The organism is Streptomyces sp. A0592, from assembly GCF_004795115.1.
In the GTDB taxonomy this organism is placed as follows: domain Bacteria; phylum Actinomycetota; class Actinomycetes; order Streptomycetales; family Streptomycetaceae; genus Streptomyces; species Streptomyces erythrochromogenes.
The window spans coordinates 111,973-169,643 of sequence record NZ_SSBM01000016.1 but is presented as its reverse complement, the minus strand read 5'-3'; the positions used below and the strand labels follow the sequence as shown (position 1 = coordinate 169,643).

Annotated in this window: 47 protein-coding genes and 1 other RNA gene (2 of these 48 only partly in view); 31 read left to right on the top strand and 17 right to left on the bottom strand. The window is 72.4% G+C overall.

What is annotated here, in order from left to right:
* The 4 genes from E6U81_RS23125 to E6U81_RS23110 all read left to right on the top strand — a co-directional run.
* On the top strand, positions 1-1,527 hold the 3' portion of the coding sequence (locus E6U81_RS23125; protein ID WP_240803961.1) for an LpqB family beta-propeller domain-containing protein. Its footprint begins 354 nt before the window's first position; only the last 1,527 of its 1,881 coding nucleotides appear in the window; its start codon lies off the left edge, out of view; its stop codon occupies positions 1,525-1,527.
* A gap of 110 nt (positions 1,528-1,637) precedes the next feature.
* Complete coding sequence (locus E6U81_RS23120; RefSeq protein WP_136231983.1) at positions 1,638-2,378, top strand: ComF family protein; 741 nt, start codon at positions 1,638-1,640, stop codon at positions 2,376-2,378.
* Between the two features lie 213 nt (positions 2,379-2,591).
* Positions 2,592-3,404 (top strand): ribosome-associated translation inhibitor RaiA, encoded by an 813-nt coding sequence (gene raiA, locus E6U81_RS23115; protein WP_136231982.1) that lies wholly within the window; start codon positions 2,592-2,594, stop codon positions 3,402-3,404.
* A gap of 191 nt (positions 3,405-3,595) precedes the next feature.
* Entirely contained in the window at positions 3,596-4,348 is a 753-nt protein-coding gene (locus E6U81_RS23110; protein ID WP_136231981.1) for a response regulator transcription factor, read from the top strand.
* Positions 4,349-4,366: 18 nt separating this feature from the next.
* Here the strand turns inward: E6U81_RS23110 and E6U81_RS23105 are convergent, their stop codons facing one another.
* A complete protein-coding gene (locus E6U81_RS23105) occupies positions 4,367-5,602 on the bottom strand; it encodes a crosslink repair DNA glycosylase YcaQ family protein (RefSeq protein WP_136231980.1) in 1,236 nt (411 codons plus the stop codon).
* Positions 5,603-5,661: 59 nt separating this feature from the next.
* Positions 5,662-6,237, bottom strand: coding sequence for a GNAT family N-acetyltransferase (locus E6U81_RS23100; protein WP_136231979.1), 576 nt, complete (start codon positions 6,235-6,237; stop codon positions 5,662-5,664).
* A gap of 239 nt (positions 6,238-6,476) precedes the next feature.
* Between E6U81_RS23100 and secA the strand changes: the two genes are divergently transcribed.
* A complete protein-coding gene (gene secA / locus E6U81_RS23095; RefSeq protein WP_136231978.1) occupies positions 6,477-9,269 on the top strand; it encodes a preprotein translocase subunit SecA in 2,793 nt (930 codons plus the stop codon).
* Positions 9,270-9,542: 273 nt separating this feature from the next.
* Here the strand turns inward: secA and E6U81_RS23090 are convergent, their stop codons facing one another.
* Positions 9,543-9,992, bottom strand: coding sequence for an Rv3235 family protein (locus tag E6U81_RS23090; RefSeq protein ID WP_240803960.1), 450 nt, complete (start codon positions 9,990-9,992; stop codon positions 9,543-9,545).
* 313 nt (positions 9,993-10,305) lie between these two features.
* Here E6U81_RS23090 and E6U81_RS23085 point away from each other — a divergent pair, with 313 nt between their 5' ends.
* From E6U81_RS23085 to E6U81_RS23075, 3 genes are all read left to right on the top strand, one after another.
* The gene (locus E6U81_RS23085) at positions 10,306-10,806 is read left to right on the top strand and encodes a hypothetical protein (RefSeq protein WP_136231977.1); all 501 of its coding nucleotides are present in this window, start codon (positions 10,306-10,308) and stop codon (positions 10,804-10,806) included.
* Positions 10,803-11,468 carry an HAD family hydrolase gene (locus tag E6U81_RS23080; protein WP_136231976.1) on the top strand — a complete coding sequence of 222 codons (666 nt, stop codon included), beginning with the start codon at positions 10,803-10,805 and terminating at the stop codon, positions 11,466-11,468. The genes E6U81_RS23085 and E6U81_RS23080 overlap by 4 nt, the downstream gene beginning before the upstream one ends.
* Before the next feature lie 367 nt (positions 11,469-11,835).
* Positions 11,836-16,785, top strand: coding sequence for an NAD-glutamate dehydrogenase (locus tag E6U81_RS23075; protein ID WP_136231975.1), 4,950 nt, complete (start codon positions 11,836-11,838; stop codon positions 16,783-16,785).
* A 148-nt stretch (positions 16,786-16,933) separates the two neighbouring features.
* Here the strand turns inward: E6U81_RS23075 and E6U81_RS23070 are convergent, their stop codons facing one another.
* Together E6U81_RS23070 and E6U81_RS23065 are read right to left on the bottom strand one after the other, a co-directional pair.
* A complete protein-coding gene (locus tag E6U81_RS23070; protein ID WP_136231974.1) occupies positions 16,934-17,746 on the bottom strand; it encodes an ABC transporter ATP-binding protein in 813 nt (270 codons plus the stop codon).
* Positions 17,739-18,647, bottom strand: coding sequence for an ABC transporter permease (locus E6U81_RS23065; protein WP_136231973.1), 909 nt, complete (start codon positions 18,645-18,647; stop codon positions 17,739-17,741). Before E6U81_RS23065 ends, E6U81_RS23070 begins: the two co-directional genes overlap by 8 nt.
* 116 nt (positions 18,648-18,763) lie before the next feature.
* On the opposite strand from E6U81_RS23065, the gene E6U81_RS23060 reads away from it, so the two are divergent.
* Positions 18,764-19,405 (top strand): TetR/AcrR family transcriptional regulator, encoded by a 642-nt coding sequence (locus E6U81_RS23060; protein ID WP_136231972.1) that lies wholly within the window; start codon positions 18,764-18,766, stop codon positions 19,403-19,405.
* Between the two features lie 60 nt (positions 19,406-19,465).
* Positions 19,466-20,386 (top strand): hypothetical protein, encoded by a 921-nt coding sequence (locus E6U81_RS23055; protein WP_136231971.1) that lies wholly within the window; start codon positions 19,466-19,468, stop codon positions 20,384-20,386.
* A gap of 9 nt (positions 20,387-20,395) precedes the next feature.
* On the opposite strand, the gene E6U81_RS23050 is transcribed toward E6U81_RS23055, so the two are convergent.
* The 5 genes from E6U81_RS23050 to E6U81_RS23030 all read right to left on the bottom strand — a co-directional run bounded on the left by E6U81_RS23050 (position 20,396) and on the right by E6U81_RS23030 (position 29,548).
* Positions 20,396-22,657: a bifunctional glycosyltransferase family 2 protein/CDP-glycerol:glycerophosphate glycerophosphotransferase gene (locus E6U81_RS23050; protein WP_136231970.1), complete on the bottom strand. Its 2,262-nt coding sequence runs from the start codon at positions 22,655-22,657 to the stop codon at positions 20,396-20,398.
* Positions 22,658-22,773: 116 nt separating this feature from the next.
* The gene (locus tag E6U81_RS23045) at positions 22,774-23,682 is read right to left on the bottom strand and encodes a carbohydrate ABC transporter permease (RefSeq protein WP_136231969.1); all 909 of its coding nucleotides are present in this window, start codon (positions 23,680-23,682) and stop codon (positions 22,774-22,776) included.
* The gene (locus E6U81_RS23040; RefSeq protein ID WP_168714709.1) at positions 23,679-24,995 is read right to left on the bottom strand and encodes a sugar ABC transporter permease; all 1,317 of its coding nucleotides are present in this window, start codon (positions 24,993-24,995) and stop codon (positions 23,679-23,681) included. Before E6U81_RS23040 ends, E6U81_RS23045 begins: the two co-directional genes overlap by 4 nt.
* Positions 24,996-24,999: 4 nt before the next feature.
* Complete coding sequence (locus E6U81_RS23035) at positions 25,000-26,358, bottom strand: ABC transporter substrate-binding protein (RefSeq protein ID WP_136231968.1); 1,359 nt, start codon at positions 26,356-26,358, stop codon at positions 25,000-25,002.
* A 109-nt stretch (positions 26,359-26,467) separates the two neighbouring features.
* The gene (locus E6U81_RS23030; RefSeq protein WP_136232003.1) at positions 26,468-29,548 is read right to left on the bottom strand and encodes an FHA domain-containing protein; all 3,081 of its coding nucleotides are present in this window, start codon (positions 29,546-29,548) and stop codon (positions 26,468-26,470) included.
* Positions 29,549-29,985: 437 nt separating this feature from the next.
* Between E6U81_RS23030 and E6U81_RS23025 the strand changes: the two genes are divergently transcribed.
* Positions 29,986-31,779, top strand: a complete 1,794-nt coding sequence (locus E6U81_RS23025) for a serine/threonine-protein kinase (RefSeq protein WP_136231967.1) — start codon at positions 29,986-29,988, stop codon at positions 31,777-31,779.
* Positions 31,780-31,938: 159 nt separating this feature from the next.
* Positions 31,939-33,189: a serine/threonine-protein kinase gene (locus E6U81_RS23020; RefSeq protein WP_136231966.1), complete on the top strand. Its 1,251-nt coding sequence runs from the start codon at positions 31,939-31,941 to the stop codon at positions 33,187-33,189.
* A 184-nt stretch (positions 33,190-33,373) separates the two neighbouring features.
* On the opposite strand, the gene E6U81_RS23015 is transcribed toward E6U81_RS23020, so the two are convergent.
* Positions 33,374-34,375, bottom strand: coding sequence for a 2-oxoglutarate and iron-dependent oxygenase domain-containing protein (locus E6U81_RS23015; RefSeq protein ID WP_136231965.1), 1,002 nt, complete (start codon positions 34,373-34,375; stop codon positions 33,374-33,376).
* A gap of 315 nt (positions 34,376-34,690) precedes the next feature.
* Between E6U81_RS23015 and prfB the strand changes: the two genes are divergently transcribed.
* Positions 34,691-35,800, top strand: a complete 1,110-nt coding sequence (gene prfB, locus E6U81_RS23010; RefSeq protein ID WP_136231964.1) for a peptide chain release factor 2 — start codon at positions 34,691-34,693, stop codon at positions 35,798-35,800.
* Between the two features lie 176 nt (positions 35,801-35,976).
* Here the strand turns inward: prfB and E6U81_RS23005 are convergent, their stop codons facing one another.
* The gene (locus E6U81_RS23005) at positions 35,977-36,168 is read right to left on the bottom strand and encodes a hypothetical protein (RefSeq protein WP_030662818.1); all 192 of its coding nucleotides are present in this window, start codon (positions 36,166-36,168) and stop codon (positions 35,977-35,979) included.
* Positions 36,169-36,404: 236 nt separating this feature from the next.
* On the opposite strand from E6U81_RS23005, the gene ftsE reads away from it, so the two are divergent.
* From ftsE to ssrA, 5 genes are all read left to right on the top strand, one after another.
* Positions 36,405-37,094 (top strand): cell division ATP-binding protein FtsE, encoded by a 690-nt coding sequence (gene ftsE / locus E6U81_RS23000; RefSeq protein WP_030011324.1) that lies wholly within the window; start codon positions 36,405-36,407, stop codon positions 37,092-37,094.
* Positions 37,095-37,110: 16 nt separating this feature from the next.
* Positions 37,111-38,073 carry a permease-like cell division protein FtsX gene (gene ftsX, locus E6U81_RS22995; RefSeq protein ID WP_136231963.1) on the top strand — a complete coding sequence of 321 codons (963 nt, stop codon included), beginning with the start codon at positions 37,111-37,113 and terminating at the stop codon, positions 38,071-38,073.
* A gap of 67 nt (positions 38,074-38,140) precedes the next feature.
* Entirely contained in the window at positions 38,141-39,328 is a 1,188-nt protein-coding gene (locus tag E6U81_RS22990; RefSeq protein ID WP_136231962.1) for a S41 family peptidase, read from the top strand.
* Positions 39,329-39,346: 18 nt separating this feature from the next.
* Positions 39,347-39,832 (top strand): SsrA-binding protein SmpB, encoded by a 486-nt coding sequence (gene smpB, locus E6U81_RS22985; RefSeq protein WP_053631578.1) that lies wholly within the window; start codon positions 39,347-39,349, stop codon positions 39,830-39,832.
* 84 nt (positions 39,833-39,916) lie between these two features.
* Positions 39,917-40,305: a transfer-messenger RNA gene (gene ssrA / locus E6U81_RS22980) on the top strand.
* Between the two features lie 121 nt (positions 40,306-40,426).
* Here ssrA and E6U81_RS22975 read toward each other — a convergent pair.
* Both E6U81_RS22975 and E6U81_RS22970 read right to left on the bottom strand, forming a co-directional pair.
* Positions 40,427-40,822, bottom strand: coding sequence for a type II toxin-antitoxin system VapC family toxin (locus E6U81_RS22975; protein WP_240803968.1), 396 nt, complete (start codon positions 40,820-40,822; stop codon positions 40,427-40,429).
* Positions 40,823-40,827: 5 nt separating this feature from the next.
* The gene (locus E6U81_RS22970; RefSeq protein ID WP_136231960.1) at positions 40,828-41,058 is read right to left on the bottom strand and encodes an antitoxin; all 231 of its coding nucleotides are present in this window, start codon (positions 41,056-41,058) and stop codon (positions 40,828-40,830) included.
* A 199-nt stretch (positions 41,059-41,257) separates the two neighbouring features.
* Here E6U81_RS22970 and E6U81_RS22965 point away from each other — a divergent pair, with 199 nt between their 5' ends.
* Positions 41,258-41,563, top strand: a complete 306-nt coding sequence (locus E6U81_RS22965; RefSeq protein ID WP_136232002.1) for a DUF6247 family protein — start codon at positions 41,258-41,260, stop codon at positions 41,561-41,563.
* Positions 41,560-41,823, top strand: a complete 264-nt coding sequence (locus E6U81_RS22960) for a hypothetical protein (RefSeq protein ID WP_136231959.1) — start codon at positions 41,560-41,562, stop codon at positions 41,821-41,823. Before E6U81_RS22965 ends, E6U81_RS22960 begins: the two co-directional genes overlap by 4 nt.
* A 111-nt stretch (positions 41,824-41,934) precedes the next feature.
* Here the strand turns inward: E6U81_RS22960 and E6U81_RS41760 are convergent, their stop codons facing one another.
* Positions 41,935-43,137, bottom strand: a complete 1,203-nt coding sequence (locus E6U81_RS41760; protein WP_136231958.1) for an SH3 domain-containing protein — start codon at positions 43,135-43,137, stop codon at positions 41,935-41,937.
* 48 nt (positions 43,138-43,185) lie between these two features.
* Positions 43,186-44,490: an MFS transporter gene (locus tag E6U81_RS22950; protein ID WP_240803966.1), complete on the bottom strand. Its 1,305-nt coding sequence runs from the start codon at positions 44,488-44,490 to the stop codon at positions 43,186-43,188.
* A 93-nt stretch (positions 44,491-44,583) separates the two neighbouring features.
* Here E6U81_RS22950 and E6U81_RS22945 point away from each other — a divergent pair, with 93 nt between their 5' ends.
* The 8 genes from E6U81_RS22945 to E6U81_RS22910 all read left to right on the top strand — a co-directional run bounded on the left by E6U81_RS22945 (position 44,584) and on the right by E6U81_RS22910 (position 54,615).
* On the top strand, positions 44,584-45,576 hold the full coding sequence (locus E6U81_RS22945; protein WP_136231957.1) for a LysR family transcriptional regulator: 993 nt from the start codon (positions 44,584-44,586) through the stop codon (positions 45,574-45,576).
* 97 nt (positions 45,577-45,673) lie between these two features.
* Positions 45,674-47,041, top strand: a complete 1,368-nt coding sequence (locus E6U81_RS22940) for a nitrate/nitrite transporter (protein WP_136231956.1) — start codon at positions 45,674-45,676, stop codon at positions 47,039-47,041.
* A 95-nt stretch (positions 47,042-47,136) separates the two neighbouring features.
* Positions 47,137-48,315: a uroporphyrinogen-III synthase gene (locus E6U81_RS22935; RefSeq protein WP_136231955.1), complete on the top strand. Its 1,179-nt coding sequence runs from the start codon at positions 47,137-47,139 to the stop codon at positions 48,313-48,315.
* 9 nt (positions 48,316-48,324) lie between these two features.
* Positions 48,325-48,873 (top strand): GNAT family protein, encoded by a 549-nt coding sequence (locus E6U81_RS22930; RefSeq protein ID WP_136231954.1) that lies wholly within the window; start codon positions 48,325-48,327, stop codon positions 48,871-48,873.
* A gap of 246 nt (positions 48,874-49,119) precedes the next feature.
* A complete protein-coding gene (locus E6U81_RS22925) occupies positions 49,120-49,680 on the top strand; it encodes a CGNR zinc finger domain-containing protein (RefSeq protein WP_136231953.1) in 561 nt (186 codons plus the stop codon).
* Positions 49,681-49,783: 103 nt separating this feature from the next.
* Positions 49,784-52,102 (top strand): UvrD-helicase domain-containing protein, encoded by a 2,319-nt coding sequence (locus E6U81_RS22920; protein WP_136231952.1) that lies wholly within the window; start codon positions 49,784-49,786, stop codon positions 52,100-52,102.
* A 493-nt stretch (positions 52,103-52,595) separates the two neighbouring features.
* Complete coding sequence (locus E6U81_RS22915) at positions 52,596-54,032, top strand: NAD-dependent malic enzyme (protein WP_136231951.1); 1,437 nt, start codon at positions 52,596-52,598, stop codon at positions 54,030-54,032.
* 301 nt (positions 54,033-54,333) lie between these two features.
* Entirely contained in the window at positions 54,334-54,615 is a 282-nt protein-coding gene (locus E6U81_RS22910; RefSeq protein ID WP_007264399.1) for an HU family DNA-binding protein, read from the top strand.
* Positions 54,616-54,908: 293 nt separating this feature from the next.
* Here the strand turns inward: E6U81_RS22910 and murA are convergent, their stop codons facing one another.
* Entirely contained in the window at positions 54,909-56,252 is a 1,344-nt protein-coding gene (gene murA / locus E6U81_RS22905; RefSeq protein WP_031152415.1) for a UDP-N-acetylglucosamine 1-carboxyvinyltransferase, read from the bottom strand.
* Between the two features lie 262 nt (positions 56,253-56,514).
* On the opposite strand from murA, the gene E6U81_RS22900 reads away from it, so the two are divergent.
* The 3 genes from E6U81_RS22900 to E6U81_RS22890 form a co-directional block, all read left to right on the top strand.
* Positions 56,515-57,075 (top strand): YqgE/AlgH family protein, encoded by a 561-nt coding sequence (locus E6U81_RS22900; RefSeq protein WP_031152413.1) that lies wholly within the window; start codon positions 56,515-56,517, stop codon positions 57,073-57,075.
* Between the two features lie 29 nt (positions 57,076-57,104).
* Positions 57,105-57,389 (top strand): DUF3039 domain-containing protein, encoded by a 285-nt coding sequence (locus tag E6U81_RS22895; RefSeq protein ID WP_030010729.1) that lies wholly within the window; start codon positions 57,105-57,107, stop codon positions 57,387-57,389.
* A 165-nt stretch (positions 57,390-57,554) separates the two neighbouring features.
* Positions 57,555-57,671, top strand: partial view of a beta-N-acetylhexosaminidase gene (locus E6U81_RS22890; protein WP_136231950.1) — the 5' portion only. Its footprint extends 1,566 nt past the window's final position; the window shows 117 of its 1,683 coding nt (coding positions 1-117); its start codon is at positions 57,555-57,557; the stop codon falls past the right edge of the window.

Here is a 57,671-nt window from a genome sequence, read left to right as displayed (position 1 = left end):
CTCAACCGGGTCGCGGTCCGGGGCGAGAAGGACCCCGAGGGGCCCCGCTGGAAGGTGACCGGCAAGAAGCTCGCGACCGTCGACGAGCACAGCGCGTACCAGCCGCAGACCGGGGCGAAGGAGTACGAGGAGCAGCTCCAGCTCGTCCAGGACGAGGACAAGCAGTGGCGCATCTCGACGCCGCCGAGCGGCCTCGTGCTCAGCGAGTCCGACTTCCAGCGCATCTACATGCCGGTGAACAAGTACTACTTCGCGGGCAACACGCTCGTCGCCGACCCGGTCTACGTGCGCCAGCGCACCGACCCCGATTCGCGGATGGACCCGACCACGCAGACGGTGCAGTCACTGCTCGCCGGGCCGTCCCGGTGGCTCGCGCCGGTCGTGGAGTCCAGCTTCCCCACCGGTACGGAACTGCGCACGGGCACCAAGTCCCTTTCGTACGACGGCCAGAACACGCTGCGCGTGCCGCTGAACGACAAGGTGGGCAACGTCGCGCAGCCGCAGTGCAAGAAGATGGCCACCCAACTCCTGTACACGGTCAAGGACCTGACGGGCTCTCGGCTCGACCAGGTCGAACTGCTGCGCTCCAGTGACGACAAGACGTCGTCGCTGTGTTCGGTGACCTCGGTGAGCGCGGACGCGATCGCCAACCGGCCCAAGATTCCCGAGTTCCAGTACTTCGTGGACAACGAGAAGCGGCTGGTCCGGATGAAGCTCGACGTGAGCAGCGAGGACCAGCAGACCCGTACCGAGCCGGTGCCGGGGCCGCTGGCGACCGTTCCGGTGTTCAAGGTCAGCTCGGCGGCGGTCTCGCACGACGAGCGGCGCGCGGCCGTGGTCTCGGAGGACGGGCACGGGCTGTACATCGTGTCGCTGGTCGGGGGCGGTCCGATGCCGGCGCAGGTGCCGATCGGCAGGGGCGGCAAGGCGGAGACGCTGACGGCGCCGAGCTGGGACGCCTCGGGCGACCTGTGGGTGGCCGACCGGGATCCGCAGCACCCGGGGCTGTGGCGGGTGCCGGGCGGGACCGGAACGCCCGAGAGGGTGCAGGTGGCGGGGCTGGACGGCCAGCGGATCGCCTCGCTGAAGGTGTCCGCCGACGGCGCGCGGATCGCGCTGCTGCTGGAGAAGGACGCCACCAGCAAGATCCTTTACATCGGGCGGATCGAGCGGCCCGACGCGAAGGGCGACGTCTCCGCGGTGTCGGTGCGCGAGCTGCGTCCCGCGGCGCCGCAGATGGAGAACGTGACGACGATGAGCTGGGCCCCGCGGGGCCGGCTGCTCGTGGTGGGCCGCGAGAAGGGCGGGGTGCAGCAGGCCCGCTACATGCTGGCGGACGGCTCGATGGTCGCGGCGAGCCTGCCGGGGGCCACGGGGCTGGCCGAGGTCGCGGTCGCGGCCGCGGAGGACGAGTCGAAGCCGAAGCCCGTGGTGGCGTTCTCGGAGGACGGGATCGTCTGGCTGCCGCCGGGGGCGCAGTGGCGCACGGTGGTCGAGGGCGGCCGCTCCCCGGTGTACCCGGGCTGAGGTACGGCAGCCCGCGGGTCCGCGCGGGCCGGGCCGGGCCGCGGCGGTCCGGGGCCGGGCGGTCGTCCACAGGGGTGGCGGCCCGGGGGCCGGGCCGCGAGGGTGGTGCCATGCGGGGGTGGTGGCAGGAGCTTGCCGGGCTGGTCCTGCCGGTGGACTGCGCCGGGTGCGGTGCCGTCCGCGTGCTGGTGTGCGCCGACTGCAGGGGCGCGCTCAGCGGGGCCGAGGCGGGGCTGGTGCGGCCGTCTCCGGCTCCCGAGGGGCTGCCGGTGGTACAGGCTGCCGCCGCCTACGAGGGAGCCGTACGCGCCGTTCTGCTGGCCCACAAGGAGCGCGGGGCGCTCCCGCTGGCCGGGGTGCTGGGCGCCGCGCTGGCGGCGGCCGTCCTGGCGGGCGGGACGGTGCCCGGGCCGGGCGAGGTGGCGCTGGTGCCGGTCCCGTCGGCGCGGCGGCAGGTGCGGGCGCGCGGGCACGATCCGGCGCGCAGGATCGCCCTGGCCGCGGCGGGGCGGCTGCGGCGGGCCGGGGTTCCCGCGCGCGTGGCGCCCGTACTCGGGCTGCGGCGGGCGGTGGCGGACCAGGCGGGCCTGCGGGCCCGGGAGCGCCGGGAGAACCTCGCCGGGGCGCTGGCGGTGCGCCGGGGCGGGGCCCGGCTGACGGGCGGCGCGCGGATCGTACTGGTGGACGACGTGGTCACCACCGGGGCGACGCTGGCCGAGGCGGCCCGGGCGGTGCGCGCGGCGGGTCTGGTGGAGGGACCGGCGGCGGGGCCGGGAGCCGCGCTGCGGGCAGCCGTGGTCGCCGCGCCGGCCGACTCCTTCGCGCGAGGTCCCCGGACTGCGGCGCGGTGACCTGCAACGTCTCGGGGAGGAAAATCCCGTGAATACATTTGGAACTGGAGGGGAAGGCCCATCGTTGCAGGTAGTACGAGGGAACGGCCACTGGACTGGAAGTACGTGCCAGTAGCGGGTGCCGACAACCGTCATACAGGGATATGTTCGGTTGTAAGGAACTCAGGAGGCTGTTCTCTCGACTCCGAAGTCGGTGGGGTGTAGATCTTGCCGATGGGGGAGGAGGAGGTGAAAGTCGCCAAGTCCGAGGCTCCGGCCTTCACCGGAGTCTGGTGCGAAAGGGAGACGCTTCGCCCCGTCGGGCGGAGCTATCCGGGAACGGAGTTCTGCGTGGACATCGTCGTCAAGGGCCGCAAGACCGAGGTGCCCGAGCGGTTCCGCAAGCACGTGGCCGAGAAGCTGAATCCGGAGCGGATCCAGAAGCTCGACGCCAAGGTGATCAGCTTGGACGTCGAGGTGTCCAAGGAGCACAACCCGCGTCAGGCCGACCGTTCCGACCGCGTGGAGATCACCCTGCGTTCGCGGGGCCCGGTGATCCGGGCCGAGGCCGCCGCGGCCGACGCGTACGCGGCGCTGGACCTCGCTCAGGACAAGCTGGAGGCCCGGCTGCGCAAGCAGCACGACAAGCGCTACACCCGCCGTGGCAACGGCCGGCTCTCGGCGGCAGAGGTCGCCGACGTCGTGCCGGGTGTCGCGTCGCTCAACGGCAGTGGCCAGGTGGTCACCGAGGAGAAGACGGACGGGGTTCCGATCACCCGGATCGGATCCATCGAAGTGCAGGGCGAAGGCCCGCTCATCGTCCGCGAGAAGACCCACTCCGCCGCGCCCATGTCGCTCGACCAGGCTCTGTACGAGATGGAGCTGGTCGGCCACGACTTCTATCTGTTCGTCGACTCCGAGACGAAGCTGCCCAGTGTCGTCTACCGGCGTCACGCCTATGACTACGGCGTCATCCACGTGAACCCCGACGGGGCCTCCAGCTCGGAGGAGCCGCCCGGCGGCGCGGGTGGCGCGCTCGGCGGCTGAGCAGACCGTTCGCTGCCCCCGCGGGACGCTCCGGCGCCTCCGCGGGGGCACCTGCATGGCGGGTATGCGCCAGGAGGTCCGCCGGCATCCCCCGCGCCGTGGTGCGGGCATGGAATCATGGCGGGCAGTCAACCGGCTGCGGAACGTGTCCGGTTGGCTCGGCAGCTCAGCACCATGCAGGGGGAGGGACGATGGCGGACAGCTTCGGTCCGGTACGCGCGGGCGACGGCGCGGCCTGCCGCGGGGCGGACCCGTCGGAGGAAACCGACGGTGCGTCGGCCGGGGAGCCCATCCGGGTCCTCGTGGTCGACGACCACGCGCTCTTCCGGCGGGGACTGGAGATCGTCCTCGCCCAGGAGGAGGACATCCAGGTCGTGGGCGAGGCCGGGGACGGCGCGGAGGCGGTCGACAAGGCGGCGGACCTGCTGCCGGACATCGTGCTGATGGACGTGCGGATGCCCCGGCGCGGCGGCATCGAGGCGTGTACCTCGATCAAGGAGGTGGCCCCCTCCGCGAAGATCATCATGCTGACGATCAGCGACGAGGAGGCGGACCTCTACGACGCGATCAAGGCGGGCGCGACCGGCTACCTCCTGAAGGAGATCTCCACGGACGAGGTGGCCACGGCGATCCGGGCGGTGGCCGACGGCCAGTCGCAGATCAGCCCTTCGATGGCGTCGAAGCTCCTCACCGAGTTCAAGTCGATGATCCAGCGGACCGACGAGCGGCGGCTGGTACCGGCGCCGCGGCTGACGGACCGGGAGCTGGAGGTCCTCAAGCTGGTGGCCACCGGCATGAACAACCGCGACATCGCGAAGGAGTTGTTCATCTCGGAGAACACCGTGAAGAACCACGTCCGCAACATCCTGGAGAAGCTCCAGCTGCACTCCAGGATGGAGGCCGTGGTCTACGCGATGCGGGAGAAGATCCTGGAGATCCGCTAGTGCTGTGACCGGAAGGGTTCACCTTCCGGTCACAGCACCAGCTCCTGCCGCCGGCCGGCAGCGGGCCGGCCAGGTGCCGCCCAGTGCCGCCAGTTCGGCCGTCACCGCGGCGGCCTCGGCGGCGTTCTGGGCGCGCTCGACGCGGACCGCGTCGCAGCCGACCCACTCCGCCGCCTCCCGCAGGGCCCGCGCCATCGGGGCGGCGGCCGCGGGAGAGGTCAGGGAGAGCTGACGGGCGACCAGCGTGCGGCCCTCGCGGGCCGGGTCGACGCGGCCCTGGAGCCGGCCGCCCGCCAGCAGCGGCATCGCGAAGTACCCGTGTATCCGCTTGGGCTTGGGGACGTACGCCTCCAGGCGGTGCGTGAAGCCGAAGATCCGCTCCGTCCGCGGACGGTCCCAGACCAGGGAGTCGAAGGGGGACAGCAGTGTCGTGCGGTGGCGGCCCCGCGGAGCCGTCGCGAGGGCCGACGGGTCCGCCCAGGCCGGCTTGGACCAGCCCTCCACCTCGACCGGGACCAGCCCGGAGTCCGCGACGACCGCGTCGAACTGCTCCCCCTTGAGCCGGTGGTAGTCCGCGATGTCGGCGCGGGTGCCGACGCCGAGGGACCGGCCGGCCAGGGCGACCAGGCGGCGCAGGCACTCCCGGTCGTCCAGGTCGTCGTGGAGCAGCGCGTCGGGCACGGCCCGCTCGGGCAGGTCGTAGACCCGCTTCCAGCCGCGGCGCTCGCTGCACACCACCTCGCCGGTGTCGAGCAGCCACTCCACCGCGATCTTGGTCTCGGACCACTCGAACCACTCGCCGCCGTTCTTGGCGCCGCCCAGCTCGGTGGAGGTCAGCGGGCCGTCCGCCTTCAGCCGGTCCAGGACCGCCCGCGTCGACTGCTGCTTGTCCTCCAGGATGTGCCAGCGGTGGCCGCGCGCCCGGTTGGCACGGCGGCGGAAGGCGAAATGCGGCCATTCCTCGATGGGCAGGATGCAGGCCGCGTGCGACCAGTACTCGAAGGCGTGCCCATCGCTCCAGTAGGCCTTCTCCACGGCGTCCCGGCCGACCGCGCCGAGCCGCGCGTACGGGATCAGCTCGTGCGAGCGGGCCAGCACCGAGATGGTGTCGAGCTGGACGGCGCCCAGGTGGCGCAGGACCCCGCGGACCCCGCCGCGCCGGTCGGGGGCTCCGAGGAAGCCCTGCGCGCGCAGGGCGATCCGGCGGGCCTCGTCGGCGGACAGGGACACGGTCGGCGGCGGCAGGCTGGTCATGCGCCGAAGCCTAGGGCGTGCCACTGACAGCAGGACGGGACAGGACGGGACGTGGGCGGTCAGGCCGTGGGCGAGGGCAGGTACGGCAGGCGCGAGGGCAGGTCCAGGTCGGAGGGGAGCAGGCCGCCGACGTGGCAGTCGCGCATGGTGCCGTGGTGGGAGATCCCGGCGCGCAGGATCCCCTCCAGCCGGAAGCCGGCCTTCTCGGCGACGGCCCGGGAGGCCGCGTTGCCGAGCTCCGCCCGCCACTCCAGGCGTCCGGCCCCGAGCTCGGCGAAGGCCCAGCGGGCGGCGGCGCCCACGGCCTCGGTGACGTAGCCCCGGCCCCGGTGCTCCTTCACCGCCCAGAAGCCGACCTCGAACACGGACTCGCCGCGCGGGTGCACGCCCAGGGCCGCCACCAGCGGGCCCTGGGCGCCGAGCCGGACCGCGAAGCTGTACGCGGTGTCCTCGCGCCAGCCGGCCGGCACCGTCTCCTCCACCCAGGTGTCCGCGTGCGCGCGCCCGTAGGGGGAGGGGACCTCGTTCCAGCGCTGGATCTCCGGGTCCTGGCAGGCGGCGTACACCTCGGGGGCGTCCCCGGTGGCGAAGGGTCTGAGGACGAGGCGCTCGGTGGTCAGCGTGGTGGGCTCCATGCGCGGATTCTGCTGCCGCCGCGGGCCCGGGGCGAACACTTTTCGGGAATCCACGCGGGGGATGCGGCACCTTCGGTGTCCCCCGTACGTTCTCAATCCGGGCACCCGCGCCCTCGTGGGAACGGCGGACCTCCCGACGCGGCCGCGTCCTCGCTTACGATGGCCGTTGCGGTGGGGCCCACCTGCCGTGCCCGTGTACGTACAGTGCCCAGGCCCGACCGGCAAGGAGACCAGCCTCAGTGTCCGTCTTCAACAAGCTCATGCGTGCAGGCGAAGGCAAGATCCTGCGCAAACTGCACCGCATCGCGGACCAGGTCAACTCCATCGAAGAGGACTTCGTCAACCTCTCCGACGCCGAGTTGCGGGCGCTCACGGACGAGTACAAGCAGCGCTTCCAGGACGGTGAGAGCCTGGACGACCTGCTGCCCGAGGCCTTCGCGACGGTGCGCGAGGCGGCCAAGCGCGTCCTCGGCCAGCGCCACTACGACGTCCAGATCATGGGTGGCGCGGCGCTGCACCTCGGCTACGTCGCCGAGATGAAGACCGGTGAGGGCAAGACCCTCGTCGGTACCCTGCCCGCGTACCTGAACGCGCTGTCCGGCAAGGGCGTCCACCTGATCACGGTGAACGACTACCTGGCCGAGCGCGACTCCGAGATGATGGGCCGCGTCCACAAGTTCCTGGGCCTGTCCATCGGCTGCATCCTGGCGAACATGTCGCCGGCGCAGCGTCGTGAGCAGTACGGCTGCGACATCACCTACGGCACGAACAACGAGTTCGGCTTCGACTACCTGCGCGACAACATGGCGTGGTCCCAGGACGAGCTGGTCCAGCGCGGCCACAACTTCGCCGTGGTCGACGAGGTCGACTCGATCCTCGTCGACGAGGCCCGCACCCCGCTGATCATCTCCGGTCCCGCGGACCAGGCCACGAAGTGGTACGCGGACTTCGCCAAGCTCGTCACCCGCCTGACCAAGGGCGAGGCAGGCCAGCCGCTCAAGGGCATCGAGGAGACCGGCGACTACGAGGTCGACGAGAAGAAGCGCACCGTCGGCATCCACGAGGCCGGTGTCGCCAAGGTCGAGGACTGGCTCGGCATCGAGAACCTCTACGAGTCGGTGAACACCCCGCTCGTCGGCTACCTGAACAACGCCATCAAGGCGAAGGAACTGTTCAAGAAGGACAAGGACTACGTCGTCATCGACGGCGAAGTCATGATCGTCGACGAGCACACCGGCCGTATCCTCGCCGGCCGCCGCTACAACGAGGGCATGCACCAGGCGATCGAGGCGAAGGAAGGGGTGGACATCAAGGACGAGAACCAGACCCTCGCCACGATCACCCTGCAGAACTTCTTCCGCCTGTACTCGAAGCTGTCGGGCATGACCGGTACGGCCATGACCGAGGCCGCCGAGTTCCACCAGATCTACAAGCTCGGCGTCGTCCCGATCCCGACCAACCGCGACATGGTCCGCAAGGACCAGCCCGACCTGATCTACCGGACCGAGGTCGCGAAGTTCGCCGCCGTCGTCGATGACATCGCGGAGAAGCACGAGACGGGCCAGCCGATCCTCGTCGGCACGACGTCGGTCGAGAAGTCCGAGTACCTCTCGCAGCAGCTCTCCAAGCGCGGCATCCCGCACGAGGTGCTCAACGCCAAGCAGCACGACCGTGAGGCGACCATCGTCGCCCAGGCCGGCCGCCGCGGCGCGGTCACCGTCGCCACCAACATGGCCGGCCGCGGTACCGACATCAAGCTCGGCGGCAACCCGGACGACCTCGCCGAGGCGGAGCTGCGCCAGCGCGGCCTGGACCCCGAGGAGCACATCGAGGAGTGGGCGCACGCCCTGCCCGAGGCGCTCACCCGGGCCGAGGCGGCCGTGAAGGCGGAGTTCGAGGAGGTCAAGGGCCTCGGCGGGCTGTACGTGCTGGGCACCGAGCGTCACGAGTCGCGCCGTATCGACAACCAGCTGCGCGGCCGCTCCGGCCGTCAGGGAGACCCGGGCGAGTCCCGCTTCTACCTGTCGCTCGGTGACGACCTGATGCGCCTGTTCAAGGCGCAGATGGTCGAGCGCGTCATGGCGATGGCGAACGTGCCGGACGACGTGCCGATCGAGAACAAGATGGTGACGCGGGCGATCGCGTCGGCCCAGTCGCAGGTCGAGACCCAGAACTTCGAGACGCGCAAGAACGTCCTGAAGTACGACGAGGTCCTCAACAACCAGCGCGAGGTCATCTACGGCGAGCGCCGCCGCGTCCTGGAGGGCGAGGACCTCCAGGAGCAGGTGCGCCACATGATGGACGACACGATCGACGCGTACATCGCGGCCGAGACGGTCGAGGGCTTCGCCGAGGAGTGGGACCTGGAGCGGCTGTGGAACGCCTTCCGGCAGCTCTACCCGGTGAAGGTCACCATCGAGGAGCTGGAGGACGCCGCGGGCGACCGTGCGGGCATCACCGCCGAATTCATCGCGGAGTCCGTCAAGGACGACATCCACGAGCAGTACGAGGCCCGCGAGAAGGCCCTCGGCTCCGAGATCATGCGCGAGCTGGAGCGGCGCGTGGTCCTGTCGGTGCTGGACCGCAAGTGGCGTGAGCACCTGTACGAGATGGACTACCTGCAGGAGGGCATCGGCCTGCGGGCGATGGCCCAGAAGGACCCGCTGGTCGAGTACCAGCGCGAGGGCTTCGACATGTTCAACGCCATGCAGGACGGCATCAAGGAGGAGTCCGTCGGCTACCTGTTCAACCTGGAGGTCCAGGTCGAGCAGCAGGTCGAGGAGCTTCCGGTGCAGGACGCCGCGCCGTCGCTGACGAAGGAGCCGGCGGCAGCGGCCGCCCGTCCGGAGATCCGGGCGAAGGGGCTGGACGCGCCGCAGCGTCCGGACCGGCTGCACTTCTCCGCGCCGACGGTCGACGGTGAGGGCGGCGTGATCGAGGGCGACTTCGACAGCGACGCGGGCGACGGGATGACGCGGGCCGAGCGCCGCAAGGCGCAGAAGGCCGCGGGCGGGCGCCGCCGCAAGAAGTAGCCCGCTGCAGGGTCGATCGGTCGGCCGGGGCCGGACACCGTCGGGTGTCCGGCCCCGGCCGTTTCGCTCCCGCCGCCCGGCTCCCGCCGCCCGGCTCCCGCCGCCCGGCTCCCGCCGCCCGGCTCCCGCCGCCCGGCTCCCGCCGCCCGGCTCCCGCCGCCCGGCTCCCGCCGGGGTGGCGGTCCGGTGCCGGGGGCCGGTGCGGCGCCCTTGCGGGGGCTCCGCCCCGAACCCCGCGCCTCGAACGCCGCCGGGGCGGGGCCGGGGAGGGGCTCATGGGCGCGGGCCCTGGATCTCCACCGCCGCGCAGCGCCAGCGGAGGTCCGGGCCCTGTTCCAGGCGGAAGGCCATGGCCGTGACGCGGTCGCCGGTGGAGATGCGGGCGAAGGCCTCGATGACGCCCGGGCCGGGGATGAAGCGGCCGCACTGGCGCACGACGGGTGACAGGCGTGTGCGCAGAGCCTGCTCGGCGGGCGCGAGGTTCACCAGCTGCTGGTAGGCCGGGCCGATGGTGTGGCCGAGGAGCGAGTGGACCGGGCGCCGGCCGCTGACCACGGCGAGGAGGCGTTCGGCGAACCAGTGGTGTGGACCGAGGCGCAGGGCGCCCGAGGGGCCCGCGGGGCGGCGCTGGTCGCGGCGTCCGGCCGGGCGGGTCCCGGAGCGGCCGGCGGGCCGGCGGCGGCCGCCGTTGCTGCCGATCGTGCCGCGCGTCGTGGTGTCCATCGCGATCTGCCCCCGAACAGGCCGGGCCCGGAGCGGTACCGGGCGGTAACTTGATGGGGACCTTCTACGGTCGGCGAACACGCTCCGCAACCACCGGCCGGCCCCGGACCGCAGCCGGCCCGGTTCACCTATCCGAGTGCGCGCACCGCCGCCGCGGGGGCGGGACGGCCCGGGGCAGGGGCCGCGGGTGGACGGGCGCCCATCGGGCCGCGGCACCCCGATGGGGGACGGCGGCCGTCACCCTGCCGGACCCCGGCCGACCACCTCCGAGTCGTATCCTGGGGGCGTTTCCGACTACCGAAAGCAGCCGGCCATGCGCGTGTACGTCCCCCTGACCCTCCCCGGGCTCGCCGAGGTGCACCAGGCGGGTGAGCTGGGCCCCGCCCCGCTGATGGCGTACGCCGTCACCCCCGGCCTGCGCGAGTGGTACGTCTCGGACGACATCGAGGAGCTGGAGTACGCGGCCCTGGGCCGGGCCGCGGCCGCCTCGCTGCGGATGCTCGCCGCCGACCCCGGCGCGCCCCGGCGGCGCGTCGTCGTAGCCCTCGACGTGGACGACAAGGCCGCCACCGCCGTCCCCGGGGCCGACGAGGCCGCCATCGGCCGGGTGAGCCTCGGCGCCGCCGTGCGCCTGACCGTGGCCGCCGCCGTGCACGTGGACGCCGACGACGCCGACGAGGACGTGGCCGCTGCCGCGCTGGCCCTCACCACCGCCGACGCCGGGGACGAGGACGCGCAGGTCACCGTCGACGGAGCCGACGACCACGAGCTGCTGTGGTTCGGCGTCCAGGAGATCCCGGGGCTGCTGAAATGACGCACACGAACCACATCGTCTGGGACTGGAACGGCACGCTGCTCCACGACATCGACGCCGTCATGGCCGCGACGAACGCCTCCTTCGCCGAGCTCGGCTTCGAGCCGATCACGCTGGAGACGTACCGCGAGCTGTATGTCGTACCGGTGCCGAAGTTCTACGAGCGCCTCATGGGGCGGCTGCCCACCGAGGCGGAGTGGCTCGTCATGGACGAGACCTTCCACCGCCACTACTGGGCCGCCGCCGCGGACGCCGGGCTCGCCGAGGGCGCCCGGGACCTGCTCCGGGAGTGGCAGCTCGGCGGGCTCACCCAGTCCCTGCTGTCCCTCGCACCCCACGACAGGCTCGTCCCCCTCGTGCGCGACCACGGCATCGACGTGCACTTCCTGCGCGTCGACGGGCGGACCGGCCCCTCCCACACCTCCAAGGCGGGACATCTCGTACGCCACATGGAGGCCCTGCACACGACGGGGGTGACCGCCGACCGTACGGTCCTCATCGGAGACGCCGTGGACGACGCACTCGCGGCCGCGCACGTCGGCGCCCGCGCCGTGCTCTACACGGGCGGTTCGCACAGCCGCCGCAGTCTGGAATCAGCCGGAGTGCCGGTCGTGGACACCCTGGCGGAGGCCGTTCTGACAGCTCGCGAGCTGGCCGAATAGCGACTGGACAGGCCGCTGCACGGACGGCCTGCCGCGTCGCTGGCCAGAGTGTCAAAGTTCCACCCCAAGATTTGTACAGATGCAGCGAATGACGACCTGGGGGTAGGTCGGGATAGCCTTGTACCCGTGATCAGCGCGATATCCATCGGGGGCACTGGAGCCTCCGGCCTGCGCCCGGCGCACGACAGTGCCCGGGCCATCGCTGATCCCCGCCACCGGGACCTTCGGCCGATCTTGGCTCATTCCCTCCCGGTCGGCTCTCTCGACGGCATAGCGTCGATCCCGAACGGATACCCCGCCTCGCGGCGCTATGTCATTCCTTCCTTCACCTACGTCACGCAATGGCGCGCGACAGGAGCCAGAGGACATGCAGACCAAGCTGGACGAAGCAAAGGCCGAGCTGCTCGCACGGGCGGCCCGGGTAGCTGAGCACAGCCCGGCCGGGGGGCTACTTCCGACTGGGTCCGAGCAGGGAGAGCGTCCGGACCGGGACGCGGTCCTCTCCTACCTCCAGCGCTACTACCTGCACACGGCGCCCGAGGACCTCACGGACCGGGACCCGGTCGACGTGTTCGGAGCCGCGCTCTCCCACTACCGACTGGCCGAGAACCGGCCGCAGGGCACCGCGAACGTACGCGTGCACACCCCCACGGTGGAGGAGAACGGCTGGACCTCCAGCCACTCCGTCGTCGAGGTCGTCACCGACGACATGCCCTTCCTCGTGGACTCCGTGACGAACGAGCTGTCCCGCCAGGGCCGCGGCATCCACGTCGTGATCCACCCGCAGGTCGTCGTCCGCCGTGACATCACCGGCAAGCTGATCGAGATCCTCGGTCCCGACTGCGACGCGCACGGCCCCCGCACCGAGCGCCCCCACGACTCCCTCGTCGAGTCCTGGATCCACGTCGAGATCGACCGCGAGACCGACCGCGCCGACCTCAAGCAGATCACCGTCGACCTGCAGCGCGTCCTGTCCGACGTGCGCGAGTCCGTCGAGGACTGGGAGAAGATGCGCGAGGCAGCGCTGCGCATCGCCGACGCCCTGCCCGACGAGCCCACCGCCCCGGACCTGCGCGAGTACGAGCTCGAAGAGGCCCGTGAGCTGCTGCGCTGGCTCGCCGACGACCACTTCACCTTCCTCGGCTACCGCGAGTACAACCTCGTCGACGGCGACTCCCTGGCCGCCGTGCCCGGCACCGGCCTCGGCATCCTGCGCTCCGACCCGCACCACAGCGGCAAGGAGGACGGCCACCCGGTCTCGCCGTCCTTCAACCGGCTGCCGGCCGACGCCCGCGCCAAGGCCCGCGAGCACCGCCTGCTGGTGCTGACCAAGGCCAACAGCCGCTCCACCGTGCACCGCCCCTCGTACCTCGACTACGTGGGCGTCAAGAAGTTCGACGCCGACGGCAACGTCGTCGGCGAGCGCCGCTTCCTCGGCCTGTTCTCCTCCGCCGCGTACACCGAGTCCGTGCGCCGCGTGCCGGTCATCCGCCGCAAGGTCGCCGAGGTCCTGGAGCGGGCCGGCTTCTCGCCCGCCAGCCACGACGGCCGCGACCTGACGCAGATCCTGGAGACCTACCCGCGCGACGAGCTGTTCCAGACCCCGGTCGACCAGCTCCAGTCCATCGTCACCTCCGTCCTCTACCTCCAGGAACGCCGCCGGCTGCGGCTGTACCTGCGCCAGGACGAATACGGGCGCTACTACTCGGCGCTGGTCTACCTGCCGCGCGACCGCTTCACCACCGGTGTGCGGCTGCGCCTGATGGACATCCTGCGCGAGGAGCTCGGCGGCACCAGCGTCGACTTCACCGCCTGGAACACCGAGTCGATCCTCTCCCGCATCCACTTCGTCATCCGTGTCCCGCAGGGCACCGAGCTGCCCGTGCTGACCGACGGCGACGTCGAGCGCATCGAGGGCCGCCTCGTCGAGGCCGCCCGCTCCTGGGCCGACGGCTTCGACCAGGCGCTCAACGCCGAGCTCGGCGAGGAGCGCGCCGCGGAGCTGCTGCGCCACTACGGCAGCGCCTTCTCCGAGGGCTACAAGGCCGACCACTCGCCGCGCGCCGCCGTCGCCGACCTCGTGCACCTGGAGAGGCTGCGCGGCAGCGACAAGGACTTCGCGCTGTCGCTGTACGAGCCCGTCGGCGCCGGCCCCGGCGAACGCCGCTTCAAGATCTACCGCGCCGGTGAGCAGGTCTCCCTGTCCGCAGTCCTGCCGGTCCTCCAGCGCCTCGGCGTCGAGGTCACCGACGAGCGCCCGTACGAGCTGCGCTGCGCAGACCGCACGAACGCGTGGATCTACGACTTCGGTCTGCGGCTCTCGGCGGGCGACCTCGGCGACGACGCCCGCGAGCGCTTCCAGGACGCCTTCGCGGCGGTCTGGAACGGTCAGGCCGAGAACGACAACTTCAACACCCTCGTGCTGAGCGCCGGTCTGACCTGGCGCCAGGCCGTCGTCCTGCGCGCGTACGCCAAGTACATGCGCCAGGCCGGCTCCACCTTCAGCCAGGACTACATGGAGGACACCCTCCGCAACAACGTCCACACCACCCGGCTGCTGGTCTCGCTCTTCGAGGCCCGGATGTCGCCCGTCCGCCAGGCCGCCGGCAGCGAGCTCGTGGACGCCATGCTGGAGGAGCTCGACGGGGCCCTGGACCAGGTCGCCTCGCTCGACGAGGACCGCATCCTGCGGGCCTTCCTCACGCTCATCAAGGCGACCCTGCGCACGAACTTCTTCCAGCTCGACTCCCACGGCGAGCAGCACGCCTACGTGTCGATGAAGTTCGACCCGCAGGCCATCCCGGACCTGCCGGCGCCGCGTCCGGCGTTCGAGATCTGGGTGTACTCCCCGCGCGTCGAGGGCGTCCACCTGCGCTTCGGCAAGGTCGCCCGAGGCGGCCTGCGCTGGTCCGACCGCCGCGAGGACTTCCGTACGGAGATCCTCGGCCTGGTCAAGGCGCAGATGGTCAAGAACACCGTCATCGTGCCGGTCGGCGCCAAGGGCGGCTTCGTCGCCAAGAACCTCCCCGACCCGTCGGTGGACCGCGACGCCTGGCTCGCCGAGGGCATCGCCTCGTACAAGATCTTCATCTCGGCGCTGCTCGACATCACCGACAACATGGTCGCCGGCGAGGTCGTGCCGCCGCGCAGTGTGGTCCGCCACGACGAGGACGACACCTACCTCGTCGTCGCCGCCGACAAGGGCACCGCGACCTTCTCCGACATCGCCAACGGCGTGGCGGAGGCCTACGGCTTCTGGCTCGGCGACGCCTTCGCCTCCGGCGGCTCGGCCGGCTACGACCACAAGGGCATGGGCATCACCGCCCGCGGCGCGTGGGAGTCCGTCAAGCGGCACTTCCGCGAGCTCGGCCACGACACCCAGACCCAGGACTTCACCGTCGTCGGCGTCGGCGACATGTCCGGTGACGTCTTCGGCAACGGCATGCTGCTCTCCGAGCACATCCGCCTGGTGGCCGCCTTCGACCACCGCCACATCTTCATCGACCCGACTCCGGACGCGGCGACCTCGTACGCCGAGCGCCGGCGCCTGTTCGAGCTGCCGCGTTCCTCGTGGGCGGACTACGACACCTCGCTCATCTCGGCGGGCGGCGGCATCCACCCGCGTTCGGCGAAGGCCGTCCCGGTCACCGCGCAGATGCGCGCGGCCCTCGGCATCGAGGCCGGCGTCACCAAGATGACCCCGGCCGAGCTCATGCAGTCGATCCTCAAGGCCCCCGTGGACCTGGTGTGGAACGGCGGCATCGGCACCTACGTCAAGGCGACCTCCGAGACGCACGCCGACGTCGGCGACAAGGCCAACGACGCCATCCGCGTCAACGGCTCCGACGTGCGGGCGCAGGTCATCGGCGAGGGCGGCAACCTGGGCCTGACCCAGCTCGGCCGGATCGAGTTCGCCCGCAGCGGCGCCGGCGGCGAGGGCGGCAAGGTCAACACCGATGCCATCGACAACAGCGCGGGCGTGGACACCTCCGACCACGAGGTGAACATCAAGATCCTGCTCAACGCGGTCGTCGCCGACGGCGACATGACCGTCAAGCAGCGCAACAAGCTGCTCGCGCAGATGACCGACGAGGTCGGCCACCTGGTGCTGCGCAACAACTACGCGCAGAACACCGCGCTGGCCAACGGCTCCGCCCAGGCGCCCAGCCTGCTCCACGCCCAGCAGCGCTTCATGCGCCGCCTGGAGGGCGCCGGACTGCTCAACCGCGAGCTGGAGTTCCTGCCCACCGACCGGCAGATCCGCGAGCTGCTGAACAACGGCAAGGGCCTGACCCAGCCGGAGCTGGCCGTACTGTTCGCGTACACCAAGATCACGACGGCGGACGAGCTCATCGTCACCGAGCTGCCGGACGACCCGTACCTGCGCCGCCTGCTCTTCGCGTACTTCCCGGCGGCCCTGGGAGACAAGTTCTCCGAGCAGATCGACGCGCACGCGCTGCGCCGCGAGATCATCACGACGATCCTGGTCAACGACACCGTCAACACCGGTGGCTCGACCTTCCTGCACCGCCTGCGGGAGGAGACCGGCGCCTCCACGGAGGAGATCGTCCGGGCGCAGCTCGCGGCCCGCGAGATCTTCGGCCTGGCCGACGTGTGGGACGCGGTCGAGGCGCTCGACAACAAGGTGGCCGCGGACGTCCTGACCCGGGTGCGCCTGCACTCGCGGCGCCTGGTCGAGCGCGGTACCCGCTGGCTGCTCAACAACCGGCCTCAGCCGCTCCAGATCACCGAGACCATCGCCTTCTTCGGGGAGCGGGTGGCCCAGGTGTGGGCGGAGCTGCCGAAGCTGGTGCGCGGCGCGGACCTGGAGTGGTACCAGCTGGTCATGGACGAGCTGACCGGCGAGGGCGTGCCGGAGGAGCTGGCGGCGAAGGTCGCCGGGTTCTCCTCGGCCTTCCCGACGCTGGACATCGTCGCGATCGCGGACCGGACGGGCGTGGACCCGCTGGGTGTCGCCGAGGTGTACTACGACCTCGCCGACCGCCTGGACATCACGCAGCTGATGGACCGGATCATCGAGCTGCCGCGGGCCGACCGCTGGCAGTCCATGGCCCGCGCGTCCATCCGCGAGGACCTGTTCGCGGCGCACGCGGCCCTGACCGCGGACGTGCTGTCGGTGGGCAACGGCGCCTCCACTCCCGAGGAGCGCTTCCAGGCGTGGGAGGAGAAGAACGCGGCGATCATCGGGCGGGCCCGGACGACCCTGGAGGAGATCCGGGGCTCGGACGACTTCGACCTGGCGAACCTGTCGGTGGCGATGCGGACGATGCGGTCGCTGCTGCGCGCGCACAGCTGATCGTCTCGGCACAGCCGAACGGGCCGGGCCCGGGACCGAAAGGTCCCGGGCCCGGCCCGTTCGTGTGGTGCCACGGGTGCGGCGCCGTTGCGGGGGCGCTGCCCCCGGGCCCCCGCGCCTCAAACGCCGGCGGGGCTGAAAGAGCGCCTCAAGCGCCGGCGGGGCCGGAGCGGGTCGACTCCTCGTAGGCGGCGCAGACTTCGTCCGCGGGGCCGTCCATGCGCAGGACGCCCGAGTCCAGCCAGAGCGCGCGGTCGCAGGTTTCGCGGACCGTGCTGATGGCGTGGCTGACCAGGAAGACGGTGCCGGCGCGCTCGCGGAGTTCCTCGATGCGGGCCTGGCTGCGCCGCTGGAAGGCCGCGTCGCCCGTGGCCAGTGCCTCGTCGATCATCAGGACGTCGTGGTCCTTGGCGGCCGCGATGGAGAAGCGCAGCCGGGCGCCCATGCCGGAGGAGTACGTCCGCATCGGCAGGGAGATGAAGTCGCCCTTCTCGTTGATGCCGGAGAAGTCGACGATGCCGTCGTAGCGCTCGTGGACCTGCTGGCGGGACATGCCCATCGCGAGGCCGCCGAGGATGACGTTGCGTTCGCCGGTCAGGTCGTTCATCAGGGCGGCGTTCACGCCCAGCAGGGACGGCTGGCCGTGCGAGAAGATCCGGCCGCGGGCCACCGGCTGGAGGCCGGCGACAGCCTTGAGGAGGGTGGACTTGCCCGAGCCGTTGGAGCCGATGAGGCCGATGGCCTCGCCCTCGTAGGCGGTGAAGGAGACGCCCTTGACCGCGTGCACCTCGCGCATCCCGGGGGCGGCCCCGCGGGAGAAGAGCCGGCTGAGCGCCGCCGTGGCGCCGCCCTTGCGGGCGCCGGTGCCGTGCACCTTGTAGATGACGTGCACCCCGTCCGCGATCACGGTGGGCACTCGGGTGTCGGCCTCCCCGGATTTCCCGGTCTTCGTTTCAGCCACGTCCGTACGCCTCCTCTGCCTTCCAGAAGTAGATGAATCCGCCGACGCCCGCGAGCAGCGCCCAGCCGATGGCCAGCGGCCACACGTGGTGCGGGAGCGCGTGCGCGGGGAAGCTGTCGATCAGCGCGAAGCGCATCAGGTCGATGTAGACGGCCGGGGGGTTGGCCTTGAGCGTCACCAGCACCCAGTGCGGCAGGTCGTTCTTGCCGAGCATCTGGTCGATGGACCACATGACGCCCGAGGAGTACATCCACGTCCGCAGGACGAAGGGCATCAGCTGGCTGACGTCGGGGCTCCTGCTGCCGATGCGGGCCATGACCATGGCGCAGCCGGCGGCGAAGACGGCCGTCAGCAGGAGCGCCGGCAGGGCCAGGAGCCAGGCCGGGCCGGGCCGCTGGCCGAAGGCCAGCAGCAGGACCACCAGGGCGGCCATGGAGACCAGCAGCTGCTGGAAGAGCTGCACGACGGTGGAGATGGGCAGGCTCGCGCGGGGGAAGTGCAGGGCCCGGACCAGGCCGAGGTTGCTGTGGACGGCTCGGGTGCCGGCGTTGACGGAGCTGCTGATGAAGTCCCAGACGAAGATGCCGGTGATCAGGAAGGGCACGTAGTCCGGTACGCCGTGGCTGGCCTTCAGGACGATGCCGAAGATGAAGTAGTAGACCGCCGCGTTGAGCAGCGGGGTCACCAGGTGCCAGACCTGGCCGAGCCGCGCCGTGCTGTATGTGGCCTGCATGCGGGCGGTGGCGTAGGCGCTCACGAAGTGGCGGCGCTGCCAGAGCTGCGCGAGGTAGCGGGGGAGCGTGGGGCGGGCGCCGCTGAGCGTGAGGCCGTGGGCGGCGGCCAGCTGCGCGAGTTCCGCGGAGGTGGCGGGCGCGGTCGTGGTTGCGGTCGCGGTGGTCACAGGTTCGCTTTCGACGTAGGTCGGGACGGGTCCGTATCGTCGCTACGGCGAGGTTATGGCGTGGAGCGATGGAACGCAACCGTATCGTCGTGACGGGGCGCGGCTATGCTCTGTGCATGACCACGGACCCCGCCCCCTCTGCCGCTGCCTCCGCATCCGCCCGCCGTGCTCCCGCCGGTGCCGCTGTCCTGCGCGAGGACGTGACCGAGGCGATCCGCGACGCGGTGCTGGAGGAGCTGGCCGCGGTCGGGTTCTCCCGGATGTCCATCGAGGGCATCGCGCGGCGGGCCGGGGTCGGCAAGACGGCCGTCTACCGGCGCTGGAAGTCCAAGCTGCACCTGGTGCTGGACCTGGTCGGGGCCTTCGCGGTGGACGGCCTGCCGGTGCCGGCGACGGGCTCGCTGTACGGGGACGTACGCGCCCTGCTGGAGGTCATGTCACACGTGCTGAGGCACCCGGTGGCCTCCGCGGTGATCCCCGACCTCCTCGTCGAGGCGTCCCGCAACCCGGAGATCGCGGACGCGGTCCGCGGCGCCCTCCTGGACGGCCAGCACCGCATGGCGCAGGGCATCGTCGCCGACGCCGTCGCCCGGGGCGAACTCCCGGCGGAGATCAGCCCCGACCACGCCCTCGACCTGCTGATCGGGCCGCTCTACTGGCGCCAGGTCATCGTCCGCGACGCGGTCACCCCCGCCCACCTGGACACCCTGGCCCACCAGGTGGTGGCCGGCCTGAAGTCGGCCCCCGGCCCGGCCTGAGCGGATGTCGCGACTCTGTCGCACGAGACCCTTCCGCCCGCCCTGCAACGGGACATACGCGTGACGTACAGCCTCCTGACCGTGGACTCCATCCGCCCCGGGGCCATGGCACTCGCGCTCGCCGGGTGCCTCGGCGTCGCGGTCGGGGACGTGGACGTGGACGTGGCCGATCCTGACGGGGATCCCGACGCGCGGAACTGGGATGCACCCGTTTCGTGCGAACACCGGGCAGTTTTCGGTGATGTCTCCTGGTCGCTGGACATCTACGCCGATGAGAGCGCCACTGATCGGCCGCTGGAGTCGGACCTTGCCGCCGGGTTCGCGAGGGCCGTGGGAACGACGGTCCTGTTTCCTGCTTCGGAGGCGCCGCCCAGTGCCTACTGGGCGGCGACGCCGGAGGGTCTGCTCACCCGGGCCCGGCTCGAACTTTCCGATGACGAACCTCCGCGCTACGCGGTGACCGCCGTCGAAGCACCAGTGGCGCAGCTCCCGCGGGCGACCGTCACGCGCTTCGCCGAGATCGTGCGGGAGCAGCGGCCGGACACCCCTCTTGCCGATGCCTTCGGAAACGCGGTGCAGCGGATGAGCGAGTCGGCTCCGCCGTCGCAGAGGGCCGCCCTCGACGACAGCACCGGCAGCCCCCTGTGGTCGGCGGGGGACAGCCTGGTGGCGTGGGAGAGGGGCATCGTGCAGATGGAATCGGGGTGGGCGCCCTCGGGCTGGTACCCGGCCGAGCTCTATCGCGAGCGGCTCCAGGCACGTGACGCACTCGCGGACCTCGGGAGCCGCCTGCCCGGTGACGCGGCGGTGCTTCTCGGCGAAGCGCTGGAACGGTTGGACAGGCGTTTTGCCGCGGCGACCGAGGAGGATGCGACAGGGGCCCTCCGCAAGGAGCTGTGGGGTGATGCCGCTCCCGACCAGGTGCCGGGCGGATGGTGGTGGCACCGCCGCCCGGACCCCGCGCCCTGGGGGCAGACCTGAATCGGCGCCCTACGGCCAGACGTGTGCCAGGGTCGGTTCCGGCGCGGCGGTCGGGGCCGGGGCCGGCGGGGCGGGGTGGCGGTCCGGGAGCGGGATGATCGCCGGGAACGGGGTCGCCTGGTCCAGGAAGACCCGGCGGACCACGCGCTCCGCCGCGTGGCCGTCGTCGTACGAGCAGAAGCGCGCGCGGAAGGCGGAGCGCAGCTGGGCGGAGCGCGAGCCCTGCCAGTGGCCCGTGGTGAAGATGTCCACCAGCTCGTCCTGGGTGCGGGCGATCGCGCCCGGCGGACACGACCGCAGGTCGAAGTAGGTGCCGCGGGCCGCCTCGTACGCCTCCCAGTCGTCCGCGTGGATCACGATCGGCCGGTCCAGCGCCGCATAGTCGAACATCAGCGACGAGTAGTCCGTGACGAGCGCGTCGGAGGCGAGACACAGCTCCTCCACCGACGGGTGCGCGGAGACGTCCACGAGCCGCGGGTGGGGCTCCCAGGTGCGGTCGGCGTCCGCGTACGTCAGGTGGGTGCGGACCAGCACCGTGAAGCGCGGGCCCAGGTCCTGCAGGAGCCGTTCGAAGTCCAGGTGGTCCGGCCGGCTGCGGCGGTAGTCGCGGTGGGTGGGCGCGTACAGGATCGCCGTCGAGCCCGCCGGGATCCCCAGCCGCTCGCGCAGCTCCAGCACGTCCGTCCGGCTCGCGCGGTGGAAGACGTCGTTGCGCGGGTAGCCGTATTCGAGGGTCGTGTACGAGGACGGGACGGCCTTCTCCCACACGAGTGTGGAGTGCCGGTTCGCGGAGAGCAGGTAGTCCCACTGGTCGGCGCCGCGCAGCAGGCCCGCGAAGTCCGCGGTCGGGGTGGCCGCCGGCCGGTCCTGGAGGTCGAGGCCGACCCGCTTGAGCGGGGTGCCGTGCTGGGTCTGGAGCAGGACCTGGCCGCGCCGCTTGACCAGCGCACGGTCGAAGTTGACGTTCGTGACCAGGTATCCGGCCCGGGCCAGGGCGCTCCAGTACGCCGCCGAACCGGGCCGCAGCGCCACCGTCTGCCGCGGGAGCGTCGCGGCGTGCGCCGGGTCGCAGATCCACGCCGTCCGCATCCGGGGCGCCAGTTCGCGCAGTTTGGCCTCGATCGCCGCCGGATTGCAGGCGTAGCCGCCGTGCCAGTACGCGGAGAAGACCGCGAGCTCCGGGCGCAGCGGCAGCAGCCGCTGGATCCGGTAGTGCAGCCGCAGCGCGGACTCCCGCAGGCCCCGCCCCAGCGCCGCGGCGGCCCGGCCGAGCGCCAGTCCCGCCGAGCGCAGCACCGACAGCAGCCGGTAGCTGCGCCGGGCACCCAGCCGCATCAGCGCGTGCCGGATCCGGTCGGTCCGCGACAGTGAGAGCGGCAGCGAACTGCGGGCGCCCGGGGCGCGGTGGCGGCGCAGCAGGGCGGAGGCCCGGCCGAAGAACTCGGCCCGGCTGGCGCGCGGGAGACGGCGCGCGTCGGCGTACACGGCGCAGAAGTGCTCGGCCATCCGGCGGTGCAGGGTGGGGCGCCAGCGCTCCAGCTCGGGCCGTCCGGCGAGGTGGCCGAAGACCCGGTCGTACTGGTCGAAGATCTCCAGGTGGCGGGGGGTGGAGGTGGTCAGGATCGATCCGGTGCGCCGCTGGCGGTAGTGGACGCAGACCCGGTCCAGGACGGCGACGGACTCCGCGGCCAGCAGCGCCAGGTAGGTCCAGGGGGTGTCCTCGTAGAGCCCCGGCGGGAATTCGAGGCCCTCGCGCTCGATGTACTCCCGGCGGTACGCCTTGTTCCACACCACCATCAGCATGGCGAGCAGCGTGGGGCGGTCGGCGAGCCGGAAGCTGGCCGGCCCCTCCTCGCACAGCCGATGCGAGAGCCGGTTGCGCACCAGTTGCCCGGACCAGTAGGCGCGTGCGTAGTCGTAGACCAGGACGTCGGGGGAGCCGGTGGCCTTGAGCCGGTCGGTGAGGGCCTGCAGGGCGCCCGGGGCGAGGGTGTCGTCGCCGTCGAGGAAGACCACGTAGTCGCCGGTGGCCCGGGCCAGGCCCGCGTTCCGGGCCGGGCCCAGCCCCAGGTTGTGCGCCAGGTGCACCGCGGTCACCCGCGGGTCGCGGGCTGCGTACTCGTCGATGATCGAACCGCAGGCGTCGGGGGAGGCGTCGTCGACGGCGATCAGTTCCAGGTCCGGGTACGACTGCGTCAGGACCGAGTCCAGACTCTCCTGGAGATAGGCCTGGACCTTGTACGCGGGCACGATGACGCTGAACCGGGGCACGGGACATCCAGGGGTCGGCGCGGGCATATGGCCCAGGAACCCCCGGCGTGGCGATCGGGTTACGCAGCGTGTGGCATTCGGGTTACGGAGCGTCAACACCCCGCGGGAGGCGAGGGCTATTTGACCGCGCCGGCCATCACCCCCGTGACGAACTGCCGCTGGAAGGCGAAGAAGACGACGAGCGGGACGACCATCGACAGGAACGCGCCGGGCGCCAGCACGTCGATGTTGTTCCCGAACTGCCGTACCTGCTGCTGGAGCGCGACCGTGATCGGCGGGTTGGCCGAGTCGGCGAAGACCAGTGCCACCAGCATGTCGTTCCACACCCACAGGAACTGGAAGATGCCGAGCGAGGCGATCGCCGGGCCGCCCAGCGGCAGCACCACCCGTGTGAACAGCCGCAGTTCACCCGCGCCGTCGAGGCGGGCCGCCTCCAGCAGCTCGCGCGGGATCTCCGCGAAGAAGTTGCGCAGCAGGAACACCGCGAAGGGCAGCCCGAAGGCGGTGTGGAAGAGCACCACGCCGGCCGTGGTCTCGAACAGCCCGATGGTGCCGAAGAGTTCCGACACCGGGATCAGCGCCACCTGCACGGGCACGACCAGGAGTCCGACGACGACGAGGAAGAGCCAGTCCCGGCCGGGGAACTCCAGCCAGGCGAAGGCGTATCCGGCGAGCGAGCCGAGGACCAGCACGAGGAGGGTGGCCGGCACCGCGATCGCGAAGGTGTTCAGCAGCGAGGAGGTGATCGTGTCGTTGGCGAGCAGCCGCTCGTAGTTGTCGGCGGTCAGCCGCGACGGCGCGCCGAACACCTGCCACCAGCCGCCGTCGTTCAGGTCGGTCGGGGAGACGAGGGAGGACACGAGCAGCCCCAGGGTGGGCAGCAGCCAGAACAGCGCCGCCACGACCAGGAAGACGCGCACGGCCCCGCCGGCCAGCCGGCCGGCGGCCCGCCCCGCCAGACTGCCCGCGGAGCGCCCGGCCCGTGCCGCCGGCCGTGTGGCCGGTGGCGCTTCGGTACGGGTCATCGGGCCCCCTCCTTCCGCAGACGGCGGATGTTCACGAGCATCACCGGAATCACCAGCAACAGCAGCAGCACGGCGATGGCGCTGCCCAGGCCCGGATCGGCGTCGGTGCCGAAGGAGGTCCGGTACAGCTGGAGCGCGAGCACGTTCGCGTCGTCCTGTACCGCGCCCGGTGCGATCACGAAGACCAGGTCGAAGATCTTCATGACGTTGATGACGAGGGTGACGAGCACGACCGCCAGCAGGGGCGCCAGCAGCGGGACGGTGATCCGCCGGAACACCTGCCACTCGTTCGCCCCGTCCACCCGCGCCGCCTCCAGCAGCTCCCGCGGTACGGCGGCCAGCCCGGCCCCGATCAGCACCATCGCGAAACCGGCCCACATCCACACGTACGCCCCGATGACCGCCGGGGTGACCAGCGCCGGGCCGAGCCACTCCACCCCGCCGTACGCCTCCCGGAAGTTGGCCGCGGGCAGCCGCAGCAGCGCGCCGTCGGCCTTCGCGGACAGCGTGAAGGTGCCGTCGGCGCGGGCCGTCGCCGCATCGACCACCCGGCCGTCCTTGACCGCCTCGATCCGCATCCCGGAGAAGCCCTGCTCGCTTCTGTCGACCACGTTCGTCGCGCCGCCCCCGCCCCGGGTGAAGTCCTGCCAGACGGTGCCGGTGACCTTCCCCGCCTCCGCGGCCGGGGTGCCCGCCGTACGGGTCCCCTCGGGCAGCGCCTCCGGGGCCACACCCACCAGCGGGAGCAGTACCGGGCTGCCCGCGCGCACCGGCTCGCGGGTCACGAAGGCGCCCCCGCCCGCGTCCGCCAGCGGCGAGTCACGGCCCGGACGGGCCTTGGGGAAGGCCGAGGACTGCGCGAAGGTGTCGTGGACGCCGACCCAGACGGCGTTGGCGACGCCCCGGTCGGGGTCGTGGTCGTAGACGAGCCGGAAGATGATCCCCGCGGCCAGCATCGAGATCGCCATCGGCATGAACACCAGCAGCTTGAACGCCGTTCCCCAGCGGACCCGTTCGGTCAGGACCGCGAAGATCAGCCCGAGGGCGGTGGCCGTGGCCGGGGCGAGCACCACCCACACCGCCGTGTTCGTCAGGGCGGTGCGGATGGCGTCGTCGGCGAAGATCTCCCGGTAGTTGCCGCCGCCGACGAACACGGCGCCGGAACGGTCGAAGAAGCTGCGGTAGAGGGAGTAGCCGATCGGCTGCACGACGAGCGCGCCGAGCAGCACGAGGGCCGGCAGGAGGAACGCCGCCGCCACCAGGCGGCGGCGCCGGGCCTCGGCGGACAGACCGTGCGCGGCGGGGGCCGTCACGGGATCAGTTCCCGTAGGCCCTGGCCGCGTCCGCCTCCAGTTTCGCCTGGGTGCCCGCCACGTCGGAGGGGTTCGCCAGGAAGTCCTGCAGCGCCTTCCACTCGCCCGCGCCCGGCGTCCCGCCGAACGCCGCCGGTGCCTGGTCCGACATGTCGAAGCGGAAGTCGTCGCCCGCCGCGATCAGCGCCTTGGCGATGCCGCGCTGGATGTCGTTGGGGTAGGACGCCGGGTCGACCGCCTTGTTCGGGGAGACGAAGCCGCCCTCGCGGGCCTGGATCTGCGCCGCGTCCGCCGACGCCAGGAACGTCAGCAGCGCCTGCGCGCCCTTCGAGGGCTTCAGCGCGACGGCCACGTCACCGCCCGAGACCACCGGCGCCTTCGCGCCGACCGCCGGGAAGGGGAACACCAGGGCGTCCTCGCCGATCTTCGCCTCGGTCTGGCCGATGTTCACCGCGACGAAGTCGCCCTCGAAAACCATCGCGGCCGCCGGCCGGTCACCGCCCGTGAAGGTCTGCGTCACCGACTTCGGGAACTCGGTGGCCAGCGCCCCGCTCGTGCCGCCCGCCAGGAAGTCCTTGCGCCCGAACAGCTCGCCGAGCGTGGTCAGGGCCTGTTTGACGCTGTCGTCCGTCCACTTGATCTCGTGCTTGGCCAGCTGGTCGTACTTCTCCGGGCCCGCCTGCGAGAGGTAGATGTTCTCGAACCAGTCCGTGAGGGTCCAGCCGTCCGCGCCCGCGACCGAGACCGCCGGGGTGCCCGACGCCGACAGGGTGTCCGCCGCGGTGATCAGTTCCTTCCAGGTCTTCGGCGGCTTGACGCCCGCCGCCTCGAAGGCCTTCGCGTTGTACCAGATCAGCGACTTGTTGGCGGCCTTGTAGTAGACGCCGTACTGGGTGCCGCCGACCGCGCCCAGCGACTTCCAGCCCGCCGAGTAGTTCTTGTCCAGCTGCGCCTGTGCCTCCGGTCCCACCGGCTGCGCCCACTTGTTCTCCACCGCCGAGACCAGCGCCCCGACCTGCGGCAGCAGCGCGACGTCCGGCGGAGCCCCGCCGGCGATCTTCGTGCCGAGGAAGGTGACGATCGGGTCCTGGGCAGGGACGAAGGTGACGGAAGCCCCCGTCCGCTTCTCGAACTCCTTGAGGACCTTGGTGAAGTTCTCCTGCTCGGGGCCCGTCCAGACCGCCGCGACCTGGAGTTTCTCGCCGTCCAGCCGCGGTAACTCCACCCCGGGCGAGGCCGTGCCGCCCTGCGGCGGCGCCGCCTCCTTGTCCGCGTCGCCCCCGCACGCGGTGAGCGCGAGCGCGCCCGCCGCGGCCAGTGCCGCCCACCTGAGATGCGTACGGCCCGTTCCGTGCTTGCGCATGGCTCTGCCCCCGATACCCGTGGTGTGTCCCGGACCACAAGGTCTACGCCGACCCGCGCGGCCCCGCAATACCGCGTCACCGGGACGGGTGCCGGACCCGGTCGCCGGGTCAGGGCGCCGGCGGGAACAGCACGGGGATCGCCGAGACCAGGTGCGCGGCCCGGTCCAGGGCGCTGGCCAGCAGCGCGAGGTCGGTCGGGCCGTTGCCCAGCTCGCGCACCGGCCGGCGGGCCGGCGGATCGCCCATCCGCTCCCACTCCACCGGGACCACCGTCGGCCGCAGGGTGGCCGTCCGGGGGATCCGCCCGGTGACCCGGCCCGCCTGGAAGGGGACCGTACGGCCGTCCGCGAAGCGGAGGACGCCGCGGCCGGGCCCCGGCTGGTCCGGTGCTTCGAGCTCCACCCGCAGGGCCGCCATCCGGGCCGGGCCGGTGTCGGCCGTGCGGTCCGGGCGGGAGGTGCTCGCCACCAGGTGCACGCCGAGCCGGGCGCCGTCACGGGCCACCGCCTCCAGCGCCCGCACCACCGAGCCGGCGGCAGGCCGGCCCGCACTGCCCAGCCCCGGCGCGACCAGCGCGTCGAGGTCGTCCACCAGCACCACCAGACGGGGCAGCGGGCTCGGCCCGACCGGATCCGTACGGGTGGCCGAGGCGCGCAGCCGCAGCGTTCCCGTCCGTACGGGGTCGCCGGCGCCCGGCGACCCGGCGGACGGGCCGCCGTCGCCGCGGACCTCGCCGGGGGCGGGCCGGCGGGGCGCCACCATCCGGCCGGACACCTCGCGCTGCGCGTGCCACTCGGCGAAGTGGACGCCGTCCAGCAGCTCGGCGCGCCGCTTGAGCTCCGCGCCCAGCGCCTGCGCGAACTCCCGCATGCGCAGCGGGTCGGAGGCGACCAGGTGGGCGGAGACGTGCGGGAGTTCGGTACAGGGCAGCAGTCCGTCGCCGCGCTCGCCGCCGGCCCCGTCGAGGAGGACCAGCCCGAGCCGGTCCGGCCGGGCGCCCGAGGACAGCGACGCGGCCACCGACCGGAGCAGCTCGGTCCGCCCGCTGCCGGCGGGCCCTTCCACGATCAGGTGCGGGCCGTCGTGGACGAGTTCGGTGCCGACGGGACCGCGCCGCCCGCTGCCCAGCACGATCTCGGCCAGGCCGCCCTGGCCCTGTCCCTGGTCGGTGGCGGCCGCCCAACGGGCCATCAGGGAGGCCGGGGTGGCCCGGGCCAGCCCCAGCTCGTCCAGCAGGCGTGCCGTGGCGGGCAGCGTGGCGGCCGTTCGGCGGCTCGGACCGTCGGCCCCGCCGTCGGTGGGCCGCAGGGGTGCCAGGGCCCGGGCGAACCGCTCGGCCCAGGCGGGGGAGACGGCGTCGGAGACGGCGGTGCCACCGGACGGGACCGGCCGGCCGCCCTGGATCTCGAAGGTCCGTACGGCCGTGGCCACGTCCCCGCTGAGCAGGGCGACCGCACCGCAGTCGCGGAAAGCGGAGGTGCCCGCGCAGGCGGACTCGTAGGTGTCGGTGACCGGGGAGGCGGGGGTGGCGGCCGGGGCCTCGGCGAGCGCCAGGACGTGGATCCCGGCGGCCGGGCCGTGCGAGGCGAGCCGGCCGGTGATGTCGCGCAGTGCGCCGGTGCCGGGGTCGCCGTCGAGGACGAGGAGCGTGTACGGGCCCGCGTAGGCGTCGGCCGTCTCCCGGATCCGGTCGGGAGAGGCGCTCGCCCAGTGCGTGCCCAGCGGGCCGTCGTCGAGGCGCCGGGTCAGCTCGGCCGTGCGGGCGGCCGCCTGGTCGCGGTCGAACGCGAGGAGCAGGCGGCAGTCCTGGCCGTGTGCGGGCCGCACGTGGGGCAGCCAGCCCAGCCAGCCCCAGTCGCGCCGCCGGTCGGCGAGCGGACGGGCCCGGTCGGCGCAGACGAGGACGATCTCCAGTTGCCCCGGTGCGTGCAGCGCGGCGAGCTGCGCGACCACCCAGCGGGCGGCCCCGGACAGCCGGGCCCGCGGGCCGGCCAGCCCGAGGGCGCCGACGGCGGGCAGGGACACCCGGCTCCCGGCGCCGAGCCCGACCTCCAGCAGCGCGCTGCCGGCGGCCCGCCCGGAGGTACGGGACCACAGGCGCCCGGTGGGCCCCATCGCGGCCAGCAGCAGCGCGGCCGGGTCGTCGGGGTGCGGCGGGGTGGCGGCGACGACGGCCTCCGGAGCGGCCTCGGCGACGTCCTCCCCGCGCACCCACTTGCGGGCCCACGCGCCGAGGCCCTTGCGGCGGCCGGATCCGGGCCGGGACCCGTCCGGCCCGGCCGCGCCGGGACCGTCGGCGGAGTCGGGCGTACCCGGGTGGGCGGCGCCGACCGCGCCGGCCGGTCCGTACGGTCCGGCGGTGTCCGCGCCGGTGCCGGAGGCGCCCGGTACGGGGCCGGGCGCCTGCGGCACGTGCGATGCGTGCGCCCGGGCGCCGGGGCCGGCCGGGCCGCGGGCGCCCGCGGCGCTCCCGGGGGTGTCGGGGAAGGCCCCCGCGGGGCCGTCGGGGTCGTGGGAACCGGTGGGGCCGTCGGAGCCGGTGGGCGCGGCGAGGGACAGGTGGCCCTCCTGGTCCGGGGTCACGCGCAGCGCGGGCGCGCTCGCGGGCGCCAGCCGCAGGGTGGACTCGCCGACCTGCAGCAGGGCTCCCGGGGGCAGGGCGACCGGCCGGCTCCCGACCGGGGATCCGTCGAGGATGGTGCCGTTCGTCGAGTCCAGGTCGGCCACGGCGACCCGGCCGTCGCCGAGCACCGTGACCGTGCAGTGCATCCGGGACACGTCGGGGTCGTCCAGCGGGACGTCGGCGTCGGAGGACCGGCCGATCCGGATCTGCCCGCCGTGCAGCAGGTGCACCCCGCCCGCGTCGGGACCGGCCACGACGTGCAGCTGGGGTGCGCCGAGGCCGTCCTCGGGCAGTACGTCCGGCATCGGGGAGTGCAGCGCCAGCACCGCGCCGTCCACCAGCGGCGGCTCGCCCAGCACCCGCCGCTGGAGGTCGAGGCGCTCGGTTCCCGCGTACAGCACGACCGTGCCCCCGGTGTCGGGGCCGCCGACGGTGGCCGCGAGCCCGGAGGCGACCGCGGCGAGCGCGGTGCCGGCGGGCGCGGTGACGAGCACGTCACAGCTCGCGGGGGCGGTCGCGGTCTGGTGGCCGCTGCGCGACCCGAGGACGGTCAGCCGGATCTGCATCGCCGTCAGCGGTCCCTTCTGCGCGGTGCGCGGTGTGTGCGCCCGGCAGGGGAACCGTCGTGACATGCGTGCCCGATCGCCCCCGCCCGGCACGGACGCGTCGTCCGGTCAGGTCTGCCCGGAAGGCGGGGCTCCCGTCCCGTGCCGTTCCGTACGGGTGCATCCTCGCACCTGTCGCGGACAACACGCCCGACACCCGGCAATAAATGATCTTGATCTGTTGCGGGCCGGGCAAGGGCCCGATCGAATCCGGACCGCGAGTGGGGGAAAGAGGGGGAAAATCGCCTCCGGCATACCCCGAAAACGTCACCCTCCGTACATATGTGCGGCAACCAACCTCCGCAGACCGGCGTCTTCCGGGGGGACACCCCCTAGAGTGGGCCGGAAAACCACTCGACGGATCGACCACAGCAGACGACAGCAGGGGAGCGCGAGACGTGCGGCCAGTCGGCAGTAAATACCTGCTCGAGGAGCCGCTCGGGCGCGGCGCCACGGGCACTGTCTGGCGTGCCCGCCAGAGGGAGACCGCCGGCGCCGAGGCGGCCGTCGCAGGGCAGCCCGGCGAGACCGTGGCCATCAAGGTCCTCAAGGAGGAGCTGGCCCAGGACGCCGACATCGTCATGCGCTTCCTGCGGGAGCGCTCGGTCCTGCTGCGCCTGACCCACCCCAACATCGTGCGCACCCGCGACCTCGTCGTCGAGGGCGACCTGCTCGCCCTGGTCATGGACCTCATCGAGGGCCCGGACCTGCACCGGTACCTGCGCCAGAACGGCCCCTTCACGCCCGTCGCCGCGAGCCTGCTGACCGCCCAGATCGCGGACGCGCTCGCCGCCAGCCACGCCGACGGCGTGGTACACCGCGACCTCAAGCCGGCCAACGTGCTGCTCGACGAGCGCGGCGGGCAGATGAAGCCGATGCTCACCGACTTCGGCATCGCCCGTCTCGCGGACTCCCCGGGCCTGACCCGCACGCACGAGTTCGTCGGCACCCCTGCCTACGTCGCCCCCGAGTCCGCCGAGGGTCGCCCGCAGACCTCCGCCGTCGACATCTACGGCGCCGGCATCCTGCTCTACGAGCTGCTCACCGGCCGCCCGCCGTTCGCCGGGGGCACCGCGCTCGAAGTGCTCCACCGCCACCTCAGCGAGGAGCCGCAGCGCCCCTCGACCGTGCCCGAGCCGCTGTGGACGGTCATCGAGCGCTGCCTGCGCAAGGAGCCGAACGAGCGTCCCAGCGCCGTGAGCCTGGCCCGCGGCCTGCGCGTGGTCGCCGCCGGCATCGGCGTGCACTCCACGGCCGCCGAGGTGGAGGCCGCGCTCGGCGTGGGCGCCCTCCTCGCGCCGGACCCCTCGCCGGCTCCGGTCCCCGAGACCCCCGGCGCCGCCGACCCCACCCAGGTGCTGCCGTCCGGGGCGGGCTCCCCGATGGGCGCCTACGACCCGAACGCCATGACCAGCGTCATGCCGCCGGTCGGCGCCGCCGACGCCACCTCGGTGCTGCCCACGGGGTCTCCCCGGCCCGGAACTGCAGGCCCCGGGGCCGACCCGACCTCGGTCATGCCTCCCGTGCAGCAGCCGGACGCGCCCCACCCGTGGCAGACGCAGATGGCGGCCGCCCGCGACCGCAACGAGCAGACGCAGATCCAGTACCTCGACCCCGAGGACGACCCGCTGCGCCGCCGTCCGCAGCGCCAGGCGCCCCCGCCGCCGCAGCACCGGCCCCAGCAGCCTCCGCAGTACCGGCAGGGTCCGCCGCAGCAGCAGTACCAGCAGCCGCAGCAGCCCCAGTACCGCCAGCAGCAGCAGCCTCCGCCGCAGCAGTACGCGCCGCCCCCGCCGCCGCAGCACTACCAGCCGCAGCAGCGCCAGCCCCAGCAGTACCAGCAGCCGCAGCAGCCCCCGCAGCAGCCGCAGTACCGCCAGCCGCAGCAGCCCCAGCAGGCCCCGCCGCAGCCCCCGGCCCCCCGGGAGCCGCGCGAGCCGCGCCGCCGCAGCGCCAACCCGGTGCGGATCCCCGGCCTGGGCTGCCTCAAGGGCTGCCTCGTGCTGATCCTGGTCTTCTTCGTGGCGGGCTGGCTGATCTGGGAGCTGACCCCGCTCCAGGAGTGGGTCGGCACCGGCAAGGGATGGTGGGACCAGGTGTGGAGCTGGGGCACCGGAGTCGTCGACTGGGTCACCACGATCGGGGACTCGGCGAGCTCGGGCTCCTCGGGTTCCGGCTCCGGCACCCCCTGAGTCGGTGCCCGTAGCGCCGACTTCGTGGATTTGTCGACATCCGGGGCGTGATTTCGCCCGCAGAAGTGAAGGTCGTCGCGAATCGGGCCCCCTGCTGGCCTCCGAAGCCCATCGGGCCGCGTAGCTTTGGGGCGTACGCCAGCCACTGAGGGAGCAGTCGTGGCACGGAAAATCGGCAGCCGGTACACCGCGCACCAGATCCTGGGGCGCGGCAGCGCGGGCACGGTGTGGCTGGGCGAGGGGCCTGACGGGCCCGTCGCCGTCAAACTCCTGCGCGAGGACCTCGCGTCGGACCAGGAACTGGTCGGACGCTTCGTCCAGGAGCGCAGCGCCCTGCTCGGCCTGGAGCATCCGCACGTCGTCTCCGTCCGCGACCTCGTGGTGGACGGCAACGACCTCGCCCTCGTCATGGACCTCGTACGCGGTACGGACCTGCGAACCCGGCTCGACCGCGAGCGCAGGCTGGCCCCCGAGGCGGCCGTGGCGATCGTCGCGGACGTCGCCGACGCGCTGGCCGCGGCGCACGCCGCCGGCGTCGTCCACCGGGACGTCAAGCCGGAGAACGTCCTGCTGGACATGCAGGGCCCGCTCGGCCCCGGCGGCTCGCACCCCGCCCTGCTGACCGACTTCGGCGTCGCCAAGCTGATCGACTCCCCCCGGCGGGCCTCCGCGGGCCGGGCCACCGCCCCGACGACCCGGATCATCGGCACCCCGGACTACCTGGCACCGGAGATCGTGGAGGGCCTGCCCCCGCGTGCGGCCGTGGACATATACGCCCTCGCCACGGTCCTGTACGAGCTGCTGGCCGGGTTCACGCCCTTCGGCGGGGGCCACCCGGGCGCGGTCCTGCGGCGGCACGTGACGGAGACGGTCGTGCCGCTGCCGGGGATCCCGGACGAGCTGTGGCAGCTGATCGTGCAGTGCCTGGCCAAGGCCCCGGCCTCGCGGCTGCGGGCCTCGGAGCTGTCGGTCCGGCTGCGGGACCTGCTGCCGATGCTGGCCGGGATGCCGCCGCTGGACGTGGACGAGCCCGACGACGCGGAGCCGGAGCCCGCGGTCTCCGAGGAGCCCTCCGCCGACCCGGTGCGGCGGCGCAGTGTGGTCCCGCTGGTGCCGGGGTCGGCGACCGACTCCAACCGGGACACCCACACCTCGATGCGGGTGCCCGGGCCGGACGAGCTGGCGGGCGGGGCGCTGGGCACGGCCCGCGTGCCGCGCCCGGCCGGCGGGCACCGGCCCGGCTCGGCCCGGCACCGCGCCGAGGCCGCGCGCAAGCGGCGCCTGACCCTGTCGGCGGTCGCCGTGGTCCTGGCCGCCGCCGTCGGACTGGGCACGTGGCTGGCCTTCTCCGGGGGCGACGAGCCGCAGCCCCGCCAGGACAACAAGCAGTCGGGCCCGCGGCACCCGTAGCCGTCCGCAGTGCCGCAGCCGGGGGCGCCGCCCCCGGACCCCCGCGCCTCAAACGCCGGCGGGGCTGGATCTCCCAGCCCGTCCGGCGTCTGAGCGGGGGGCACCTCCCAGCGGTAGCCGGCGGAGGGTCCGGGCGGAGCCCCGGAAAGCCCCGCCCGAACCATGCCGCCCCGCCCGGGAGGGCCTACGCCGGGACCAGTTCCGGGTGCCAGCGCCGCGCAACGGCCGGGTGGGCGCGGACCCAGCCCTTCAGCTCGTTGCGGCCGTACTCGGCGTGCAGCGGGTTCGACGCGTCGTGCGCGACCCCGGGCGCCGAGCGCAGGTAGTCGCCCGGCACGGTCTCCACCACCGCGTCCAGCCGCGGGTTGTAGAAGAACGGCACCGAGAACCGCTCCACCGCCCCGGGCGGGCTGACCACCCGATGGTCGGTCGCCGTCAGGTACCCCTCGGTCGCGATCTCCAGCAGCTCGCCCAGGTTCACCACGAAGGCCCCCGGCATCGGCGGCACGTCCACGTAGCCGCCGTCCTGAACCACCTGCAGGCCGCCCACCGAGTCCTGCAGCAGGAGCGTGAGGAAGCCGTAGTCCTTGTGTGCCCCGACCCCCTGGTCGGTGCCGGACGGGGCCGATCCGGGGTAGCGGATCAGCTTGGTGTGCAGGTGGGGGCGGTCGGCGAAGGCCTCGTCGAAGAAGTCCGACGGGGCGCCGATCGAGACCAGGAGCTCCTGGAGCAGCCGGTGCGCCACCGCGGCCAGGCGGGCCTGCCAGTCCAGAACCACGGTGCGCAGCTCGGGGAGGGCGGCGGGCCACTGGTTCGGGCCCTCCAGCCACAGGTACGGCGGGTCGTCCGGCCCCACCACCGGCGCCGGCCGCTCCGCGCCCACGTCCAGCTGGTCGCGCCAGTCCGAGGCCCCGCCGGTCAGCTCGTGCCCGATCCGGGTGTAGCCGCGGAAGTGCGGGGAGTTCAGGTTGCTCACGGCGAGCCGGTCGGCTTCCGGGAGGGAGAAGAAGGTCCGGGTGACCTCCAGGATGCGGGCGCTCTCGGCGGCGGTCACGCCGTGCCCGGTCAGGTGCAGGAAACCGGTGTCCCTGGCTGCTGCGTGCAGCTTCTTCAGGAATTCGGCCCGCTGGGCCGGGTCGTCGGCCTGGGAGAGGTCCAGGACGGGGAGAGAGTGCGCGGACGGCATGACGGCTCCGTTTCGGATGTCACGGGGTCCTGTTCCCCAGAGGTGGCGGGGGCAGCGGGTGGGGCGGGGCCGCCGGCAGGGATGGTGCCGGGACCGCTGGGGCCGCGTACAGGACCAAGTCGGATCGGGGTGGATCAGGCTTGGGTTCGGTCCGGCGGCTGACAGCTCGTCGTCGTGACGCGCATGTAGTCCACATGGCGGCGCTTGACGAGGAGAACGGTCATACGGTGAGCGTACGCCCGTGCGAGGCATCATCAGAACGGGTGATCCGGCCTGCCCGGACGGGCTTGGCCGCGGACCGGCTACGCTGGACCCGTGGCAGTCGTCGATGTTTCCGAAGAGCTGAAGTCCCTCTCCTCGACCATGGGGTCGATCGAGGCCGTCCTGGACCTCGACAAGCTGAGGGCAGATATCGCCGTGCTCGAGGAGCAGGCCGCCGCGCCGTCCCTGTGGGACGACCCGGACGCCGCCCAGAAGATCACGAGCAAGCTTTCGCACCTCCAGGCCGAGGTCCGCAAGACCGAGACCCTGCGCGGGCGCATCGACGACCTCGGGGTGCTGTTCGAGCTCGCCCAGGAGATGGACGACGCCGACACCCTCGCCGAGGCCGAGGCCGAGCTGACGTCCGTGCGCAAGGCGCTGGACGAGATGGAGGTCCGGACCCTGCTCTCCGGCGAGTACGCCGAGCGCGAGGCCCTGGTCAACATCCGTGCCGAGGCCGGCGGCGTCGACGCCTCCGACTTCGCCGAGCGCCTCCAGCGCATGTACCTGCGCTGGGCCGAGCGCCACGGCTACTCCACCGAGATCTACGAGACCTCGTACGCGGAAGAGGCCGGCATCAAGTCGACCACCTTCGTCGTCAAGGCCCCGTACGCCTACGGCACCCTCTCCGTCGAGCAGGGCACGCACCGCCTCGTGCGCATCTCGCCCTTCGACAACCAGGGCCGCCGCCAGACCTCCTTCGCGGGCGTCGAGGTCCTCCCGGTCGTCGAGACCAGCGACCACGTCGAGATCGACGAGTCCGAGCTGCGCGTCGACGTCTACCGCGCCTCCGGCCCCGGCGGCCAGGGCGTCAACACCACCGACTCGGCGGTGCGCATCACGCACATCCCGACCGGCATCGTCGTCTCCTGCCAGAACGAGCGCTCGCAGATCCAGAACAAGGCCAGCGCGATGAACGTCCTCCAGGCCAAGCTGCTCGAGCGGCGCCGCCAGGAGGAGAAGGACAAGATGGACGCCCTCAAGGACGGCGGCAGCTCCTGGGGCAACCAGATGCGCTCCTACGTCCTGCACCCGTACCAGATGGTCAAGGACCTGCGCACGGAGTTCGAGGTCGGCAACCCGCAAGCGGTGCTCGACGGCGAGATCGACGGCTTCCTGGAGGCCGGAATCCGCTGGCGCAAGCAGCAGGAGCAGACCGCGTAGGACGCTCCGCGGCGCACGGGGCACACCGGCGCCCGGGCACGTCCGGCGCACGAACGGAACACGGGAAGGGCCCGGACACCACGAGGTGTCCGGGCCCTTCCGCTGTTGTATGTGATCGGTACGCGGCGCGGGCACCGACGAGTACCGGCGCCTGGGTCCCGCCCGGACAGCGCCTTCTAGGCGGTCTGCTGGGCCACCAGCACCAGAGCTGCCACGAGGACCACCATGAGCACGATGAGAGCCACGGGGTTCAGGCCGGAGAAGGGGCCCTCCTGCTGGAGGCGCTCCCGGTTCGCCCGGCACACCGGGCAGCGGCCCTGGCTGACGGGTGCGGCGCAGTTCGCGCACACGAGCCGGTCATATGTCATGCGCTCCTCCTCTCGTCCCCTCGGTCTTCCTTCTTGCCTAACGGCAAGGGGAACCGGAGCGTTCCCCCTACCACTGTGCCAGCTTCGCCGACATTCGGCGCGGCCCGTCCGGGCAATCGCGGTCCGGACCCTCCCGGACCAGGGGATAAAGCGGACAACTCCGGTTGCCGGGTCCACACCTCGCGCCCGTTCGCGTATGGTCACGCACACCTACTCCCGGCGACCGTGGTGCACCCGTGATCCGATTCGACAGCGTCTCCAAGTCCTACCCGAAGCAGAGCCGTCCCGCACTCAGAGAAGTCTCCCTCGACATCGCGAAGGGCGAGTTCGTCTTCCTGGTCGGCTCGTCCGGCTCCGGCAAGTCCACGTTCCTGCGCCTGATCCTGCGCGAGGAGCGGGCGAGCCACGGCCAGGTGCACGTCCTGGGCAAGGACCTCGCCAAGCTCTCCAACTGGAAGGTCCCGCAGATGCGGCGCCAGCTGGGGACCGTCTTCCAGGACTTCCGCCTGCTGCCCAACAAGACGGTGGCCGAGAACGTGGCCTTCGCCCAGGAGGTCATCGGCAAGCCCAGGGGCGAGATCCGCAAGGCCGTCCCGCAGGTCCTCGAACTCGTCGGCCTGGGCGGCAAGGAAGAGCGCATGCCCGGCGAGCTCTCCGGCGGTGAGCAGCAGCGCGTGGCCATCGCCCGCGCCTTCGTCAACCGGCCCGCGCTGCTGATCGCGGACGAGCCCACCGGCAACCTCGACCCCCAGACCTCCGTCGGGATCATGAAGCTGCTGGACCGGATCAACCGGACCGGCACCACCGTGATCATGGCGACGCACGACCAGCAGATCGTCGACCAGATGCGCAAGCGCGTCATCGAACTCGAACAGGGCCGACTCGTGCGCGACCAGTCGCGCGGCGTCTACGGCTACCAGCACTGAAAGGCCCCCCAGAGTCATGCGCGCCCAGTTCGTCATGTCCGAGATCGGCGTCGGCCTCCGCCGCAATCTCACCATGACCTTCGCGGTCATCATCTCGGTGGCCCTGTCACTGGCCCTGTTCGGCGGCTCCCTGCTCATGAGCGAGCAGGTGGGCAGGATGAAGGGCTTCTGGTACGACAAGGCCAACGTCTCGATCTACCTCTGCAACAAGCAGGACGCCCAGGAGGCCGGCGAGGCCGCCGCCAACAGTGCGGGGGGCGGCGCGGGAGGCGTGGCCACCTGCCGCAAGGGCGCCGTGACCGAAGAGCAGAAGAAGCAGATCGAGTCCGAACTCAAGGCGATGTCCCTGGTCAAGTCGGTGACCTACGAGTCGGCCGACGAGGCGTACAAGCACTACCAGGAGCAGTACGGCCACACCGCCCTGGCCTCCTCCATCACGCCCGACCAGATGCAGGAGTCCTTCCGGGTCAAGCTCAAGAACCCGGAGAAGTACAAGGTGGTCACCTCCGCCTTCGCGGGCCGCGACGGCATCCACACGGTCGACGATCAGCGCCAGGCGATCGACGACCTGTTCCGGATTCTCAACTACCTCAACATGGCTGCCGTGGGCATCATGGCGATCATGCTGATCGTGGCGCTGCTGCTGATCGTCAACACCGTGCGCGTCTCGGCGTTCAGCCGCAGGCGGGAGACCGGGATCATGCGGCTCGTGGGTGCCTCCAGCTTCTACATCCAGGTCCCCTTCATCATGGAGGCCGCCGTCGCCGGGCTCATCGGCGCGCTCTTCGCCTGCGCCATGCTCGTCTCCGGCCAGTACTTCGTGATCGACCACGGCGTCGGCCTGCGGGACAAGATCCAGCTCATCGACTTCATGGGCTGGGGATCGGTGCTGGCCAAGCTCCCGTACGTGCTCTTCATCGGCCTCCTGATGCCCTCCATGGCCGCCTTCATCGCCCTGCGCAAGTACCTGAAGGTGTGACAAGCGCCCCGCAAGCGGTCCGGCCAACCATCCGTACCGGCGCGGGGCTTGTCCTAGACTCGGCGCCATGCTGGGCTTGCCGAGTATTCCCGCCTTCTGTCTGCGGCCCCGCGACCCACGTCGCGGGGCCGTTTTGACGTTAACGTTCGTCGCCGTCGTCGCCGTCGGCGCGTTCACCGGCTGCTGGGACCGCGAGGACGGCGCCGTGGCCGCCGCCCGTACGGACGCCCCCGCGCCCGGGGCCCCGCGCGCGCCGGGCACCGCCGACCGCGAGGCGGTCGCCCGGGCCGCCGCCGAGGCCGTCGCCGAGGGCAAGTCCGGCAAGAAGGCCGCGCAGGAGGTCGTCAGCCGCAGCGGCGACCGCTGGGGCACCGTCTACGACCGGGGCGAGTACGCCGCCTTCGCCGAGGGCCTCGACGGGCACTGGACCGGTGTCGGCGTCTGGGCCGTCCGCGCCGGGGACGGCATGATCACCGTCGACGGCGTCCAGCCCGCCGGCCCGGCCGCCCGGGCCGGCCTGCGCGCCGGGGACCGGCTGCTGAGCGTCGACGGGCACGCCGTGACCGGGCTGGCCGTGGCCGACGTGGTCGCGCTGCTGCGCGGCACCGTCGGTACCCCCGTCGTACTGAACCTGAGCCGGGACGGCGCCGACCTCACCGAGACCGTCCTGCGCGAGCGGCTGAGCGCCGAGCCGGTGACCGTGCGGCAGCTCGCCGGCGACGTCACCGTCATCAAGGTCACCTCCTTCACGCGCGGTTCCGGCGAGCGGGTACGGGCGGCCGTCCGCGCGGCCCCGCCCGGCGGCGGGGTCATGCTCGACCTGCGCGGCAACCGCGGCGGGCTGGTCGCCGAGGCCGTCACGGCCGCCTCCGCCTTCCTGGACGGCGGGCTCGTGGCGACGTACGACGTACGGGGCGAGCAGCGCGTCCTGAACGCGGCCCCGGGCGGGGACACGACCCGGCCGCTGGTGACCCTCGTCGACGGCGGCACGATGAGCGCCGCCGAGCTGGTCACGGGCGCACTGCAGGACCGGGGCCGGGCGGTGGCGGTGGGCAGCAGGACCTTCGGCAAGGGCTCGGTGCAGATGCCGACCGAGCTCCCGGACGGCTCGGTGGCCGAGCTGACCGTGGGCACGTACCGCACGCCGGCGGGCCGCAGCCTCGACGGCGGCGGTATCACCCCGGACGTACCGGCGGGCGAGCGGGCCGAAGAGCGGGCCGTCACGGTATTGGGTGGCCTCGGGGTGGGTCCGTAGTGCGAAAATGACCGCACTATGGCTAAGGAAAAAGGGCGCAAGCTGATCGCCCAGAACAAGAAGGCGCGGCACGACTACGCGATCCTCGACACCTACGAGTGCGGTCTCGTGCTCACCGGTACCGAGGTCAAGTCCATGCGCCAGGGCCGGGCCTCGCTGGTGGACGGCTTCGTGTCGGTGGAGGGCGGGGAAGCCTGGCTCTACAACGTGCACGTGCCGGAGTACAGCCAGGGCACCTGGACCAACCACAGCGCCCGGCGCAAGCGCAAGCTCCTCATGCACCGGGAGGAGATCGACAAGCTGGAGCGCAAGGCCGACGAGTCGGGTCACACGATCGTGCCCCTCTCGCTGTACTTCAAGGACGGCCGCGCGAAGGTCGAGATCGCGCTGGCAAAGGGCAAGAAGGAGTACGACAAGCGGCAGACGCTGCGGGAGAAGCAGGACACGCGCGAGACGAACCGGGCGATCTCGGCCATCCGTCGCAAGCAGCGCGGCACGGTTTAATCACCTGGCACGCGGTGGTCCACTTCGCGTACCATGGCGTCAGCACCGCCCCCCAGGGGTCGGCGCACCTTGAAAAAACAACATGGGGATGATCGGTTTCGACAGCGGATGTCGATGCAGGGGAAGCGAGCCGAGGAAGCGGCAATGATCTCGCTAACCATATGTCGCAAAAAATAATCGCCAACTCCAAGAGCGATAACTCCCGCTTCACCCTCGCTGCCTAATAACAGTGAGCTGAAGCCTCTGTGAGGAGCGTCAGCCCGGAAGTGGTCCCGGTCCGGATCCTGGCGTCAACTAGGGATCTAAACCTCTAGCCCCGGTCACGGGGGTTGGAGGGAAACCAAACAGTGACTGAGCCCGTCGGAGACTTGTCCGTGTGATCTCCGGGGCTGAGAAAAGCGCAGCGGACTGCGCTCGGAGAAGCCCTGCTTCTGCACCGTTGGACGCGGGTTCGATTCCCGCCATCTCCACTCATCCCATGTGGGCGAAGGCCCCCTGACCTGCGAGAAATCTCGCCAGGTGAGGGGGCCTTCGTCATGTGCGGACACGACGGGAGCACCACCCTTCAGGGAGCGTGGCGGATACGGTGACGTGTCAGGTGCCAGTGACGACCTCGATGCGGCAACGCGGCTTCTGGACGCCTCGTTTGATGCGCACGTCCGCCGTCAGCAGGGGGACGCCCAGTGCCTCGGCGAGGGCGACGTACGTGGCGTCGTAGGCGGAGAGGTTGGCGTACAGCTTTCGGATCCGGGGGAGCAGCGGGCCCGTCTCGTGCCGCTGTACGCGCAGCCCCTGGTAGGTCCTGAAGTGCTCATCGAGGCTCGTGGGGTCGATTTTGGTGCCGCGGGCCAAGCCCAGGAGAGCGGACGCAACTTCCGTGTCCAGGAGGTAGGGGGCGGCGAGAGTGTCTTCCTCGCCGATGCGCCGGCGGGCGGCGGTGCCGCGGGAGCCCCTGTCCGTGAGGAACAGGACCAGGGCGGAGGAGTCCACGACGATCAACGGCCCGCCCTGCCTGCGTCGATGGCGTCGAGGACGTCCTGGACGTCGATGTCCTCCGTGGCGTAGCGCTCGGCGCGGTCGGCCATTTCGGCGAGCGTGGGCTGGGTGGCGTCTCTGGTGACGAGGCTGAGCAGGTAGCTCTGGAGGGACTGTCCGGCCTCGGCGGCCCGGACCTTTATGCGGCGGGCGACGTCATCGGGGACTTCCCGGATCGTGAACGCAGTCATGACTGCATTTTATCGTCGATGCAGTCACTCTGCAGTCAATCCGGTCCTGGTCTGCTGGACTGCGGGGCCTTCGTCGTGGACGAAGCGTCCCGCGAGACGGTGGGTGCGGCGGTAGCGTGGGACCCACTCCTGAGTGGAGCCCGACCGAGGAGGACACGTGAGTACGCCGATCCCCGCCGACGGCGGGCCGCTGATCCCCATGCCGGAACTCACGCCTGCCGCTCTGCGCGAGGCTGTCGCCAAGATCGCTCCTAGCCGTGTGCCCGACTTGACGCAGCACCTCTTCGAGGCCACGACGAGTGCCCAGCAGGCGCAGTCCCTGGCCCCGTTGCGCGCCTTCATCCACTCCTGGGCCGTCTTCGTGGAGATCGAACGCCATCCCCGCCGGGCGGCACGCCTCCACGCCCTGGAACGGTTGGTCCAGGAGGGGACGGACGATCCGGCGTCCGCGCTGGCGGAGATCCAGCAGATCCTCGACAAGGCCGAGGCCGAGACCGGCCTGTGAGCGACTGGACCTGGGACTACAACACCGACGACCACGCCCACGTGACCGGCGGCCTCCCGCCCGGTGTGATCGCGGAGGCCGAGCGCATCGCCACCGAACTGGCAGCGCTGGGGCGCGATGCGGAAACCGTCGGCCGTCCCACGGGAAGGTCGGGCGGCCTCCGTGAATTCGACATTCTCGGTGGCCGCGGCTTCATCAGCTTCTTGGCCGTGCCCCGGCACGAGTGCATCTACGTCTGCCGGGTCACCTGGTACGAGTGACGTCGGTGTCGGCCGGCATGTGAGGCCTCCCTCCGCGAGGGTACGGGCCTGTTCGGGGGCCGGGCCCCCCGGCCGTGGGACCGGGGGGCCCGGCTCAGGCGGGGGCGGGGGTCAGCAGAAGGGGACCTTGTTGAGGTTCAGGGCGTAGCGGGCGGCGATCCAGCCGGAGCCGTCGGCGAGCTTGTACCAGATCGAATTGCCGTCGACGGTCTCGCCGTTGACCTTGCACTGGAGCTTGACCACCGTGCCGGTCGGGATCTTGCCGTGCTGCTTGTAGCGGGTGCCGGGGCCGGAGCGGATGCCGAGGCCCTTGCCGGGGCTGACGATCTTGGCCTTGGGCTTCTCCTTGGGCTGCTCGTGGTGGCCGCCGCCGCACTTGCAGTCGCCGGGCTTACCAGGCTTGCCCGTGTCGCCCTTCGGGCCCTTGGGGCCCTGCGGGCCGACCGGACCCGGCTTGCCGGGGTGACCCTTCGGACCCTGGGGGCCGGCGGGACCGGGCTTGCCCGTGTGGCCCTTCGGCCCCTGCGGTCCGGGCCTGCCGGTGTCGCCCTTGTGGCCCTGCGGCCCGCGGGGGCCTGCCGGTCCCCGCGGGCCCGCGGGGCCGGTGTCGCCCTTCGGCCCGCCCGCGGGTCCCGGCTCGCCCTGCGGGCCGCGGGGGCCTGCGGGGCCCTGCTTGCCCTCCTGGCCCTTCGGGCCCCGCTTGCCGGTATCCCCCTTGTCCCCCTTGTCCCCCTTGTCGCCCTTGTCGCCCTTCTCTCCCTGGGGGCCGGGGCGCCCGGGCTTGCCGTGGTGGCCCGGCTTGCCATCGTCGCCCTTGTCGCCCTTGGGGCCGGTCACCGGGGTGGCGACGGCGAACAGGGCGGGCGCCGCCTCGTCCGTCGACCACTCGCCGCCGTGCAGGGTGGTGCCCTGCGGCGCGTCCGCGTCCACCCGCAGGGCGACGCCCAGCCGGGTCTGCTCGTTCGACGGGAAGACGAAGCCGGCGCGGTCCCCGGCGTCGCACGTCAGCCGGCGGGCGTCGGCCGAGCGCGTGCACGGGAGCGAGGAGCGCTGCCCGTCCCAGTAGAAGCGGGCCTCGGGGAAGGTCGTACGGTCCGGCGCGGTGATCCGGAAGGTGCTGCTGACGGCCTGATCGGACCCGTTGGCGGCCGCGATGACGACGCGGCCCGTCGCGCCGGGGGCGATCGAGGGGACGTACGGCTGGAAGAACCGGATGTTCGACGAGTCGGCGGCGGCCGGTACGGCCGGCGCCAGGCAGGCGGCGGTGACGGCTGCGACGAACAGGGCCGCGGGCACGGAACGGGAAGCAGGCACGGGTAGTTCCTCCGCAAAGGGAAGGGCGCTGAGGGAAAGCACCCCCAGTTATTGCGGATCCCCCGCGGTGGTCGTGCGTACCACGCGGGAACGATCACTCGGCCGCCGGATCGATCGGCCTGTCAGGGCGATCGCCAGGGCGATCAGCGCGGCCGTCGCCGGGACCGTGTATGCGGCGGTCGGGCCCGCACCCTCCACCACCCAGCCGGCGCCGGCCGCGCCGGCCGCGATGCCCGTGAAGATGGCGGTGACCGCCAGGGTCATGCCCTCGTTCAGCCGTCCCTCGGGGGTGCGGGCGTGGACCTGCGACATCGCCGTGACCATCGTCGGTGCCGTGGCCATGCCGGCCAGCAGGAGGGCGCCGGCCAGGGCGGTCACGGAGCCGGTGGCCGCCGCGGCCCACGGGAGGGCCATCGTGACCGCCAGGGCGCACACGCAGGTCGTCAACGAGCGGGCGCGCACGGTGCCGTAGAGCAGGCCGGCCGCGCAGGAGCCCGCCGCCTGCAGGGCCAGGACCAGACCGGAGGCGGCGCCCAGGCCCTGGACGTCGAGGTAGGCGATCGAGGTGACCTCCATCGAGCCGAAGACCACGCCCGTGACGAGGAAGAGCGGCAGCAGCGGGCCCAGCGCACGCAGTGGGGACCCGCGGCGCGGCGCCGCCGACACGGGGGGCTGGGTGGCACGGCAGGAGGTGAAGACCAGCATGCCGGTGAGCAGCAGGGCCGCCCCGGCGAGGGTGCCCGCCTCCGGGAAGAGCACACCGCACAGGAAGGCCGCCAGGACCGGCCCCAGCATGAAGCACAGCTCGTCCGCGGCCTGTTCGAAGGACATCGCCGTGTGGTGGGCTTCGGGGGAGTCGCGCAGCAGGAGCGTCCAGCGGGCGCGGGACATGCCGCCGATGTTGGGGGTGGTGGCGGTCGCGGCGTACGAGGCGAAGAGCGTCCAGGCGGGGGCGCCGGTGCGGACGCAGGCGACCAGGGCCAGCGAGCCGAGGACCGCGATCAGCGTGGCCGGGACGGCGATCCGGGCCTGGCCGTGGCGGTCGATCAGGCGGGCGGTCCAGGGCGCCACCACCGCCGTGGCCGCCAGGCCGGTCGCCGTGACCGCACCGGCGAGCGCGTACGAGCCCCGCTGGCCGGCGATCATCATGACCGCGCTGACCCCGAACATGCCCATCGGGAGGCGGGCGACGAGGTTGCCGGCGGTGAACCCCCGGGTGCCGGGCAGCGCGAACAGCCGCCGGTAGGGGCCGGGTGCCCGCCCGGAGGCACGGCGACGGGCGGCGGGAGCCGCGGCGGGGGCGGTGGCGGGGGAGGCGGCGGTGATGACGAGGGTGCTGCCGGTGACGGTCATGAGGGGCATGGATCCACCCTCGGCCGGGGCGGTGTGCGGCGTCCAACACCTGTTCCGAGGCCATTCACCCGTTCCCGTTGTTAGTCTCCGGGGGTGAATCCCCGTGATGTGGAACCCCGGCTGCTGCGCGGCTTCGTCGCCGTGGCCGAGGAACTGCACTTCACCCGCGCCGCCGCCCGCCTGTACGTCGCCCAGCAGGCGCTGAGCAGGGACGTCCGGCGCCTCGAACAGACCCTGGCGGCGACGCTGTTCGTCCGCACCACCCGCGCCGTCGAGCTCACCGCCGACGGGCACCGCCTGCTGCCCCTGGCCCGGCGCGTGCTGCGCGCGCACGAGGAGCTGACCGGCGCCTTCGGACCAGGAGCCGGGGCCGCGGCCGGCGCGGCGCCCCGGCCGCTCCTCGTCGACCTGAACACCGACGGCCCCGGCACCGCGCGCACCGTGCTGGAACGGGCCCGCGAACTCGCCCCGCACTGCGAGCTGATGGCCCGCTTCGAGAGCGGGCTCACCCACGCCGCCGCCGAGGTCGCGGCCGGCCGGCTCGACGTCGCCTTCGGGTACGCCGACGGGCTCGACCCCGTACTGCGGGCACCGCTCGCGCAGCGGCCCGTACGGTACGAGCCGCTCGCCGTGCTGCTGCCCGAGGGGCACCCCCTGGCCGCGGGGGAGTCCGTACCGCTGGACGCGCTGGCCGGGGAGACCGTGTACGCGGGCGCCGGGAACCCCCGCACGCTGGAGTGGACGGGGCTGGCGCGCGAGCTGTTCGCCGGGCGGGGGATCCTGATGGCGCCGCCCGCTCCGGTCGCGATGGGCATGGACGAGTTCCGCCGGGTCATGGTCAAGACCGGAAACCCGGTGCTGGCGACCGTGGGCTTCCTCCAGATGCCGGGGTGCGTGAAGCTGCCGCTGACCGGTCCGGTGCCGCTGTCGCCGCTGTCGATGGTGTGGCGCAAGGGTTTCGGCCACCCCGGGCTGGACGCCCTGCAGGCCGCGGCCGCCGGGCTGGCGGCCGAGCGGGGCTGGCTCGTGCCACCGCCCGGAAGCTGGCTGCCCGCCCCGCTCACACACCGCCCGGGCGGCGGGTGAGAGCAAGGTTTCCCGGCGGTCATCCGGCGGGGACCGGGGCCGAAACGCGCCCTTCCTACCGTCGCTCCCACGGACGCGACAGCTGTGGAGGCGTGTGATGACAGGTACCGCACCGCGCAAGCGGGGCCGCTGGATCGAGCAGTGGGACCCCGAGGACGAGACCTTCTGGAAGGAGACCGGGGAGCGGGTCGCCCGCCGCAACCTGCTGTACTCCGTGCTCTCCGAGCACATCGGATTCTCCATCTGGTCCCTCTGGTCCGTGATGGTCCTCTTCATGGGCCCGCAGTACGGCATCGACCCGGCCGGGAAGTTCTTCCTGATCGCGACGGCCACCTTCGTGGGCGCCCTCGTGCGCGTGCCGTACACCTTCGCCGTCGCCCGCTTCGGCGGCCGGAACTGGACGGTCTTCAGCGCCCTGCTGCTGCTCGCCCCGACGGTCGCCGCGATCGTCGTGATGGAGCCGGGGACCTCCTACGGGACCTTCCTGCTCGTCGCCGCCCTCACCGGCGTCGGCGGCGGCAACTTCGCCTCCTCCATGACCAACATCAACGCCTTCTTCCCGCTGCGGAAGAAGGGCTGGGCGCTCGGCCTGAACGCCGGCGGCGGCAACATCGGCGTGCCCGTCGTCCAGCTGGCCGGCCTGCTCGTCATCGCCACCGCCGGGGCCGGCCACCCGCGGCTGCTGCTGGGCGCCTACATCCCGCTGATCGTGATCGCCGCGGCCCTGGCGGCCGTACGCATGGACAACCTGGCGCCCGTCCGCAACGACACCGGCGCGGTCCGCGAGGCCCTGAAGGACGCGCACACCTGGATCATGGCGTTCCTCTACATCGGCACGTTCGGGTCCTTCATCGGCTACAGCTTCGCCTTCGGGCTGGTCCTCCAGACCCAGTTCGGGCGCACCCCGCTCCAGGCCGCCTCGCTGACCTTCGTCGGACCGCTGCTCGGCTCGCTGATCCGGCCGGTGGGCGGGGCGCTCGCGGACCGGTTCGGCGGGGCCCGGATCACCCTGGGCACGTTCGTCGCGATGGCCGCGGCGACCGGGGTCGTCGTGTTTGCCTCGCAGCGGTCCTCGCTGACGGTCTTCCTCGTCGGGTTCGTGGCCCTGTTCGTCCTGAGCGGGCTCGGCAACGGCTCGACGTACAAGATGATCCCGGGCATCTTCCAGGCGAAGGCCCTGGCCCGCGGGATGAGCGGCGAGAGCGCGGCGGCGTACGGGCGGCGGCTCTCCGGGGCCTCCATGGGGCTGATCGGCGCGGTCGGCGCGCTCGGCGGCCTGGGCATCAACCTGGTCTTCCGCGAGGCGTTCCGCACCTCCGGATCCGGCACGACCGCCTTCGTCACTTTCCTCGGCTTCTACGCGCTGTGCTGCGCGGTGACGTGGGCGGTATACCTTCGCCGTCCGGCGGCCCCGGTGATCCACACGGCCGAGGCCCCGGCGAAACCCCAGCTCACGTCGGTGTAACCGGGGCGAAATACGGGTGAACCGAGTCCGACACGCCGAGTTGGCAGGCTCGGTCCACCCGTACCGCCCCCACATGCGTCAGTAGGCAGGTCACGATGGACGACAGGAACACCCGCCCGCTCGCAGGCTTCACCGTCGGGGTCACCGCGGCCCGGCGCGCGGACGAACTCATCGCGCTGCTGCGGCGGCGCGGGGCGTCGGTGCTGCACGCGCCGGCGCTGCGGATCGTCCCGCTCGCCGACGACAGCGAACTGCTCGCCGCCACCAAGGAGCTGATCGGCTCCCCGCCGGACGTGGTCGTCGCCACCACCGCCATCGGCTTCCGCGGCTGGGTCGAGGCGGCCGACGGGTGGGGGGTCGGCGAAGGACTCCTGGAGACCCTGCGCTCCACCGAACTGCTGGCGCGCGGCCCGAAGGTGAAGGGCGCCGTACGGGCCGCCGGGCTCGTGGAGGAGTGGTCCCCGGAGTCGGAATCGCTCGCGGAGGTACTGGACCGGCTGCTGTCGGCCGGGGTCGACGGGCGGCGGATCGCGCTCCAGCTGCACGGGGAGCCGCTGCCCGGCTTCGTCGAGGCGCTGCGGGCCGGCGGGGCCGAGGTGGTGGTGGTCCCGGTGTACCGGTGGATGCCCCCGGAGGACCTCGCACCGCTGGACCGGCTGCTCGACGCGATCGTCGGCGGGGCGGTGGACGCCGTCAGCTTCACCTCGGCCCCGGCGGCGGCCTCGCTGCTGTCCCGGGCCGGGGAGCGGGGGATGCGGGAGGCCGTGCTGGACGCGCTGCGCGGCGGACCGCTGTCCGCGTGCGTCGGGCCGGTGACCGCGCTGCCGCTGCAGGCGCTCGGAGTGGAGACGGTCCAGCCGGAACGGTTCCGGCTCGGCCCGCTCGTGCAGCTGCTCTGCCAGGAGCTGCCCGGCCGGGCCCGGGTGCTGCCGGTGGCCGGGCACCGGATGGAGATCCGGGGGCACGCGGTCCTCCTCGACGCGGAACTGCGGCCGGTGCCGCCCGCCGGGATGGCCCTGCTGCGGGCCCTGGCACGGCGGCCGGGCTGGGTGGTGGCCCGTGCGGAACTGCTGCGGGCGCTGCCGGGCGCGGGCCGGGACGAACACGCCGTGGAGACGGCGATGGCCCGGCTGCGGGCGGCGCTGGGGGCGCCGAACCTCATCCAGACGGTGGTCAAGCGCGGCTACCGGCTGTCCCTGGACGCGGGCGGCGAGGACAAGTACGGGGAGCTCCCGCAGGACGTGGCGGTGACGGCCAGGGGAGTCCTGGGCTAGCGTGCCGGGATGATCATTGACGGGGTGGAGATGAGGGGCGTCGCACTGGACGACGCCGCAGGACTGGCCGAGGCGTTCGCGCGGAACCGGGCGAACATGGCGCCGACCGAGCCGGTCCGGCCCGACGTCTTCTACACCGAGCAGGGCCAGCGGGAGCGGATCGGGCAGCAGCTGGAGTCCCGCGACGCCGGGCGGCTGCTGCCGTGCGTGTTCGTGGACCTGGCGAGCGGCGCGCCGCTGGGGACCATCAACCTGGGCAACATCCAGCACGGGCCGTTCAGCAGCGGCGGGCTCGGCTACTGGGTCGACGAGGCCTGCCGCGGCAAGGGGCTGGCCACGGCCGGCGTCGAGGAGGTCTGCCGGATCGCCCGCGACGAGCTGGGGCTGCACCGCGTGGAGGCGGGGACCCTGGTCGGCAACCTGGCCTCGCAGCGGGTGCTGGCCAAGGCGGGCTTCGAGCAGTACGGACTCGCCCCGCGCTACCTGCACATCGACGGCGCCTGGCGCGACCACTGCCTCTTCCAGCGGATCCTGCACGACGACCCGCCGGCCCCTTGAGCGGGGCGCACCGCCGGTGATCCGGCCGCGGCCCGGCCATTTCTGGGGGAAGGTCCGGGCGGAGCCCGCTCCTCGAACTCCCCCAGCTACCGCTGGGAGGTGCCCCCTGGAGGGGCTGGATCCACCGGGCGGGCCCGGAACAGGCGGCGGGCCCCTGCCACCGGAGGCACCGGTTCGGGGGCTTCCCCAGCGGGCAGCGGACGGGCACTCTGGGGAGGCGCCCGACGACGCGAGGCGGTGACGGACATGCGGTTCGACTCCGGGCGGGTCTGCCTGGACCTGGTGGCCACCTTCGCCCCGCACGAGGGGATCCCGGACGGCGACGGGCTGCGGCTGTGGCTCGCCGGGGCCGGCCTCGTGCCCGACCGGACGCCTCTGGCCGGGGTCGGCCCCGACTGGGCCGCGGCCTTCCGCGCCCTGCGGACCGACGTGGAGACCCTCGTACGGGCGGAGCTGTCCGGGACCGATCCCGACGAGGGCGCCCTGGCCCGGGTCAACGCGCTGGCCGCCGGACCACCCCCGGGGCTGTGCGCCGTACGGGACCAAGAAGGGCACCTCGTGCGGGAGTTGTGCGGCGGCGTGGAATGCGGCGCGCTGCTCGCGGCCGTCGCCCGGGACGCCGTCGAGCTGCTGACCGACCCCGGCGACCGCGCCCTGCTGCGGGCCTGCGCCGGCGACGGATGTACCCGCGTCTACCTGGACACCTCCCGCGGTCACCGCCGCCGGTGGTGTTCCAGCGAGCTGTGCGGCAACCGCGAACGCGTCGCCCGCCACCGCCGGAGGCTCCTGGCGTCCGGATCCCGGTAGTCGGCGTATCACTGAGCGAGACCCGTTCCGGAACGGGCGTGCGCACAGGGGGCCGGTTCGCGTACGGTTGACGGTCGCCCATGCACGTCAGAAGGGGGCCTTGGTGGCCGCGCAGGATGCCGCTGTCGACAGCACGGCGGACTCCGTCCGCGATCGGGAGATCGCGGTCGAGCAGACGCATCTCGACCAGGTGTACAGACGCCTCGAGGAGAAGATCCACGAGGCCGAGTTCCTCATGAACGACGCCGCCCAGCGCGGCCAGGTGGGCACGCCCGGAGCCCTGGCCGAGCGGGACGCGCAGGTCTTCCGGGCGGGCATCCACCTGAACCGGCTCAACAACGAGTTCGAGGACTTCCTCTTCGGCCGCATCGACCTGGTGCTCGGCAAGGACGGGGAGCGCGGCCCGGACGGCGCGTACACCTCCGTGGAGCCCGCCGACGCGGCGATCCGCGAGGACCTCACGGCCGACATCGCCGAGACGCTGCACATCGGCCGGATAGGAGTCCTGGACTCCGACTACGCGCCGCTGGTCATCGACTGGCGCGCACCGGCCGCCGCGCCCTTCTACCGCTCCACGCCCAAGGACCCGGGCCGCGTCGTGCGCCGCCGCGTCATCCGGTCCAAGGGACGCAAGGTGCTGGGCGTCGAGGACGACCTGATGCGCCCCGAGGTCACCGCGTTCCTCGACGGCCGCGAGCTCCCCGCCATCGGCGACGGCGCGCTCATGGCGGCGCTCGGGCGGGCCCGTACGCACTCCATGCGGGACATCGTCTCCTCCATCCAGGCCGAGCAGGACCTGGTCATCCGGGCCCCCGCCGCCTCCGTCGCCGAGGTCGCGGGCGGCCCCGGCACCGGCAAGACCGCCGTGGCCCTGCACCGCGCCGCCTACCTGCTCTACCAGGACCGGCGCCGCTACTCCGGCGGCATCCTCATCGTCTCCCCGACGCCGCTGCTCGTCGCGTACACCGAGGGCGTGCTGCCCTCCCTCGGCGAGGAGGGCCAGGTCGCCATCCGGGCGCTCGGCTCGCTGGTCGACGGCGCCGAGGCGACCACGTACGACGAGCCGGCCGTGGCCCGCGTCAAGGGCTCCTCCCGGATGCGGTCGGTCCTGCGCAAGGCCGTGCGCGGCACCCTGGAGCTCGGCGACGACCGGGGCCCGGCGCCCGACCGGCTGCGGGTGGTGGCCTTCGGCAGCCGCCAGGAGCTGGAGGCCGACGAGCTGAACCGGATCCGGCAGAACGTGCTCGGCGGCACCGCGCCCGTGAACCTGCTGCGCCCGCGCGCCCGCAAGCTGCTGCTCGACGCCCTGTACGCCAAGACCGGCGCCTCCGGCCGGCACAGCGACCCGGAGCTCGCCGCCGAGCTGCGCTCAGCCTTCGACGAGGACATCTCCACCGAGGACGCCTTCATCGGCTTCCTGAACGCGTGGTGGCCCGAGCTGACCCCGCGCCGGGTGCTCGCCGCGATGGCCGACGAGCGCAGGCTCGGCCGCTGGTCGCGCCGCGACCTGAACCCGCGCGAGACCCGTCGCCTGGCCCGCTCGCTGCGGCGGGTGGGCGCGGACGGCAGCGGCCCCCTGTCGGTGCACGACGTGGCGCTGCTCGACGAGCTCCAGCAGCTCCTCGGCGCCCCCGCCCGGCCGCGGCGGAAGCGGGAGCTGGACCCGCTGGACCAGCTCAGCGGGCTGGAGGAGCTGATGCCGACCCGCGAGGAGACCCAGTGGGAGCGGGCCGAACGGCTCGCGGCGGAGCGCACCGAGTACGCGCACGTCATCGTCGACGAGGCGCAGGACCTGACGCCGATGCAGTGGCGGATGGTGGGCCGCCGGGGCCGGCACGGCACCTGGACGGTCGTCGGCGACCCGGCGCAGTCCTCGTGGACGGATCCGGAGGAGGCGGCCGCCGCCCGCGACGAGGCCCTGGGGTCCCGGCCGCGCCGGCGCTTCACCCTCACGGTCAACTACCGCAACCCGGCCGAGGTCGCCGAGGTCGCCTCCCGGGTGCTGCGCCTGGCGATGCCCGGCATGGAGCCGCCGACGGCGGTGCGCTCCACGGGACTGCAGCCGCGGTTCACGGCCGCCGGGGGCGACCTGGGCGCCGTGGTGCGCGAGGAGACCCGCCGGCTGCTGGAGCAGGTGGACGGCACCGTCGGCGTGGTCGTCGCCATGGACCGGCGCGCGGAGGCCGCGGGCTGGCTCGCCGACCTGGGCGGACGGGCCGTGGCGCTGGGCAGCCTGGAGGCCAAGGGCCTGGAGTACGACGCCACGGTGGTCGTCTCCCCGGCGGAGATCGCGGACGAGTCCCCGGCGGGCCTGCGGGTGCTGTACGTGGCGCTGACGCGTGCCACGCAGCAGCTGACGGTGGTCGCGGCCGAAGGGGACAAGCCGGACGCCGACGGGGTCCCCGAGCTGCTCCTGCCGTAGCCGGCGCCCGGGCGGCCCCGCTGTCCCGCGGTCCCGGGCGGGCCGTCCGGGCCGCCCGGGACCGCGTACGGCCGTATGGGCCGCGGCCAGGCGCGTGGTCCCCGCAAGCCGTCCCCGAGCAGGGGGATCACATTCGGCGATCCTTTGTTAGCCTGGGTACGGCACCGACTCGATCCAAGCCCCCGGGCCCAACCTTCGTCGCTCAGAGCGACCACTTGCCGCGAGGCGAGCATGGCGGGTCGGTGTCACAGACGTACGAATGACCAGGTCCGCGCTCCCCACCTGTGGGGGGCGCGGACCTGTTTCGTATGACCCCACCATTCCGAAGCCCCCTCGTATCTCGTATGGTGGAAGAGTCTTTCCGAATTTTGTAGCTGGTTACCTTGTACCGGCTGGTAGGTGGGACGATCGGACAACAGGTCCTACCGCCACCTGCTGTGGAGCGTGGGCCCTGTGTGTTAAGCGAACCAGGGACAGAAGAGGAAACACGGCCATGGCAACGGCGCCCAGCGTCTCGTATTCGATGACGGTCCGCCTGGAAGTGCCCGCGAGCGGAACCGCGGTCTCCCAGCTCACCACCGCCGTGGAGTCCTCCGGCGGCTCGGTCACCGGTCTCGACGTGACCGCCTCGGGCCACGAGAAGCTGCGGATCGACGTCACCATCGCCGCGACCTCCACCGCGCACGCCGACGAGATCGTGGAGAAGCTGCGCGGCATCGAGGGCGTCAGCCTCGGCAAGGTCTCCGACCGTACGTTCCTGATGCACCTCGGCGGCAAGATCGAGATGGCGTCGAAGCACCCCATCCGCAACCGTGACGACCTCTCGATGATCTACACCCCGGGCGTGGCCCGCGTGTGCATGGCGATCGCCGAGAACCCCGAGGACGCGCGGCGCCTGACCATCAAGCGCAACACCGTCGCAGTCGTGACGGACGGCTCGGCCGTGCTCGGCCTGGGCAACATCGGCCCGATGGCCGCCATGCCGGTCATGGAGGGCAAGGCGGCCCTCTTCAAGCGCTTCGCCGACATCGACGCCTGGCCGATCTGCCTGGACACCCAGGACCCCGACGAGATCGTGGCCGCCGTCAAGGCCATCGCCCCGGGCTTCGCCGGCATCAACCTGGAGGACATCTCCGCGCCGCGCTGCTTCGAGATCGAGGCCCGGCTGCGCGAGGCCCTCGACATCCCCGTCTTCCACGACGACCAGCACGGCACCGCGATCGTCGTGCTCGCGGCCCTCACCAACGCACTGCGCGTGGTGGGCAAGGCAGTTGAGGACGTCAAGGTCGTCATGTCGGGCGCCGGCGCGGCCGGTACCGCCATCCTCAAGCTGCTCCTCGCGGCGGGCGTGAAGAACGCCGTCAGCGCCGACATCCACGGTGTCGTGCACGCGGGCCGCCCCGACCTCGTCGACGCGGCGGCGGACTCCCCGCTGCGCTGGATCGCCGACAACACCAACCCCGAGGGCTACACGGGCACTCTGAAGGAGGCCGTGGTCGGCGCCGACGTCTTCATCGGCGTCTCGGCCCCGAACGTGCTGTCCGGCGAGGACGTCGCCGCCATGGCGGAAGGCGCCATCGTGTTCGCGCTCGCGAACCCGGACCCCGAGGTCGACCCGGCCGTGGCCCGTCAGACGGCCGCGGTCGTCGCCACCGGCCGCTCGGACTTCCCGAACCAGATCAACAACGTGCTCGTCTTCCCGGGCGTCTTCCGCGGTCTGCTGGACGCCCAGTCCCGCACCGTGAACACCAGCATGATGCTCGCCGCCGCGACCGCGCTGGCGGACGTCGTCGGCGAGGACGAGCTGAACGCGAACTACATCATCCCGTCGGTGTTCAACGACAAGGTCGCCGGCGCGGTGGCCGGAGCCGTCCGCAAGGCCGCCTCGGCCGCCCAGAACGGGCCTGTGACGGGCCTCACGGCTCCCTGATCCCCGGCGCGTCGCGAGATGCGGGCCCGCCGGGCCGCCTCTAGGGTTTGCGGGGATGCCAACGAGCTCCGCTGTTCGCATCCCACGGATGCGGACGGAGCGTCACCGGGGCGTGACTGTGGCGCTTTTCGTGTGACCCCGGCGGGTGCCGGATTGGCTTTCCCGCCGCTGGTGGGGGCAGGATGCGTAACCGGGCGAGAGGGTCTGACGTTCAGACCCGGGTCCGGGGACTGTCCTAGGGCCCTGGCAGCATCGGCTTCGATCTCACGCCTCTAAGGCAAGTTGAACACGGGAGTACAACATGAACCGCAGTGAGCTGGTGGCCGCTCTGTCCGAGCGCGCCGAGGTGACCCGCAAGGACGCCGACGCCGTTCTGGCCGCGCTCGCCGAGACCGTCGGCGAGATTGTCGCCAAGGGCGACGAGAAGGTCACCATCCCCGGCTTCCTGACCTTCGAGCGCACCCACCGTGCCGCTCGCACCGCGCGCAACCCGCAGACCGGCGACCCCATCCAGATCCCGGCCGGCTACAGCGTGAAGGTCTCCGCGGGCTCCAAGCTCAAGGAAGCCGCCAAGGGCAAGTAAGTCCTGCCCCCGGCGCCGGGGGCCGCACAGGCCCTGGAGCGTCGAGCACAGCAGAGACGCAGCAGTACGTAGAACGGTGAAGGGCGGCCACCCCGGGCGGGGCGGCCGCCCTTCTGCCTGCCCGGGATACCGCCGGGGCCGCCCGACCGCCGTACGGGCCCCCGCGGGCCCGTGAGGCCCCGTCAGCGCCCGCCTGGGCGGTCCGGGGCGCCGACGGGGCCATGCGAAAGCCCCCCGGGCCCTTGCGGGGCCCGGGGGGCTTTCGGTGTCCGTACGGGCGTACGGCGGAGGGACTAGACGAGGTCGCCGCCCGGCAGCTCGACCTTCGCCCCGAGCTCCACGAGCTTCTCCATGAAGTTCTCGTAGCCGCGGTTGATCAGGTCGATGCCGTGGACCCGCGAGGTGCCCTCGGCGGCCAGCGCCGCGATCAGGTACGAGAACCCGCCGCGCAGGTCGGGGATGACCAGGTCGGCGCCCTGCAGCTTGGTCGGGCCGGAGACGACCGCCGAGTGCAGGAAGTTGCGCTGGCCGAAACGGCAGGCCGAGCCGCCCAGGCACTCGCGGTACAGCTGGATGTGAGCACCCATCTGGTTGAGCGCCGAGGTGAAGCCGAGCCGGGACTCGTAGACCGTCTCGTGGACGATCGAGAGGCCGGAGGCCTGCGTCAGGGCCACGACGAGCGGCTGCTGCCAGTCGGTCTGGAAGCCGGGGTGCACGTCCGTCTCGAGCGCGATGGCGTTGAGCGGGCCGCCCGGGTGCCAGAAGCGGATGCCGTCGTCGTCGATCTCGAAGGCGCCGCCGACCTTCCGGTACGTGTTCAGGAAGGTCATCATCGAGCGCTGCTGGGCGCCGCGCACGTAGATGTTGCCGCCGGTGGCGAGCGCCGCGGAAGCCCAGGAAGCGGCCTCCAGGCGGTCCGGGAGCGCCTTGTGGTTGTAGCCGCCGAGCCGGTCCACACCGGTGATCCGGATGGTGCGGTCGGTGTCCATGGAGATGATGGCGCCCATCTTCTGCAGCACGCAGATGAGGTCCTCGATCTCCGGCTCCACGGCGGCGTTGCTGAGCTCGGTGACGCCCTCGGCCAGGACGGCCGTCAGCAGCACCTGCTCGGTCGAGCCGACGGAGGGGTAGGGCAGGCGGATCTTGCAGCCGCGCAGCCGCTGAGGGGCCTCCAGGTACTGGCCGCCCTCGCGCTTCTCGATGGTCGCGCCGAACTGGCGCAGCACGTCGAAGTGGAAGTCGATCGGCCGGCCGCCGATGTCGCAGCCGCCGAGGCCCGGGATGAAGGCGTGGCCGAGACGGTGCAGCAGGGGCCCGCAGAAGAGGATCGGGATGCGCGAAGAGCCCGCGTGGGCGTCGATGTCGGCGACGTTCGCGCTCTCGACATGGGTGGGGTCGAGTACGAGCTCGCCCGGCTCCTCGCCGGGACGGACCGTCACCCCGTGCAGCTGGAGCAGACCGCGCACGACACGCACGTCACGGATGTCGGGAACGTTGCGCAGCCGGCTGGGTTCGCTGCCGAGCAGAGCGGCGACCATGGCCTTGGGCACGAGGTTCTTCGCACCGCGGACACGGATCTCGCCCTCGAGCGGGGTACCGCCGTGGACAAGCAGTACATCGTCACTGATGCCGGTCATGAATCTCGCGTTCCGGAGAGGGTGGGCAGGGGACCAGGGAAAAGGGTAAGGGCCATCACCCCCTTGTTCGTAAGGGTGACGTGGCCGTAGGACTGTCATGAATTCGGCACAACACCCTCCGTATCCACCACATGGCGGAGTGTTGCGTTCCGGCTGCTCCGTCCGTGCGCGCTCCTCGCTGCCGCCGTGCGCCCTGAGCTGCGAGCGGTCCGATCTGCCCGCCCTCTCCCCGCGAAGGGGCGATGTGCGGGATCATGGCGGCATGACCGAGGTGTCCTCCCTCACAGGGCGGCTGCTCGTGGCCACTCCCGCCCTCGCGGATCCGAACTTCGACCGCGCGGTGGTGCTGCTGCTCGACCACGACGAGCAGGGCTCCCTCGGCGTGGTCCTCAACCGGCCGACCCCGGTGGGCGTCGGCGACGTCCTGCTGCCCTGGGCGCCGCTGGCCGGAGCCCCGGGCGTGGTGTTCCAGGGCGGGCCGGTGGCGCTGGACTCGGCCCTGGGGCTCGCCGTCATCCCCGGCGAGGAGGGGCCGCTCGGCTGGCGCCGGGTGCACGGGGCGATCGGGCTGGTCGACCTGGAGGCGCCGCCGGAGCTGCTGGCCCCGGCCCTGGGGGGCCTGCGCATCTTCGCCGGCTACTCCGGCTGGGGGCCGGGCCAGCTGGAGGAGGAGCTCGGCGAGGGCGCCTGGTACGTGGTCGAGTCGGAGCCCGGAGACGTGTCCTCGCCGGACCCGGAACGGCTGTGGCGGTCGGTGCTGCGCCGCCAGCGCGGCGAACTCGCGATGGTCGCCACCTATCCGGACGACCCGTCGCTCAACTGACTGGCGCGGGGTTAAGTACCCTGGGTTCCATGAGCACTCTTGAGCCCGAGCGCGGGACTGGCACGGGGACCCTCGTAGAGCCGACGCCGCAGGTGTCGCACGGTGACGGCGACCACGAGCGCTTCGCCCACTACGTCCAGAAGGACAAGATCATGGCGAGCGCGCTCGACGGGACCCCCGTCGTCGCGCTCTGCGGCAAGGTCTGGGTACCGGGCCGGGACCCCAAGAAGTACCCGGTCTGCCCCATGTGCAAGGAGATCTACGAGTCCATGGGCCCCGGCGGGGACAAGGACAAGGGCGGCAAGGACAAGTAGGTCCGCCCCTGTTCTCCCCCTTTCGCGGGACCGAGGCCCTCGGCGCACCACGGTGCGTCCGGGGGCCTTTGCCGTGCCTGCGGGGCGCGTTAGGGTCGGCCCGACGAGCACCCGGCGGAACGTGCGTTGCGCAGGGCGCAACCGGCTGCCGCGAAGGGCTGACGCATGGACCTGATCCGCACGGGCCTGATCCCCGCACCCCAGGTCGTACTCCTCGACGAGGACGCCCGCCGCTTCGTGTTCGGACCGGAACCGCTCCTCGACGCCGGTCCCGGCACCGCC

Coding starts and splice junctions, on each gene's coding strand:
- E6U81_RS23120 (WP_136231983.1), top strand. CDS start 1,638: ATGCGGGGGTGGTGGCAGGAGCTTGCCGGGCTGGTCCTGCCGGTGGAC.
- raiA (WP_136231982.1), top strand. CDS start 2,592: ATGGGGGAGGAGGAGGTGAAAGTCGCCAAGTCCGAGGCTCCGGCCTTC.
- E6U81_RS23110 (WP_136231981.1), top strand. CDS start 3,596: ATGGCGGACAGCTTCGGTCCGGTACGCGCGGGCGACGGCGCGGCCTGC.
- E6U81_RS23105 (WP_136231980.1), bottom strand. CDS start 5,602: ATGACCAGCCTGCCGCCGCCGACCGTGTCCCTGTCCGCCGACGAGGCC.
- E6U81_RS23100 (WP_136231979.1), bottom strand. CDS start 6,237: ATGGAGCCCACCACGCTGACCACCGAGCGCCTCGTCCTCAGACCCTTC.
- E6U81_RS23090 (WP_240803960.1), bottom strand. CDS start 9,992: ATGGACACCACGACGCGCGGCACGATCGGCAGCAACGGCGGCCGCCGC.
- E6U81_RS23085 (WP_136231977.1), top strand. CDS start 10,306: ATGCGCGTGTACGTCCCCCTGACCCTCCCCGGGCTCGCCGAGGTGCAC.
- E6U81_RS23080 (WP_136231976.1), top strand. CDS start 10,803: ATGACGCACACGAACCACATCGTCTGGGACTGGAACGGCACGCTGCTC.
- E6U81_RS23075 (WP_136231975.1), top strand. CDS start 11,836: ATGCAGACCAAGCTGGACGAAGCAAAGGCCGAGCTGCTCGCACGGGCG.
- E6U81_RS23060 (WP_136231972.1), top strand. CDS start 18,764: ATGACCACGGACCCCGCCCCCTCTGCCGCTGCCTCCGCATCCGCCCGC.
- E6U81_RS23045 (WP_136231969.1), bottom strand. CDS start 23,682: ATGACCCGTACCGAAGCGCCACCGGCCACACGGCCGGCGGCACGGGCC.
- E6U81_RS23035 (WP_136231968.1), bottom strand. CDS start 26,358: ATGCGCAAGCACGGAACGGGCCGTACGCATCTCAGGTGGGCGGCACTG.
- E6U81_RS23030 (WP_136232003.1), bottom strand. CDS start 29,548: ATGCAGATCCGGCTGACCGTCCTCGGGTCGCGCAGCGGCCACCAGACC.
- E6U81_RS23015 (WP_136231965.1), bottom strand. CDS start 34,375: ATGCCGTCCGCGCACTCTCTCCCCGTCCTGGACCTCTCCCAGGCCGAC.
- E6U81_RS23005 (WP_030662818.1), bottom strand. CDS start 36,168: ATGACATATGACCGGCTCGTGTGCGCGAACTGCGCCGCACCCGTCAGC.
- ftsX (WP_136231963.1), top strand. CDS start 37,111: ATGCGCGCCCAGTTCGTCATGTCCGAGATCGGCGTCGGCCTCCGCCGC.
- E6U81_RS22990 (WP_136231962.1), top strand. CDS start 38,141: ATGCTGGGCTTGCCGAGTATTCCCGCCTTCTGTCTGCGGCCCCGCGAC.
- smpB (WP_053631578.1), top strand. CDS start 39,347: ATGGCTAAGGAAAAAGGGCGCAAGCTGATCGCCCAGAACAAGAAGGCG.
- E6U81_RS22970 (WP_136231960.1), bottom strand. CDS start 41,058: ATGACTGCGTTCACGATCCGGGAAGTCCCCGATGACGTCGCCCGCCGC.
- E6U81_RS22965 (WP_136232002.1), top strand. CDS start 41,258: ATGCCGGAACTCACGCCTGCCGCTCTGCGCGAGGCTGTCGCCAAGATC.
- E6U81_RS22950 (WP_240803966.1), bottom strand. CDS start 44,490: ATGACCGTCACCGGCAGCACCCTCGTCATCACCGCCGCCTCCCCCGCC.
- E6U81_RS22940 (WP_136231956.1), top strand. CDS start 45,674: ATGACAGGTACCGCACCGCGCAAGCGGGGCCGCTGGATCGAGCAGTGG.
- E6U81_RS22935 (WP_136231955.1), top strand. CDS start 47,137: ATGGACGACAGGAACACCCGCCCGCTCGCAGGCTTCACCGTCGGGGTC.
- E6U81_RS22930 (WP_136231954.1), top strand. CDS start 48,325: ATGATCATTGACGGGGTGGAGATGAGGGGCGTCGCACTGGACGACGCC.
- E6U81_RS22925 (WP_136231953.1), top strand. CDS start 49,120: ATGCGGTTCGACTCCGGGCGGGTCTGCCTGGACCTGGTGGCCACCTTC.
- E6U81_RS22915 (WP_136231951.1), top strand. CDS start 52,596: ATGGCAACGGCGCCCAGCGTCTCGTATTCGATGACGGTCCGCCTGGAA.
- E6U81_RS22910 (WP_007264399.1), top strand. CDS start 54,334: ATGAACCGCAGTGAGCTGGTGGCCGCTCTGTCCGAGCGCGCCGAGGTG.
- murA (WP_031152415.1), bottom strand. CDS start 56,252: ATGACCGGCATCAGTGACGATGTACTGCTTGTCCACGGCGGTACCCCG.
- E6U81_RS22900 (WP_031152413.1), top strand. CDS start 56,515: ATGACCGAGGTGTCCTCCCTCACAGGGCGGCTGCTCGTGGCCACTCCC.
- E6U81_RS22895 (WP_030010729.1), top strand. CDS start 57,105: ATGAGCACTCTTGAGCCCGAGCGCGGGACTGGCACGGGGACCCTCGTA.